Here is a 55,062-nt window from a genome sequence, read left to right on the forward strand (position 1 = left end):
ACACCGCGACGTTGACGCAGTTGCCGCCGGGATAGTCGAGGCCGCGATCGAGGAAGCGATCCACGATGTTGTCGCCGAAGCCGAGTACGCGCATGGGCGCCTCCTGAAGTCGATGGGGTCGTCGGTGGTCGGGTCGACGGATGGCCCGCACCGCCGGCGGCGGCCACGGGGCATCCGTCGGTTCGGCTCAGTAGTCGAGCACGCGGTAGTAGCGGCGCAGGTCGAGGGAGTGCTCGCGCACGCGCTCGAGGTGCTTCGACACGCGCCCCATGACCGTGTCGAGCACGAGCGGGGCGAGCAGGCCGCGGAACTCCGGGCTGATGCCCTCGAGGGAGTAGTCCTTCGTGTCGAACACGGTGACGTCCTTGGAGATCCGCTTCGCGAACCGCTCGACGCGGTCGGTCAGCGCGCGCGTCTCGTCCTCGCCCTGGAAGACGATGACGCTCGTGTCCTCCTCGAGCAGCTCGAGCGAGCCGTGGAAGAACTCGGCGCTGTGGACGCGCGTGGTGCGCAGCCACTGCATCTCCTCGAGGATGCACATCGAGTAGAGGTAGGTGAAGCCCCACAGGTTCCCGCCGCCGACGAGGAAGTGGTAGTCGTTGTCGCCGTGCGCCTCGGCGAAGGCGGATGCCGCGGGCTCGGCCTGCTCGGCGACCTTCACCAGGATGTCGGGCAGGCCCTGCAGCTCGTCGGCGAACCGCTCGTAGCCCTCGAACTCGCCGCGCTCCGAGAGCAGCCGCGTCATGAACAGCAGCATCTGCATGTCGAACGGCCACGTCTTCGGCTGCGACACCAGCGCGATGTCGACGGCCTCCGCGATCGGCGACTCGGGGTACCCGGTGAAGCCGACGGTCGTGACGCCCCGCTCCTTGCAGTACTCGATCGCGCGGAGGCTGTCGTCGGTGGTGCCCGACACGGACGTGAAGATCGCGACCGAGTCGCTGCCGAGCGTGGCGTCGCCCGACTCGAGCAGCTCCGCGGCGATGACCGCGCGCACGGGCAGCGTCGAGCTGCGGCGCGCGAGGTGCTCGTACGGCCACATCGCGGCGTAGGTGCCGCCCGCGCCGATGAGGAACAGGTTGGCGAAGCCCTCGGATCGGAGGCGGTCGACGACCTCCTCGATCTGCGGACGGAGCGCGACGGCGCTGGCCGTCTGGGCGCGGAAGGTCGTCTCGTCGAAGCCGAGCATCGTGGTCTCGAGCATTGGTGGTCCTTTCGAAGCGGAACCGGCAGGTCGGCGTGATCTGGTACCGGTATCAGGTCGGCATCATGCTGGCACACGGCATCGGCATCGTCAACATCCTGGCTTGGCCGCGGCAACGGTTTTCACGCGTAATATTGGCTTGATCTGGCTTTCTTGGCGTTCCATCCGGTGCAGGGGCGACCTCGACGGCCTTCCGGCCGCGATGTCGATCTCGATTCGATCGAGAAAGTTCTGGTACCGGTATCAGTTTCCGTGTAACGTCATGCCCCACCAAGCAGTACGCGTCACACCGATCCAACGGCGGGTCGCCGGAGCGTCCACCTCCGGTCCGGTCCGACCTTCACCCCCGAGTCAAAAGGAAGACCATGCACGCACCGAGAATCACCGCACTCGCCGCACTCGCCGCGGCATCCGCCCTCACGATGGCCGGTGCGCCGGCGGCAGCGCCGCCCCGGCCGCCGACATCACCGCAGAGCCCGAGTACTCCGGCACGCTGAGCATCCTCACGAAGTTCGGCGGCGACCCGCTCGGACCGTACTTCGAGGACCTCGCGGCGGCGTACGAGGAGCTCCACCCCGACGTGACGATCGAGCTCATCCAGGAGACCGACCAGAGCGTCAAGGACAAGACGAAGACCCTGACGGCCTCGGGCGCACTGCCCGACATCTACTTCACGTGGACCGGCAACTGGGCGCAGAACTTCATCGACGGCGGGCTGGCCGCCGACCTCAGCGAGGTCATCGCCCCCGGCACCGAATGGGGCGACACCTTCGGTGAGGCCTCCCTCAGCGCCTTCGAGGTCGACGGGAAGTACTACGGCATCCCGCTCTACAACAACGGCAAGTTCATGGGCTACAACACGGCGATCTTCGAGGAGGTCGGCGTCGAGGTGCCCACGACGTTCGAGGAGCTCATCGACAGCTGCGCCCCCATCCGCGCCGCCGGCTACGAGCCCATCGCGTTCGGCAACAAGGACGGCTGGCCGGCCCTGCACTACCTGCAGCAGCTGTTCGCGTACAACGTGCCGAGCGACGTCCTGCAGGACGACTTCTCTCCCGCCACCGCGACGCTCGACGACCCGGGCTACCTCGACTCGCTCGAGCAGTTCAAGACGCTCGTCGACGAGTGCACCGACACCGGCACCGGCACGAACGGCGTGCTCTACACGACCGCGCAGGAGGCACTCGCCGGCGGTCGCGCCGCCATGTACTACCAGGAGATCCTCGAGTTCGACACGGTCACCGCCGAGGGCAACGCCCTGACGCCCGAGGAGTTCGGCATCTTCGCGCTGCCCGTGCCGGAGGGCGCCGCGGGCGACCCCGAGGCGATCGAGGGATCGCCCGAGGGCTACCTCATCAACGCCAGGTCGCCCCGCGCGGCACTCGCCGTGGACTTCATGAAGTTCGCCACCACGCTCGAGAACGCGACCACCCTCTCGTCGCCGCCGTACGGCCAGCCGAGCACGGTCGTCGGCGCCGTCACGCCCGACACCTCGAGCGTCGCGGTCTACGACGGCATCACGAAGGTGAACGAGGCCTCCGACCTCGTCATCTGGCTCGACACCGTGACCGTGCCCGAGGTCGCCGACGCGTGGCTCGCCGGCGGCGAGGCCCTCATCAGCGGCGGCTCGACGCCCGAGCAGATCCTCGAGAGCGTGCGGAATGCTTCTGACGCAGCCCAGTGAGCGCGTCGGCGCGGTGCCGGTGGCCCAGGCCGCCGGCACCCCGCCGGGTCGCCGCGCCCGTCCGCCGCGCCACGGCATCCGTCGCCTCGCGGGCCTGGCCTGGATCCTGCCCGCGCTCGTCGTCCTCGCCGTCTTCGTCTACCTCCCGCTCGTGCAGAACCTCGGGTTCTCGACGATGGAGTGGGACATCTACAGCGGCAGCCAGGAGTTCATCGGCGCCGACAACTACGCGAAGCTCGCCGGCGACCCGATCTTCTGGTCGTCGCTCGGCAACAACATGCTCTACGCGGTGATCTCACTCGCCTTCCAGGTGTTCGGCGCGATCGTGCTCGCCGCGATCATCGAGGGCATCCGCAGCGATCGCTGGCGCCGGAGCCTGCGTGCGATCTACTTCGTGCCGTCGGCGATCTCGCTCACGGTCGCGGGCCTCCTCTTCTACTTCATCTACGAGCCGAACCTCGGGCTGCTCAACCACGTGCTCGAACAGGTCGGACTCGCCGCGTGGGCCCAGCCGTGGCTGGGGCAGGAGAGCACCGCCATGGTCGCCGTCATCGCGATGAGCCAGTGGCAGGGCTTCGGATACTCGACGCTGCTGTTCGCGGTCGCGATCCAGCGCATCCCGTCGGAGCTCTACGAGGCCGCGTCGATCGACGGCATCGGCCCCGTCCGCCGCTTCTTCACCATCACGCTCCCCCTCGTGCGGGAGATGACCGGCCTCATGATCATCGTCACGATCTCCGGTGCGTTCCAGGTCTTCAACGAGGTCATGGTCATGACCTCCGGCGGGCCCAACAACTCCACGCAGGTGCTCGGCACGTGGCTCTACCGCAACGGGTTCGTACGCAACGACTTCGGGTACGCCGCGGCCATCGCGACCGTCATCTTCGTCGTCACGCTCGGCATCGCGCTCGTGCAGCTCTGGATCAACCGTCGCAGAAGGGTGGAATGGTGACCCGTCTCTCGTTCGCCGGCATCATCGGCCGTGTCTTCGTCTGGACCTTCCTCCTCTGCCTCGTGGTGGTGGTCGTCTACCCGCTCACGTGGATGGTGCTCAACGGCTTCAAGTCCAACGCCGAGCTCTTCGGCGACCCGTTCGCGCTCCCGCTGCAGTGGGGCTGGGACAACTACGCCGCCGCGTGGAACCGGGGCGTCAGCAACTACCTCACGACGAGCATCCTCGTCACGATCACCTCGACGATCGCGACGGTGTTCATCAGCGCGTGGGCGGCGTACGGCCTGACCCGCGTCGACATCCCGTTCTCGCGAACGTGGGCCACCGTCATCCTGGGCGGGCTCATGCTCGCCCCGACCGTGGCGCTCGTGCCGCTCGTGAAGATGTTCCAGTCGATGGGCCTCTACAACACGTTCTGGGCACTGCTCATCCTCTACACCGCGTTCCGCATCCCGTTCACGACCTTCCTCATCCGCGCCTACATGATCGACCTGCCCCGCGAGGTCGACGAGGCGGCCGAGGTCGACGGCGCGAGCCGGTGGACCGCGTTCTGGCGCGTCATCCTGCCGATGTGCCGGCCGATCATCATCTCGGTCGTGATCCTGCACATCCTGTTCGCCTGGAACGAGTACCTGTTCGCGATGGTGTTCACGAGCGGAACCGACATGCAGACGCTCCCCGTGGGTCTCACGAGCCTCATGAGCAAGCACGGCACCGACTACCCCGTCGTGTTCGCCGGAATGGTCATCGCCGCGCTGCCCGTGGTCGTGCTGTTCTTCGCCTGCCAGCGCTACTTCATCAAGGGCCTCGCCGACGGGATCGGCAAGTGAGCGGCATCCGTCTCGACCAGATCACCGGGTCGAACTTCTCGTACCAGCACCTGCCGTTCGACCGGTTCCTCGACGACATGGTCGAGCTCGGCCGCGGGCGCGTCGAGCTGTGGGGCATCGCGCCGCAGCTGCACATCCCGCAGCTCACCGACGGCGAGGCCCGCGGCATCCGTCGCCGGATCGCCGAGCGCGGGCTCGCCGTGCACTGCCTCACGCCCGAGCAGGTGATCTATCCCGTCAATGTCGCCTCGCCCGTGCCGTGGCTGCGGGAGTCGAGCATCGCGACGTTCCGGCGGGCGGCCGAGCTGTGCGTCGAGCTCGAGGCGCCGCTGCTGTTCCTGACCCCGGGTCGCGGGTTCGAAGACGAGCCGACGGATGCCGCGTGGCGCCGTTCGGTCGATGCGATCGGCGAGATCGCCGAGCACGCCGCCCGGCTCGGCGTCGACTGCGTCCTCGAGCCGCTGCAGCGCGTCGAGTCCAACCTCGTGAACGACTCCGCCGCGCTCGCCCGGATGCTCGACGACATCGCCGCACCCAACCTCGGCGCGGCGCTCGACACCGTCGCCATGGCGACGGCGGGCGAGACCGTCGACGGGTACTTCGCCGCCCTCGGCGGACGCATCCGTCACGTGCACCTCATCGACGGCCGCCCGAACGGCCATCTCGCGTGGGGCGACGGAGAGCTCCCGCTCGGCGAGTACCTCGAGGCGCTCGGCCGACACGGCTACGACGGATGCCTCACCTTCGAGCTGTTCGGCGACGGCTGCTACGCCTTCGACCCGCGCGACGCGCTCGAGCGCTGCTTCGCCGCCGTCGAGCGCGAACTCGCGGCCTCCGCCGCCTGAGACCCGCGGGCGCGCCCTGCGCCCCGACGACCTGCACCACCATCGAACGAAAGGACCACCATGCTGAACTTCGACGAGGCGCGCTTCCTCGGCATCCAGGCCGGGGCCGTCGCGCTCGCCGGACCCATCGACACGTTCATCGGCGAGCGCCTCGCGGCGGGCGCGACGAACCTCTTCTTCCTCGGATCGGGCGGCGCGGGCATCCTCATGCAGCCCGCGGTCCGGCTGCTGCAGACCCGCTCGACGTTCCCGACCTTCCACGAGATGCCGGCCGAGCTCGTCGAGACCGGATCGGTGCACCTCGGGCCGGGCTCGATCGTCGTGATCCCGTCGCTCTCGGGAACGACCGCGGAGAGCATCCGCGTGCTCGAGTACGCGCAGGAGCGCGGCGCGACCGTGCTGACCCTCACCGGTCACGCCGGCACGCCGCTCGCCGAGCGCGCCGACCACAACCTCACGACGTTCGCCGCCGACGACACGTCGAGCGAGACCTTCACGGTGCAGTCGCTGCTCATCGCGCTGTCGATCATGCGCGCCCGCGGCGAGTTCGACGACTCCGACGCCGTGCTCGACCAGCTCGCCACCCTGCCCGACGCGCTCCTCGGCGTGAAGCGGTCGTTCGAGCCGCGCGCGGCGGAGCTCGCCCGCGTGATCGCCGGATCGGACTACCACGTGATCACGGGCGCGGGGGCGAGCTGGCCCGAGGCGTTCTACTACGGCATGTGCATCCTCGAGGAGATGCAGTGGATCCGGACGCGCCCCGTGCACGCCTCGGACTTCTTCCACGGCACGCTCGAACTGCTCGAGCCGGGCGTGAGCGTCATCGCGCTGAAGGGCGAGGACGCCGGCCGGGCACTCGTCGAGCGGGTCGAGGCGTTCGTACCGCGGATCACCGACACCCTCACCGTCATCGACACGGCCGACTTCGAGCTGCTCGGGTTCACCCCCGAGGTTCGGGCGCTCCTCGCGCCCGCACTGCTCGCGACCGCCCTCGAACGGGTCAGCGCCCACCTCGAGGTGCTGCGCGACCACCCGCTCACCACGCGCCGCTACTACCGCCAGCTGCAGTACTGAGGGGGCCGCTCGCATGACGCGTGTTCGCGGTGGCTCGGGCGGTCTCGTCGTGGCGACGGTCGGCGACAACACGATCGACCGGTACGTCGGCGACGAGTCCGCCCGGTACGCGGGAGGGAACGCCTACAACGTGGCCGCGCAGCTCGCGTCACGCGGCGGCACTGTCGCGTACTTCGGCGCGGTGGGCGCGGATGCGGATGCCCGCACGATCGCCCGGGGCCTGCACCGCGCCGGTGTGGACCCCGCCGGCCTCGTGACGCTGCCGGGGTCGACCGCGGTCACCACCATCCGCGTCGACTCCGGCGACCGCGTGTTCGAGCGCGAGGAGTTCGGCGTCACCGCCGACTACTTCCCGAGCGAGACGCAGATCGAGCGGCTCGCGGCCGCCCGCTGGGTGCACATCGGGATGCTGCCGCGCGCCGGCGAACTGCGCGCACAGCTGCGGTGGCGCCGGACCTCGCGTGGTCGGGGCCCCGTGGTGAGCCAGGACTGCGCGGTCGCCTCGGGCTTCACCGACCTGGATGTCGCCTTCGGCTCGGTCGGCGAGGAGGGCGACGCGCACGCGTGGGCGGACGCCGCGCTCGCGGCCGGGGCCGCCTCCGCCGTCGTCACGCGCGGGGCGCGCGGGGCCGTCGCCACGGACGGCGTCGACCGGCTCGAGCAGCCCGCGCTGCCCACCCGCGTCGTCGATACCACGGGAGCGGGCGATGCGTTCATCGCGGGCTACATCGGCGCCTGCATCGATGGCCTCGCCGCCGCGCCGGCACTCGAACGCGGTGCCCGGTGGGCGGCCGCGGCATGCCGGCATCTCGGGGGCTGGCCCGGCGCAGGGGCCGGCGCTCGATCGGCTGCCGCTCATCGCACGAGAGCCTGACCACGGGCGTGTCGCCCCGGCGATCGTCTCTCCGCCGGAACGCGACCTGGCGTCGGGAGCGCGTCCCGGCGCGGTGAGCGCGACGCGCGGTCAGGTGCCGAGCGCGCGGCGCGCCACGCGGTACTTCTCGACGAGGCGCAGCTGCGTGTCGTAGTCCAGGCGGCGCAGGCGCCAGCGCGCCGTGTTGTCGTCGATGTCGGCGAGCTTCACGCGACGGGCGACCGCGTGGGCCCGGATGCGGGCGTAGTACTCGCCGGCCGCGACATCCGGGGTGCGCGTCAGCAGCCGCACGACGTCGATGACCTCGGGGAGGACGCCGGCCTCGAAGAGCTCGTCGGCGGTGATCGCGGTGTCCTCGAGCACGTCGTGGAGCCACGCGGCCGCGGCCTCGACCGGCTCGGTCGCCGCATCGAACCGCTCGGCGATGCGGCCCGGGTGATCGATGTACGGCGCACCGGTCCGATCGAGCTGGCCGCGATGCGCGATGAACGCGATCCCTTTCGCGAGCGCGACCTGCTCGAGGCCGTCGCGCCCGGTCATGCGATCGGATGGCGCGGGCGGCGCAGCGTCCCCGCGCGCCGGCTCGGGCGCGGGCGCCTGCGCTTGAGCGGGGGCCTTCTCGGGAGCGGGTACCTGCTCGGCACGGCGCGCCGGCTCGGGAGCGGCCGCAGGTCCGGGATCAGGCGCCGGCTCGGCAGCGTGCGCCGGCTCGGCAGCCGGCACCGGGTCGGGGGCGGATGCCGCGACGTCCGCCTGCACGAAGGTCGACCTGCGCGCCTCCACGACGATCGCCTCGAACTCCTCGGTGATCGGGTCCACCTCGTCGGTCTCCGTCCGCGTCTCCGCGGACTCCCCTGCTCCGGCATCCGTCGCCATCTGCTCCACCCCGGGTTCCCTCTCGTCATCGGTCTCGGACTGCGATTCGGCGCCCTCGTCGGCACCCGTGTCGACGCCCGCCTTGCCGACCGCGTCGGCGCCCGCCTCCGCGACCGGGTCGCGGCCGCGAACCGGGCGGACGAATCGCAGCTCGGCCTCCAGCACGCCGAGTTCCCGTTCGTCGAGCTCGAGCAGCGATCGGCCTCCGCCCTCGCTCCGCCGGTCGAACGACTCCACGTCGATCTCGTCGAGCCTGGCCCCGTCGCGCGTCGTGAAGTACCGCCGCCTCGTGCCATCCGTCACCGCCACGATGACGGCGTCGAACTCGCCGCCCGGCTCGAGGCTGCTCAGGAAGTAGCGGCGACGATCGGCGAGCGGATGCCGCGGCGCCTCGATCGGCACGACCTTCACGGGCTGCGCGTGCGCCCCCGCCTGCGCAGACTCGCCCCGATCGACGTGCTCGCCCCGATCAACGTGCTCGCCCCGATCGACATGCCCACCCTGATCGGCCCGCTCGACGTGCCCGTCCGTCTCGCCCGGCTCGCCCGGCAGCCCGCCCGGCGCGTCACGGTCGTCGCGCTCGCCCGACCCGGCCGCGGGCGCGCCGTACCCGGACTCGGGCTCGTCGTCGATGGAGGTGCTCAACCGAACTCCAGGGGGCTGCCGGTCCGCCATGGCGGCGGGCCGGGGTGGACGGTCGTCTGATACGGATGGGGATGCGGCGGGAGGGGGCCCCTCGCACCCTCCGATGGTACGGCGCGCTCCGCCATCGACCACACCCCCATCGCGGCGCGCCGCGCCGACCCGGCCCGACGCACTCGGGGAGGCGGCCCGGCCCCCCGGCGGGTTCAGGCCAGCGTGCCCGGCCCCTGCCCCTCGACCATCCCGCCCGACGCCTCGAGGTCGTCGACGAGCTCCAGCCCTCGGCGCGCCCACGCGATCTCACCGCGAGCGCGCTCGACGAGACCCTCGTAGGCGAACCGCTTGAACGCGATCGTGCGGGCGTGCTCCCCCTGCGGCGTGGCCGCGAGGCGGCGGATGAGCATCGGATTCGTGACGGCGTCGATGCGCTGCAGCTCGCCCTCCCACTGCTCGAGCTCGCCCTCCCACTCGGCGATGTGCGCGCGGAGGAACTCGCGCGCCGCCTGCGTCGTCGTCGTCTCGAGGTATGCGGCCTTCAGGTGCGCCGGATCGCGCACGCGCGAGTAGTCGAGCGGGGTCGACATCCACTCGACGAAGGCCCGCTCCCCGGCATCCGTCACGTGGTACACCCGGCGGGTGCCGCGCGCGCCGCGCACCTGCTCCTCACCCTCGATGAGCCCCGCGGCCTCCATCTTGCGCAGCTCGGGGTAGATCTGCGAGTCGGGGGCGTGCCACACGTGCCCGACCGACACCGAGAACTGCTTCTGCAGGTCGTATCCCGACAGCGGCCCCACGCGCAGCAGCGCCAGCAGGGCGTAACGCAGGCTCATGCGGGACTCCTCGGCGTGCGGGGTGGACCGTGGACGGGAGGAGGCCGGGACTGAAGCCCCGGCCTCCGCTCGTTCAGGCTACCGATCTCAGGCGGGCTGGTCCTGGTAGTTGGTGCGCCAACCGCCGTGGTAGGTGGCGCGGGCGACGGTCGAGTACGGCACGGGGCTGACCACGGCGCGGACCTCGGTCTGCTCGTGCGGCTCCACGGCGGCCTTCTTGCTGCCGCCGTTCGGCTCGCCCCAGACCACCTTGAGCTCGGTGCCCTCGGGGACGTTCGCATCGACCGTCGCGAGCGACAGTCCGCGGCGCTCGTTGGAGCTGTACCCGGTGAACATCGAGTACCCGACGACGGTGCCGTCGGCGTCGACGACCGAGTCGTAGTTGGCCGAGCCGTAGTTGGCCAGCGGCAGGTCGAAGAACTTGTAGTTCGGCCCGTCGACGTCCAGGAGCGACGTCCACACCTTGCCGAGGTCCTCCGCGTTCCACGCGAGGGTGACCTTCTTGCGCTGCGTCGACTGGTCGACCTTCTCGAGCGCGTCGCGGCCGATGAAGTCGTGGTCGAACTTCACGAACGAGCCGTAGCCGAGCTCCCACGGGGTGAGGTAGTAGTCCTCGATGTTCTCCGACACGAACGAGCCGGCGAGCGTGCCGGTCGCCTCGTAGCCGTCGGCGGGAAGCCACTCGCGGTAGCCGCGCTCCTCCTCGCCCGTGTAGATCGCCGGGAGCGGCGACGGGATCCAGCCCGACTCGAGCGTGTTCGACGGGTAGGCGCGCGACCCGACGGGCAGGAGCCCGAACTCGGCGCCGGCCTCGACGATGGCGTCGCGGATGCGGTGGTGGTCGGCGTACGGGCCCCAGATCTCGAGCCCGGGTGCGCCGGCCATGCCGTGGCGCAGCGTGCGGACCTCGGTGCCGTCGATGGTCATGGTCGACATGTTGAAGAACTTGAGCTGCTCGAGCGGGCCGCCGTTGAGCTTCTCGATGACCTGCCACGCGTTCGGTCCCTGGATCTGGAACCGGTAGTACTGGCGCGTGACCGGGTCGCCGTAGGGACGCGACGGCGAGCGGCGGTCGACGGTGATGTCGAGGTTGGAGTACCCGCCGGTCTCACCGTGGTAGAGCAGCCAGTTCGCCGCGGGCGCGCGGCCGACGTAGACGTACTCGTCCTCCGCCTCGTGGAAGAGGATGCCGTCGCCGATCACGTGGCCCGACGCCGTCGTGGGCACGTACTGCTTGGCCTTGTTCACGGGGAACGTCGCGACCGAGTTGATCGCGGTGGCCTCGATGAGCTTGATCGCATCGGACCCCTTCAGGAAGAGGTTGTCCATGTGATGCGACTGGTCGTAGAGCACGGCGGTCTCGCGCCAGGCCTTCTGCTCCTTGATCCAGTTCGAGAAGTCGGCCGGCACGACCGGATAGATGTACGAGCCGATCTGCGAGTTGCGGAGCAGCTCGACGGCGCCTCCCGACGCGTCGAGGACGTCCTGCAGATTCTTGGGTGCCACGATGAACCTCTTGTTCTCTCGTGCCGCGAGCCGGGGCTCGCAGCGGTGTTCAGGTAGGGGTCAGAAGACGATGGTCTGGTTGCCGTGACGGATGACACGGTCGTTGGCGTGCCACTCCACGGCACGCGACAGCACGGCGCGCTCCACGAACTTGCCGCGCGCGGCGAGGTCGGCCGCGGTCTGCGCGTGCGTCACGCGGGCGACGTCCTGCTCGATGATCGGGCCCTCGTCGAGGTCCTGCGTCACGTAGTGGGCCGTCGCGCCGATCACCTTCACGCCGCGCTCCTTGGCCTTCTTGTACGGGGCCGCCCCGATGAAGGCCGGGAGGAACGAGTGGTGGATGTTGATGAGCGGGACGCCGACCTTCTGGAGGAAGTCGCCCGAGAGGATCTGCATGTACCGCGCGAGCACGACGAAGTCGACGTTGCCCTCGAGCAGCTTCAGGATCTCGGCCTCGGCCGCCGACTTGTCGGGACCCTGCGACGGCACGTGGAAGAACGGGATGCCGAACGAGCGGACGTCATCCGCGGTGTTGGTGTGGTTCGAGATCACCATCGGGATGGTCACGGACAGCTCGCCGCGACGATGCCGCCACAGGAGTTCGAGGAGGCAGTGGTCGGAGGTCGACACCAGGATCGCCATCCGCTTCGGCACCGACTGGTCGGTGAGCGTCCACTCCATGCCGAACGGCTTCAACGTCTTCTCGAGGTCGGCCTCGATGTCGGGCATCGCCACGTGGAAGTCGTCGCGGCGGAACACCACGCGCTGGAAGAAGTTGCCGCCGCTCGGGTCGTCGGAGTACTGGTCGAGGCTGATGATGTTGCCCTTGTTGCGGGTGATCAGCGAGGCGACCGCCGCGACGATGCCCGGCTGGTCGGGGCCGTTCACGATCAGGCAGGCCTGGTCGCGCAGCGGCTCGATGTGCATCGTCATCCCGGTTCGCCCCCTCACCGCTCCGAGACGAAGTCGCGCACCCACTCGGACGTCGCCCGGAGGCCGCCGAAGGCGTAGAAGTGCAGGCCGACGTCGCCCGCCGCCGGGTCGTCCACGAGCCGGCCGGCGAGGTCGTTCACGAATCGATCGGGACCGGCGGTGCCCATGAGGTTGGTCAGCGAGAAGCCGTACTTGCGCACGATCATCGCGTTCGAGCCGACGCCGAACCGACGGGCGAAGCCGAGCAGCCTCTTGACGCCCGCGGGTCCGGGCGTGCCGATGCGGATCGGGAAGTCGACGCCCCGGCCGCGGACCGCGTCGATCCAGGTCGTGACCGCGTCGGTGTCGAAGGCGAACTGGGTGAGGACGACGGCGTCGAGCCCCTGCTCGCGGAGCGCGGCGTACTTGCCCTCGAGCGCCCGCCAGAGCACGTCGTCGGAGATGTCGGGGTGGCCCTCGGGGTAGCCGGCGATGCTGATCTCTCGCGCGCCGTACTTCTGGAGCACGCCGCTGCGGATCAGGGCGAGCGAGTCCTCGTAGGGCCCCTCGGGCTCGGCCGGGTCGCCGCCGACGGCGAAGACGTGCTCGGTCGCGCCGACCTGCTGGAGTCGGTCGAGGAACTCCTCGAGCTGCGCCTGCGACTGCAGGCGGCGCGCGGAGATGTGCGGGACGGGCACGAAGCCGAGCTCACGCACCGCCTTGGCCGCGGCCACGCGCATCTCCAGGTCCTCGTTGTGGAGGTAGGTGACGTTGATCTTGGTTCCGGCGGGAATGAGGTCCTTCGCGTCGTGGAGGGCCTCGACGTCCTTGCCGGTCATCTCGATGGAGAAGCCCTTCACCAGCTTGAGCGCTGCCGCGCGATTGGGCTCTGCGGTGGTTCTGGTCACTGATCGTGGTCCTTTCGGGCTGCGCCGCGTTGCGCACGTCTAGTTTACCTACGTTGATAGGGAATGTCGATAGGGAATCGACATCGGCGCTCAGGCTGCGGGCGCGTGCTCGGCGAACCGCTCGCGCCCGACGAACACGCCGACGACCAGCTGCGCGACGAGCGTGAGCACGACGAGCAGCAGCGGCGCGAGCCATCCCCCCGTCAGGGTCAGCAGACCGCCGAACGCGATCGGGCCGGCCGCCGCGATCGCGTAGCCGCCCGACTGCGCCATGCCCGAGAGCCGCCCGGCGGCCGCGGGCGTGCGCGCCCGGAGCCCGAACAGGTTGAACGCCATCGAGAGCGATGCGCCACTGGCGAGTCCGCACACGACGACCCATCCGACGAAGAGGGAGGGCACCGTGATGAGGCCGACGACCCCGGCGACGGCGACCACGGGGATGAGGGCGGGCGTCCATCGGGCGAGGCGCCGCCCGCGCAGCAGCAGCGGCACGGCGAGCGTGCCGACGAGCGAGCACAGCTGCAGCAGCATGACGTCGATGCCGGCGACGACCTCCGAGCGCCCCAGCGTGACGGCGAGCGGCGCCAGCCAGGTGACCAGCATGTAGAAGTACATCGCCTGGAAGCCCATGTAGGCGAGCACCAGCCACGCGACCGCGTCGCCCCACATGCCCGCCCGGCGGGCGGGCGGCTCGGCGGGGCCGGCCGCGCGGGCGGCTCGCTCGCGACGTCGGTCCTCGGCTCCGCGCCGGGTGAGCAGGTGCGCGCCCCAGGCGGCGATCGCGATCGTGACGAGCGAACCCGAGCACACGAGCGCCCAGCGCCACCCGATCTCGCTGCCGTCCACGACGACGTGCGAGATGGGCACGACCACGCCGGATGCCACGGCGCCCGTGCCGGCGAGGAACGCCGTGAAGAGCGAGGTCATGCCCGCGAGGCGATCGCTGAAGTCGCGCTTGATGACCGCGGGGAGCAGTACGTTGCCGATCGCGAGGGACGCTCCGATCAGCACGGTCCCGAGCCACAGGTTCACGGTCGAGCCCGGAAGCGACCGCCACACCGTGCCGATCGCAAGGGCGACGAGCGACCAGAGCACGGTCTGCGACATCCCGAGCCGCGTGCTCACGATGTGCGCCAACGGCGACACCACGGCGAACGCGATCAGCGGGATCGACGCGAGCAGGCCGAGGGCCGCCTCGGTCGTGCCGAGGTCGTCGGCGATCTGCGGCAGGAGCGGCCCGACGCCCGCGATCGACGCGCGCAGGTTCGCCGCGATGAGGAGGACCGCGACCGTGAGGAGGAGGCGCGGATGCCGCACCGTCGAGGGTGCCGGCATCCGCGCCTCCGTGCCTCGGGCGCGAGTGTCGATGATGGTCCCTAGTGCGCCATGCTCGCCAGGGCCTCGGGGTCGATCGTGGCGATCGAGCGGGTGTCCTGGAAGGCGCGCACGCCCTCGATGCCCTGCTCGCGGCCGAAGCCCGACTGCCGCATCCCGCCGAACGGAGCCCGCAGGTCGAGGCGGGTCGCGCCGTGGTCGTTGACCCAGACGTACCCGCACACCAGCTGCGAGCCGACTCGGTTCGCGGCATCCGGATCCGCGGTCCACACCGATCCGCAGAGGCCGCTCCACGTGTCGTTCGCGAGGCGCACCGCCTCCTCCTCGGTGTCGAAGGGGATGATCGGGATGACCGGCCCGAACTGCTCCTGCGTCACGACGCGGAGCGAGGGGTCGGGGTCGACGACGATCGCCGGACGCAGGAAGTTGCCGCCCTGCAGCTCGGCGTCGCCCGGCAGTTCGCCGAACTCGCGGACCTCGGCGCCGGCGTCCTTGGCCTCCTGGATGATCTCCTCGACGAACGCCTTCTGCGCCGACTGGTGCAGCGGCCCCATCGTGGTGCCCTCGTCGAGTCCGTACCCGATCCGGGTCTGCTCGAGTCGCGAGGAGAGACCCTCGACGACCTCGCCGAGGCGGGACCGGTGCACGTACACGCGCTTGGCGTTCATGCAGATCTGGCCCGTCGTGTCGTAGATCGCCGCGAACAGCCGGTCGAGGTGCGCGTCGTCGACGATGGCGTCCTCGAGGAAGACCGCCGCGTCGTTGCCGCCGAGCTCGAGCGTCACGCGCGTCAGCGACTTCGACGCCATCTCCATGATCCGCTTGCCGCCGTTCACCGAGCCCGTGAAGCACACCTTCGCGACGTCGGGGCTGCTGATCAGCGCCGACATGTTGGCGTCCGGCCCGGTCACGACGTTCAGCACGCCGGGCGGCAGCTTCTCGGCGACCCGCTGGACGACGCGGGTCGTCGCGAGCGGCGCCGAGGGCGGCGGCTTCACGATCGCGGTGTTGCCCGCGAGCAGCGCGTGCGGCAACGACGCACCGAGGATCGCGATCGGCCAGTTGAACGGCACGATCACGGTCACCGGCCCGAGCGGCTGGTACGACACCTCCGTCGTGACCGGGATCGCCCCGGGCACCACCGGGAGCGTCTTGTCCTGGTCCACCTCGTCGGCGAGCATCAGCGCGAGGTTCCAGCGGAGCTCGAACACGAGCGCGTCGATCCAGGACTCCATCCGGATCTTGCCGTTCTCCCGCGACAGGACCGCCGCGTCCTCATCGCGGTCGTCCGCGATGCCGGCGATTGCCTCGGCCATCTTCGCCGCGCGTTCCTGCGGGCTCAGCGCCGCCCACGCCGGGAAGGCCTCCTTGGCCGCGGCGATCGCGTCCGCGACATCCGCTTCGGATGCCGACGCCGCCTCGCCCGCGACCTCGCCCGGCTTGCCCGGGTCCGCGATCGTCAGCACCTCGTCGGTGAAGCGCTCCTCACCGCCGATGTACAGGCCGGTCCTGACCGCGGCGGACGTCCCGCCCCGGGTCTCCGTCTTCGTGTCGGATGCACTGCCGGATGCGGCATCCGTGCTCACCACGGCGTTCTCCATGTCGGTCATGCGTCTCCCCACCTCTCTCTGTTGTCATTCCTTGACGACGGGCGTTCCGTGGGTGTGGAACGTCTCGATGGTCTTCATGCCCCAGGCCTGGCCCTTCTTGCGCTCCTCCTGCGTCCACTCCACGACGGGCGAGTCGGGGTCGAGCAGCAGGCGGGCGCCGGCGTTGGCGAACTCGATGCGGTTGCCGCCGGGCTCCCACACGTAGAGGAAGAAGGTCTGGTTGATGGCGTGCTTGTGCGGCCCCGACTCGATGTGGATCCCGTTCTCGAGGAAGATGTCGGCGGCCTTCAGGATGTCCTCGCGGGTGTCGGGCGCGAAGGCGACGTGGTGCAGGCGGTTGCCGTGCTTCAGCCAGTCGTCGGAGTAGACGATGTCGTACGACTTGTTGTTGAAGTGGAACCACCAGGCCGCGAACCCGCCCGCGTCGAGGGCGATCCGCTCGCTCTCGCGGCCGCGGAGCGCCTTGGCGACGAACTCGCCGTTGGCGACGACGTCCTTCGCGAGGTAGTTGATGTGGTCGAGCCGCCGCGCGTTCACGCCGCGGCCCGGGAACGCGGACGCCTGGTTCTTCAGCGCCGGCTTGTCGTCGGTGGCGACGTACCGCTCGGTCTCGTAGTAGATGCCCATCTCGTGTCCGTCGGGGTCGCGGAACATGTAGGTCGGGCCGGTGCCGACCTCGCCGTCGACCCAGCCCTCGCCGAGGCCCATCTCGTCGATGGCTGCGACGCGGCGCTCGAGCGCCTCCTGGCTCGTCGTGCGGAAGGTCGTGCGCCCGACGCCGGCGTCATCCGATGCCGTGAGCTTGATCGTGTAGAGCTGGTACTCGTCCCACGTCCGGAGGTAGACCGAGTCGCCCTCTTCGGCGACGACGCGCATGGCGAGCAGATCGCGGAAGAACCAGAGGCTCTTCTCGAAGGTGGGCGTGAGCAGCTCGACGTTGCCGAGGTGCGCGACGTCGAACGAGGTGTACTCGGTCATGCGCGGGTTCCTCTCTCCATTGTAGGTTCCGGATGGTGCTGACGCAGGGGGTTGCGGACGCCCGGCCGGCTAGCGCCGGGGCCTCGGGAAGACGGTGCCGTCGAAGATCTTGCGGGCCGTGCGGAGCGCGCTCGAGCGTGCGACATCCCACCCGTGGTCGGTCTCGGTCAGCGCGACGTCGACGTCGAAGTACCCGGTCGGGTGCTCGATGCGGAAGGGCGTGCCGGGCTCGGGGAGCACTGCGACGCCGTCGGCGACGGATCCGGGAGCGAGTGCGCCGGCGCCGACCGTGAGCGCGCCGAGCACGCCGATCGACGTGTGGGCGCGCACCGGGAGGAAGCTCCGGGTGCTCACGACGCCGCCGGACGTCGGCGGCGAGAGGAGGACGAGCTTCGGCACGGTGGCCCCCGAGACGTCCCCCATGCCCATCGCCTCGGCGGCGGCCAGGCGGATCTCCGCGAGCCGCGCGGCGAGTTCGGCGTCCGCCTCGAGCGCCGCCGGCGCCTCGTCGCCGACGACACCGAGGTCGGCGGCCCGTATGAGCACGCTCGGCATGCCGTTGTCGACGCAGGTGACCTCGACGCCGGCGATCCGGTCCCGCGTGTTCCCCGTCGGGAAGAGCGCGCCCGTCGACGAGCCGGCGGTGCCCTCGAAGTCGAGCGGGATGGCTCCGGCGGTGCCCGGCACCCCGTCGATCGGGAGGTCGCCGTCGTAGTCCACGATCCCGCCGGGCGTCGCGAAGCTCGCGGTGGCGATGCTGTCGGAGTTGACCATCCGGATGCGCACGTCGGTGCGTTCGTCACCGGCCCGGACGAGGCCGCGCTCCACCGCGAACGGCCCGACCCCGGCGAGGATGTTGCCGCAGTTCTGGCGGTCGGTCACGAACGCCTCGTCGACGCCGAGCTGGAGGAAGAGGTAGTCGACGTCGGCGGCGTCGTCGGCCGACGGCGAGACGACGGCGACCTTGCTGGTCAGGGGGTGGGCGCCGCCGAGGCCGTCGATCTGCCGCGGGTCGGGCGTGCCCATGATCCGCAGCAGCAGGTCGTCGCGCTCGCCGGGGTCGGCGGGCAGGTCGGACGCGAGGAAGTACGCGCCCTTCGACGTGCCCCCGCGCATGAGCAGGCAGCGGATGCCGCTACTCCCGGCCATGCTCCGCCTCGTATTCGGCAGCGGTCAGGTACCGCACGCCCAGCTCGTCGAGCACGCCGCGGAGCCGGTTGCGGTCGAGGCTCAGCTCGCCGGCGAGGTACGCCGTGCGCGACTCGGCCTCCCTCGCGACGCGCGCGTCGGACGCGGCGAGCGCGGCCCCCGCGTCGGCGCGCGGGATGCAGAGCACGCCGTCGTCGTCGGCGACGATCACGTCGCCGGGGCGCACGACCGTCCCGCCGACGGTGATCGGCACGTTGACCGAGCCGGCGGTCGCCTTGACCGTGCCCTGGGCGTTGACGGCGCCCGACCAGACCGGGAACCCCATCGCGCGGAGGTCGGCGACATCCCGCACCCCGCCCGTGGTCACGAGCCCGCGCACCCCTCGGTGCTGCAGGGCGGTCGCGAAGAGCTCGCCGAAGGAGCCGTCGAGCGACGGCGACACGGTGGTCACGACGAGCACGTCGCCCTCGCGGCACTGCTCGACGGCCGCGTGGATCATGAGGTTGTCGCCCGGCCAGCAGAGCACGGTCACCGCGGAGCCGGCGATCCGCACGCCCTCCTGGATGGGGCGGACGGACGCGCCGACGAGGCCGCTTCGGCCCATCGCCTCGTGCACCGTGGCGACGCCGTGCGCGCCCAGGGCCTCGATGGCGGCGGCATCCGCTCGTTCGATGTCGGTGACGACGACGGGCTTCATGCGAGGACGTCCGTCACCTGCGGGTAGTACCGCATGTAGGCCTCGCCCTTCGTGTCGACGGGCAGGCCGAGGTTGGGGCCGGCGTTGCGCTTGACCTGCACGCCGCGGCGGGTGGCGAGGTCGCTGTAGTAGTCCCACATGTGCTTCTGGGCGGGCAGGCACCGCATGGCCTCCTGCTTGGCCGGGAAGGCCGACGTGATGTCGAGCAGGACGTCGGGCTTGAAGTCGCACTGCTCCGGCTGGTGCGGCTCGAAGAAGAACACCGGCGGCGCGCCGAGCACCTCGCCCGGGGCTTCGTAGCCGATGGCCTGCGCGAGGATCCGGGCCTCGAGCGCGAGGCGGGCCGCCGCGGGATGGTCGGCGTTGTACGGGTCGACGAGCGGATGCGTGAGCACGACGGCCGGCTGCACGCGCCGGTAGACGTGCACGAGCTGGTCGAGCAGCTCGCGGGTCGCCACGAGCGGGTAGTCGCCGGCGTCGAGGAACTCGATCTCGGCGCCGAGGGCGGATGCCGCGGCCTCGGCCTCGCCGCGGCGGATGGCCTTGATCTCGTCGAGCGACTTGCCGGCCAGCCACTGGCTCGCCGATTCGCCGCGTTCGCCGTACGAGAGGCAGACGACGACCGCGCGCTCTCCGCGCGCGGTGGCGGCGGCGATCGCCCCGCCGGCCCGCCAGACGAAGTCGCCCGCGTGTGCGCTCACGACGAGCATGGTGCCGTTCCCACTGGCCATGTGATGTCCTCCCGGGTCCGTTTCCGCATCCTCGACGATCCGCCCCCGCGGACGGTGCCAGACAAGCATGGTCTGGCATTCTGGTCAAGGTCTCGGATACATTATTGTCACCAATCTCGGTGGACGACCACCACACCGCCCATCGCGTCTCACTGTCGAGAACGAAGGAGCTCATCGTGCCGGAATCCCTCCAAGAGGCCATCGACCGCACGGGATCCCCCGTCACGCTGCTGCGGAACTCGCCCGCGCGTCCGCACGTGTTCCCCGTGACGGCGGAGTTCAGCAACTGGCGATCGGAGCAGCACTCCTGGCGCACGTCGTGCGCCCTGCTCGACCAGTCGCACCACATGACCGACCTGTTCCTCCGCGGCCCCGACGCGGAACGCCTGCTCAGCGAGCTCGCCGTGAACTCGTTCGCGAACTTCCCCGTCGACCGCGCGAAGCAGTTCGTCGCCGTCGACCACCGGGGCCGCCTCATCGGCGACGCGATCCTCGCCCACCTCGACACCGACCACTACGACCTCGTCGGGCACCCCATGGTCATCGACTGGGCGCAGTTCCACGCCGAGACGGGCGGCTTCGACGTCGAGTTCGAGCGCGACGACAACTCGATCGTGCGACGGGGCGACCCCGCCCTGTTCCGGTACGAGCTCCAGGGCCCGACCGCGGTCGCGATCGTCGAGAAGCTCATCGGCGGGCCGGTGCCGAAGATCGGGTTCTTCCACATGGGCCGATTCCCGATCGCCGGACTCGAGGTCCGCGCCATCCGTCACGGCATGGCCGGCCAGCCCGGCTACGAGCTGTTCGGCCCCTGGGCCGATGGCGAACGGGTGAGGGACGCCCTGCTGGAGGCCGGCGCCGAGTTCGGTCTCACGCCGGTCGGGGCGAAGGGCTACTCCACGGCGAACCTCGAGTCGGGATGGGTGCCCTCGCCCGTGCCCGCGATCTTCACCGGCGACGAGATGCGCGCCTACCGGGAGTGGCTGCCCGCCGCCCGCGCGGGCTCGCTCGGCGGCAGCTTCGACTCGGGCGCCATCGAGGACTACTACCTCACGCCCTACGAACTCGACTACGGCCGCTCGGTCGCGTTCGACCACGACTTCGTCGGACGCGGCGCGCTCGAGGCCATGTCGGAGGCGTCCCACCGCCGCAAGGTGACGCTCGTCTGGAACCCGGACGACGTCGAGGCCGCGATGGGCTCGCTCATGCGCCCCGGCGTCCCCGCCAAGTACCTCGACCTGCCGAAGGCGCGGTACGCGCTGTACCAGGTGGACCGCGTGCTGCAGGGCGACGCGACGGTCGGCCAGTCGTTCGACTGCGGCTACATCGCCAACGAGCAGTCGTTCGTCTCGCTCGCCGCCCTCGACCCGGCCGTCGCCGAGGTCGGACAGGAGGTGACGGTCCTCTGGGGCGAAGAGCCCAACTCGGCGAAGCTCCAGGTCGAGCCGCATCGGCAGGTCCCGATCCGGGCCACCGTCGCCCCCGCCCCGTTCGTCCAGTTCGCCCGCGAGAGCTACCGCGCCGCCTGACCGGGGCATCCACCGAGACATCCGAACCACCCGAAGGAGAGAGAACCATGACCGCGAATTCCCTGCAGGACGTCCTCGACGCATCCGGCAACACCGTCGAGCACCTGCGCAACTCCAAGCTCGGCACGTACATCTACCCGGTCGTCCCTGCCGAGTTCAGCAACTGGCGGCGCGAGCAGAAGGCGTGGCGCGAGACCGCGGTGCTCTACGACCAGTCGCACCACATGGTGAACTTCTTCGTGAAGGGGCCCGACGCACTCAAGCTGCTCCGCGACACCGGGATCAACAGCTTCGCGAACTTCCCCGTGAACACGGCGAAGCAGTTCGTGCCGACGGCCTCCAACGGCGGCGTGATCGGCGACGGCATCCTCTTCCACGAGGCCCAGGACGACTTCGTCTACGTGGGTCGGGCGCCTGCGGCGAACTGGCTGCAGTACCACGCCGAGACGGGCGGGTACGACGTCGAGTTCACCTACGACGACCGCTCGCCGTCGCGACCCTACGGCGCCGCGGTGAACCGCGAGTACTACCGCTTCCAGATCCAGGGCCCCAACGCCTGGCAGATCATCGAGAAGCTCAACGGCGGACCGCTCGAGAAGGTCAAGTTCTTCCACATGGGCGAACTGTCGGTCGGCGGCCAGCAGGTCCGGACGCTGCGCCACGGCATGGCCGGCGCCCCGGGCCTGGAGATCTGGGGACCCTATGCCGACCACGGCCGGGTCCGTGACGCCGTGCTCGAGGCCGGTGCCGAGTTCGGCATCGAACCGTGCGGATCGCGCGCCTACTCCTCGAACACGCTCGAGTCGGGCTGGATCCCGTCGCCGCTCCCCGCGATCTACAGCAGCGAGGCCGAGCGCGCCTACCGCGAGTGGCTCCCGGCGAACAGCTACGAGGCGATCAACGCCCTCGCCGGCTCGTTCGTGTCGCAGGACATCGAGGACTACTACCTCAGCCCGTGGGAGCTCGGCTACGGCTCCTTCATGAAGTTCGACCACGACTTCATCGGCCGCGACGCGCTCGAGCAGGTCGACCCCGCGTCGCAGCGCAAGAAGGTCACCCTGGCCTGGAACGACGAGGACCTCGCGAAGATCTGGGCGTCGTTCCTCGACCGCGACCGCCCCGGCGCGCAGTTCTTCGACATCCCGAACGCCAACTACGGGTCGTCGAACTACGACTCGGTCGTCGACGCCGACGGCACGGTCGTCGGCCTGTCGCTCTTCACGGGCGTGACCGCGAACGAGCGCCGCGGCCTGTCGCTCGCGACCGTCGACCACAACGTCGAGGTCGGCACCGAACTGCGCGTGATCTGGGGCGAGCCCGACGGCGGGTCGGGCAAGACCACGGTCGAGCCGCACGAGCAGGTCGAGGTCCGCGTCGTGGTGAGCCCCGTGCCCTACTCGGTCACCGCACGCACCGAATACCACGGCGGATGGCGCACCGCGGGCACCGCCTGAACCCGGCGGGCGTGCCCGGAGCGGGGTCGACCGCACCGGGCACGTCGGCGCGGGCCGCGACCGCCTCGGGCGATCGCGTCCCGGTCGGACGCGGCCTAGGCGATCTCGCGCAGCGCGTCGACGACGCTGAGCAGGTGGTCGCGCACGGCCCGCTCGGCGGCGTCGGGATCCCGGGCGACGATGGCGTCGATGATGGCGGCGTGCTGCAGCACCGACACCTTCGCGCGCTGGGGCCGAGACGAGAGCTTGAACTGGTGCCGGACGCTCTGCGCGTGCAGCCTGCCGAGGACGTCGGACGCGGTGGCGTGCCGGCTGAGCTCGCGGATCCGCACATCGAGGAGGCGGTTCAGGCGCGAGTACTCGACGAGGTCGCCGTCGGCGACGGACGCGAACATGCCCTCCCGCAGGCCCTCGAGCTCCGCGGCATCCGCGTCGGTGAGGTACCCGGCGGTCTTCGCGGCGCAGAGTCCCTCGACGCCGATCCGCACCTCGATGATCTCGATGGCCTCCTCGAGCGAGATCGCCCGGACCCGCGACCCGCGATTCGGCAGGCGCTCGACGAGGCCCTCGCTCGCGAGCTCGAGCAGCGCCGTGCGGACCGTCGCGCGACTCGCGGAGAACGTCGCGCTGAGGTCGGCCTCGATCAGGCGCTGGTTCGGTGCGTACTCGCCCTGAACGATGGCGTCGCGGATGCGGTCGGCGACTCGGGCACCGCCCGATCCGTTGAGCTCCGGAACGGCCTCGGTCGACCCGGCCTCGACCGCATCCGCGGGCTGGGAATCCACCGCTATCGACATGCGCACACACTGCCTCCCGAGATCGCGGACTCGGGAACCGAGCCTAGGCGCGAACCACTATTGTCTACAATATTACGAGCAACGGCGGGGTGATGGAGTGACGACCGTACGAGTCGCCGTGCTGGGCCTGGGAGAAGCGGGACGCATCTACGCCGCCGACCTCGCCGAGCGCGGAGCAGAGGTCACTGCGGCCGACCCTGCAGTGGTCTCCGCGCCGGCCGGCGTCGTGCTCGCCCCGAGCGTCCCGGAGGCCGTCCGCGGCGCCGACATCGTGCTGAGCCTCGTCGGCGGGTCCGCGGCGGCATCCGTCCTCGACGCGGCCGCGCGGGCGATGGACGCGGCCGCCGTGTTCGCCGACATGAACACCGTGGCGCCCGCGACGAAGCGGGAGCTCGCCTCACGCGCCGCCGGACACGGCATCCCCTTCGCCGACGTCGCGATCCTCGCCCCGGTGCCGCGCGCGCGGATCGACACGCCCCTCGGCGTGAGCGGAACGGGTGCGAGCATGCTGCAGTCCGCCCTCCAGGCGCTGCGGATCCCGTCGACCGACCTCGGGCCCGAAGCGGGCAGCGCCGCCGGCCTGAAGCTGCTGCGCAGCGTGTTCATGAAGGGCCTGGCCGCGCTGATCTTCGAGAGCGTGACCGCAGCCCGGGCCGTCGGCGCCGAGGAATGGGTCATCGACCAGATCGCCTCGGAACTCGGCCCGTCCGGCCACGAACTCGTGACACGACTGCTCGAGGGCACCCCGGTGCACGCCGTCCGCCGCGAGGCCGAGATGCGCGACGCGCTCGCGTTCCTGCAGTCGCTCGGCGCCGCCCACCCCATGACGGACGGCACCATCGAGTGGCTGCACGCCCTCGCCGAGGCGCCCGAGGCGCGCGGCGCGACATCCGGCGAATGACCCCGGTGCCGCCAGTGGCTACGCGTCGCTCCACACCTCGCCGGCCAGCGCGACGACCGCGTCGATCTTCGCCCACTGCTCGGCCTCGGTGAGCACGTTGCCCTCCTCGGTCGACGCGAATCCGCACTGCGGGCTGAGCGCCAGCTGCGCCAGCGGCGCGATCGAGGCGGCCTCGTCGATGCGGCGACGGAGCTCGTCGTGGTCCTCGAGCGTGCCGGTCTTGGTGGTCACGAGCCCGAGCTCGACGACCTTGTCGCCCTCCGGCAGGAAGCGGAGGGGCTCGAAGCCGCCCGCGCGCTCGCTGTCGTACTCGAGGAAGTAGCCGTCGAAGTCGCACTCGCCGAGCAACTGCTCGGCCACCGGCTCGTACCCGCCGGACGAGATCCACGTCGAGCGGAAGTTGCCGCGGCAGACGTGCGTGGTGATGACCATGTCGTCGGGCCGGTCGCGCAGCGAGGCGTTGATGAGCGAGGCGTAGCGCTCGGCGAGGTGGTCGGTGCGGATGCCGCGCTCGGCGGCCTTCGCGAGCTCCTCCTCCGAGCAGAGGTACGCCCATGCGGTGTCGTCGAACTGCAGGTACCGGCACCCGGCGTCGTAGAACGCCTGCACCGCGTCGCGGTAGGTCCGGGCCAGGTCGTCGACGATGTCCTCGTGCCCGGAGTACTGCGATCCCTCGAGGGCGTCGCGCTCGAGGCGGAAGTCGAGCACGGTCGGCGCGGGGATGCTGAACTTCGGCACGACCCCGGCCCGCTCGGCCACGGGCTTCAGGAAGCGGAAGTGCTCGAGCATCGGGTGGTCGGCCGGGAAACCGACCGGTCCGTCGATGTGCAGCCCGCGCGGGCGGGTCTGCACGCCCTGGAACTGGATGCCGTGGTCGAGCTCCACGACGTTCACGCCGTCGAGCATGCCGAAGAAGTCGAAGTGCCACCACGACCGGCGGAACTCCCCGTCGGTCGCGAGCCGCAGCCCTGCCGCCGCCTGTCGGTCGACGAGCCGCTCGATCGCCGCGTCCTCGACGGCGCGGAGGCCGCCATCGTCGAGTTCGCCGGCGGCGTGGCGCGCCCTGGCGGCCTTGACGTCATCCGGACGGAGGAAGCTCCCGACGATGTCGGCGCGGAACGGAGGATTGACGGACATACCCCGACCCTATTCCAGCCACCGCACCCGTGCGCGGTGGTTTCGCACCGTTACGGCGCCGGCGCCGGCCCGGCGCCGGATGGGAGCGACTCGAGGTACTCGAGCGATCGGCGCGATCCGGTCACGAGCGAGCGGATCCCGTGGATGTGCTCGTCGACGTCCGGACGGTAGGCGGCCGCGAGATCCCGCGCGACGCCCGCGGCGGCGCGGCGCAGCAGCTCGACGTACGGGAGCGGGGAGCTCCCGTCGTTGGGGAGCACGACGCCCATGGCGGCGTAGACCGCCCCACCCGGGCCGACGACCGGGACGGCGATGCCGCGGGACTCCGGGTGGATGTACCCCTCGCCGACGGCGTACCCGTCGGCCCGCACGCCCTCGAGGACAGCGCGCAGCTGCGCGGCGTTGCGGATCGTGCGCTCGGTGTACGCCTCGAACTCCCCGGCCTCGACCTCGGCGACCAGCGCGGGATCCGCGTGCGCGAGCAGCACCAGCCCGCTCGAGGACGCGTGCAGCGGGATGCGCCCGCCGATGAGGGTCGCGTTCACGACGGCGTCGGGCGTCGACATCCGTTCGATGAACAGCACGTCGTGCCCGCGCAGCACTCCCAGTTGCGTGTGCTGGCGGACCCGGAGGTGCACCGCCTCGAGCCACGGCCTGGCGATCTCGCGCAGGCCGACCGCTCCGGGCGTGCGGCTCGCGAACTCCCACAGGCGCACGCCGAGACGGTACGTGCGATCGGGCAGCCGCTCCAGCAGGCCCTCCCGCTCGAGCTCGCCGATCAACCGGTGCGTGCTCGAGCGTGGCAGGCTCGCGGCATCCGCGACCTCGCTGAGCGTGAGGAACGGATGCCATGCGTCGAAGGCCTCGAGGATGCGCAGGTGCCGGTGCAGCACCGATTCACCTGCAGATCCTCGGGCCACGGCACCTCCTCGACGGTGCCGCCATCCTACTCGTTTCCGTTCAGCGGAACCTCACGGTCACTGGTCGGAGCGATACACCGTGCGTGCGTAGTCGTGGTACGGCGCCGGAGCGACCGTGGCTCGGATGTTCACCTGCCGGTGGACGGCGTCGACCGAGTCCTTGCGGCTGATCGGGTCCTCGCCCCACACCACCTCGACCTCGTCGCCGTCCTGCACGTCGACGTCGAGCGTGGCCAGCGACATGTAGAGCTGATCGTGCGCCACGTAGCCCGCATCCGTCGAGATGCCGACGAGCTTCCCGTCCTTGCGCACCTCGTCCATCTGGTACAGGCCATACCGCGCCTTCGGGAAGTCGAGGAACTTCGCGGGCGTTCCGGGCTCGACCTGCGACTTGACGACGGCGGCGACGTCGTCGGCGTTCCACAGCAGCGTCACCTTGCGGCGGCGCGGCGACTCGGCGTGCTTCTCCAGAGCCGCACGGCCGTGGAACTCGTGGTCGAACTTCACCGACCGGCCGAGTCCGAGGTCGTACGGGGTCATGTAGAAGTCGTGGATGTCGTCGGAGTGCAGCGATCCGGCGACCGAGCCGGCGCGCGCGGCGGGAAGCCACTCGCGGTACTCCGCGAAGTCCTCGTCGAAGATCGCGGGGAAGGGCGTGGGCACCCAGCCCGACTCGAGCGGCGACGACGAGTACGCCTTCGCGCCGACCCGACGGATGCCGAACTCCTCGCCCGCCGACATCAGCGCGTCCATGATGATCTCGTTGTCCTCCCACGGACCGTAGAACTCGAAGCCGGGCTGGCCCGCCATCCCGTGGCGAAGGCCCTTGACCGGCCGGCCCGCGATCTCGAAGTCGCCGATGTGGAAGAACTTCAGTTCGGGAGCCGGGCCGCCGAAGAGCTTCTCCATGACCTCGTCGGCCTTCGGCCCCTGGAGCTGGTACCGGTAGAACGTGGGAGGCCCCTGCCGCATGTGCGAGTTCGCCTCGAGCCGCGAGCGGACGTCCTTGCCCTCGGCCTGCGCCTTCTCGACGTTGTACCGCACCCAGTCGATGAGGATGTGGTGGCCGATCAGCACGAGGCCCTCCGGGCCCTCGGAGTTGTAGAACAGGATGCCGTCGCCGATGACATACCCGTCCTTGTTCACGGAGATCAGCTGCTTCGCCACGCCGGGCCGGAAGGTGGCGAACGTATTCGGCGAGATCGAACCGAGCAGCGGGATGAGGTCGGCGCCGTCGAGGAAGAGCTGCGTCATGTGGTGCGACTGGTCCATGACCGCCACGGTCGTACTCCACGCCCGCTGCTCATCCCGCCAGTTCGTGAACTCGGGCGCGACGGGGAACGTGAACGCCGGCCAGTTCTGGTTCCGCAGCAGCTCGACGGGGTTGCCCGCACGATCGAGTGCCTGCGCAAGTGATTCGGTCATCTTCGACCCTCCTTGATCCTTCGCGGCCAGCGTAGGCACGATGGAGACATCCGGTCGCCTCCTGTTCCGTTCATGTGAATTCCATGCCCGTCGCACACCGGCGAGTGCGTGAGGATCGGTTCACGGAGACAAGCGGAACGGGCTCGCGCGGGCACCCCGATGCGACGCCTCGGTCGTCCCGCATCTCGATTCGGCAACCCTCATCGAATCTGAGAGCAAAATCGTTGACAATCTGGATCGCGATCCGTACGGTCGGTTCCAAGCGAGCGTGACGATCGCTGACCACCGGGCAATGACGCGACAGGAGGTGCAGGATGGCGGCACGCCTGACCCTGCGCGACGTGAGCCTGCACTTCGGCGGCGTCAAGGTACTCCAGGACGTGAGCTTCGACGTGGAGCCGGGCACGATCTTCGGGCTCGTCGGCCCGAACGGCGCCGGCAAGACCTCGCTGTTCAACTGCATCAGCGGCCACTACAAGCCGAGCTCGGGCTCCATCCGCATCGACGACACCGAAGTCGTCGGACTCGCCCCCTCTCGGCTCGCACGGCTCGGACTGGCGCGCACCTTCCAGCATCCCGCGCTCGAACTCGAGGCCTCAGTGCTGCAGAACGTGCTGCTCGGCGCGCACACGCGCCTGCCCGGCGACCCGGTCTCCTGGTCGCTGCGCCTGCCCTTCACCTCGCGATCCGAGCGCGACGTCCGGGCGGAGGCGCTCGATCTGCTCGAGAGCGTGGGCCTCGGCTGGGCGGCCGACCGCACGCCGGACGACCTGTCCCACGGCCTGCACAAGGGCATCGAGTTGTGCAGGGCCCTGCTGTCGCGGCCGTCGCTGCTGCTGCTCGACGAGCCCGCCGCGGGCCTCTCGCACGGCGAAGTGGAGCAACTCATCGAGACCGTACGGCGGATCCGCACCGAGCAGGACATCACGGTCATCATCGTCGAGCACCACATGGGGCTCATCTCCGCGCTCACCGAGCGGGTGGTCGTGCTCGACCACGGCGCCAAGCTGATGGAGGGCACCGCAGCCGAGGCCCAGTCGGACCCGCGCGTCCTCGAGGCCTACATCGGCAAGGAGGACACCGATGACGCTGCTTGAGCTCGTCGACGTGACGGCCTCCTACGGCCACGTCCAGGTGCTGGACGGCGTCTCGCTCACCGTGCCCGACGGCGGCGCCGTCGGCATCCTCGGGGCCAACGGCGCCGGCAAGACCACCACCCTGCGCGCGATCAGCGGCACGGTTCGCACCGGCGGGAAGATCACCTTCGAGGGACGCGACATCCGCGGCTTCCGCCCCGACCAGGTCGCCGCGCTCGGCATCGCCCACGTGCCCGAGGGCCGCGGAACCCTCCCCCAGATGAGCGTCATGGAGAACCTCCGCGTCGGCGCCTACCGGCGGAAGGACCGCAAGGGCATCGCCACCGACATCGACTACTGCCTCGAGCTCTTTCCGCAGCTGAAGGACCGCATCGGGTCGAGAGGCGCCGCGCTCTCCGGCGGCGAGCAGCAGATGCTCGCCGTCGCGCGCGGCTTCATGGCCAAGCCGAAGCTCCTGCTGCTCGACGAGGCGTCGCTCGGACTGGCGCCGAGCACGGCGAAGGCCGTCTACGAGGCCATCCGCCGGCTGAGGGCCGAGTCCGGCATCGCGATGCTCATCGTCGAGCAGAACGCCACCCTCGCCTTCTCGCTCGTCGACACGGCGACCGTGCTCGAGACGGGACGCAACGCCCTCACAGGCACCTCCGCCGAGCTCAAGGGCATGGACGAGATCCGCCGCGCCTACCTGGGGGGCTGAACCGCACGCTCATGGACACCTTCATCCAACTCGTGGTCGACGGCCTGTCGGTGGGGTCGATCTACGCCGCGCTCGCGCTGGCGATCGTCCTCGTCCACCAGTCCACCGGGTTGATCAACTTCTCGCAGGGCGCCATGGCGGTGCTGTCGGCCTACATCGCCTACGTGTTCATCCAGCTGGGCCTGCCGGTGCTCGTGGCGATCCTCATCTCCGTCGCGATCTCCTTCCTCATGGGAGCCGTGATCGAGCGCCTGCTCATCCGGCGGTTCGAGGGCGGCGACCCCGACACCGCGGTGGTCGTGACGATCGGCCTGCTCACGCTCATCACGGGCATCGCCGCCTGGTTCTGGGGGTACAACAACCGCCAGTTCCCATCGCTGTTCCCGGGCGGGAGCATCGAGATCCTCGGCGCGTTCGTCAGCATCCGCTCGATCGGGACGACGATCACGATCCTGGCGATCATGGTGCTGCTGCAACTGCTGTTCCTGAACACCAAGCTCGGCCTGGCCCTGCGCGCGGTCGCCGACAACCCGGGCTCGGCCGCGTTCTCCGGACTGCCCGTCGGCCGGCTGCTCATGATCGGCTGGGGACTCGCCGCCGGGCTGGGGGCGATCGCCGGTGCGCTCGTCGCCCCCCGCCTCACCCTGACGCCCGGGATGATGGACTTCGCGCTCGTCTACGCGCTCGCCGCGGTCATCCTCGGCGGGCTCAACAGCCCGATCGGTGCCGTCGCCGCGGCCTGGCTGATCGGCGTGCTGGAGAACCTCGCCGCCGTGTACGTGCCGATCATCGGCTACGACCTCAGGATCGCGGTGCCGTTCATCCTCATCTTCGTCGTCCTCATCATCCGGCCCCAGGGCCTCTTCGGACGGAAGGTCGTGGTGAGGGTCTGATGGAACGGATCTCGTCGTTGCTCGCCAACAAGTGGGTACAGCTCGCCATCGTGCTCGCTGTGGCGGCCCTGCTCCTCATCGCCCCGCTGGTCCTCCCGGTCCGCATGAACCAGACCCTCATCAGCATCGGGGTCTATGCGGTGGCCGTGCTGGGACTGAACATCATCATGGGCTACACCGGGCAGGTCAACCTCGGGCAGATCTTCTTCCTGGGCCTCGGCGCGTACGTCGCCGCCTACGGGGTCAACCAGGACTGGAACATCGTCGTGGTGTTCATCGCGGCCTGCGTCGTCCCCGGCATCGTCGGGCTGCTCATCTCGCTGGCGGCCGCGCGGCTCGGCGGGCTCGCGATCGCCATGGTCACGATCGCCCTGCCGATCATCGGCGTGCCGCTCGCCAAGCGCCTGTCGGACTTCACGGGCGGCTCGCAGGGGACGTCCGCCCGGTTCTCCTCCGCGCCCGACTGGACCGGGCTCGACAACGACCAGTGGCAGTACTACATCGTGCTCGTGATCGCCGCGGCGGCCTTCCTCCTCGGCCGGAACCTCGTGCGTGGCAAGTACGGTCGCGCGTTCGGCGTGGTGCGCGAGAACGAGGCCGTGGCGGCGTCGATGGGCGTCTCGCCGTACCGGTACAAGGTGCTCGCGTTCACCATCGCCTCCATCTTCGGCGGCGCGAGCGGCTTCCTCTACCTCGTGGCCGTCCAGTACACGTCGCCCGAGACGCTCACCTTCGTCCACTCGATCGGCCTCGTCATCGCGATGGTCGTCGGCGGCGCCGGCAGCATCATCGGCTCCCTCATCGGCGGCGCGTACTACGTGCTCGTCCCCCAGATCACCAACGCCATCGACCCGAGCCTCACGGCGATCATCCAGGGCGTCATCCTCCTCGTCGTGCTCTTCCTGTTGCCCGGAGGCCTGGTCAGCCTCCCGCGGGTGATCGGCCGCCTCACGCGTCGGCGGAGCGGCGATCGACCACCGGGCACCTCAACACCGACCCTCCCTGGACGACAGCCGGCATCGGATGCCGCGCAGGGGGAACCCGAAAACACAGAGAGGCAGAGTCCATCATGAACATTCGAAAGAGGGCAGGTGGCATCGTCGGCATGGTCGCCATGGCGTCGGTCGTCGCCATCGCCGTCTCGGGTTGCGCCCGAGACGGCGGCGGGGGCGGAGGCGGCGACGGCGAAGGTGCCGAGACGAGTCCCGGCATCACCGACGACTCGATCACGCTCGGCGTGACCACCCCGCTCAGCGGGCCGACCGCCGGCCCCGGGACCTGCACCGTGGCGGGCCTGGAGGCCTACATGGGCGCCAGGAACGCCGAGGGCGGCATCGAGTTCGGCGACGGCCAGACGCGCGAGGTCGAGATCAATACCTACGACGACACCTACGACCCGCAGAAGGCCCTCGCGAACTTCCAGCAGATGGTCGCCGACGACGTGTTCGCCGCGACGTCCGGCCTGGGTACGCCCACGAACCGCGCGTGGCGCGAGGCGGCCATCGACGAGGAGTTCCCGCAGGTGCTGATCATGACGGGCGACCCGCTGTTCAGCAACCAGGAGGAGAGCCCCTGGTCGCTCGGGTTCGTCCCGATCTACCAGAACGAGGGCGCCGCCTTCGGCGAGCTCCTCGCCGAGTCCGGCGAGGACCTCACGGTGGCGATCCTGTCGCAGAACGACGACTACGGCGAGGGCTACGTCGAGGGCTTCAAGGAGGCCATCGAGGGCGCCGACAACGTCGAGGTGGTCGGCGAGCTGACCTACGAGGCCACGGACACCTCCGTGGACGCGCAGCTCACCGAACTCGCGTCGACGGACGCCGACGTCTTCTTCAACGCGATGTCGATCACCCCGCTGGTGATCTCGTCGCTGCAGAAGACCCAGCAGCTGGGATGGCTCCCGAGCTGGTTCCTCCCGTCGAACACCTCGAGCCCCACGGCGATCCTCGAGCCCGGTGGCGCGACGGCGTTCCCCGGCGTCTACTCCGTCTCGTTCGCGAAGGCCCCGCAGAGCCCCGCGTTCGCCGAGGACGAGGACGTCGTGACGTTCCTGTCCGACCTGAAGGAGTACGGCGACTACCCCGACCCGCCCGCGTTCCCGCACTGCATGTGGAGCTACATGATCGGCGCCACGCTCGAGCAGGCGTTCCAGAACATGGAGGAGCCCAACCGCGACAGCTTCATGGAGGCCCTGCGCAACATCTCGGACTTCCAGGCGCCGCTGATGCTCGAGGGCACCGCGGTGAACACGACCGAGGACGGCCAGCCCGCGGTCTCGACGGTCGTGGTGCAGAAGTACAACGGCACGGGCTACGCCCCGGCGGAGACCTTCGGGTGATCGCCGAGCGCACGCTCGATGCATGAGCACCGCCCCCGGGTCGACGGCCCGGGGGCGGTGTCGTGTCCGACGCCGGCGCGACGTTCGGGGGCGACGGATGCGGCGGGGCAGGGGAACTCGGCGCGGGTCACCCCGCGACCACGGCGTGCGGCGCGGTCGCCACTCCCTCGAGCACGGCGGCCGCCGGGTCGGCGCCGAGCTCGACGATGCGGTTCGCCCCGTCGACGTGCACGATGCGCGGCGCGAACGCCGCGGCATCCGTCGACTCGACCGAGGCCCACGAGATCACGATGACCACGTCGCCGACCGCGGCGAGGCGCGCCGCCGCGCCGTTGATGCCGATGACGCCGGAGCCGCGCTCGCCGGCGATCGCGTACGTCTCGAACCGGTCGCCCGTGTTGATGTTCACGACCGCGACGAGTTCGCCGGGCAGGAGGTCGGCCGCCTCGAGCAGGTCGGCATCGACCGTGATCGAGCCGACGTAGTGCAGGTCGGCATGCGTGACGGTCGCGCGGTGGATCTTCGACTTCAGCATCGTGCGGTGGAAGCGGGTCATCCTCCGATGATGCCGGGAACGCGAGCAGACGGGCGCCGGCCGCGTCACGATCCGACGAACGCCCGGGCCGTCCGCTCCTCCTCGAGGCGCACCGGATCGCGCCCTCACGTCGTCACGTCGACCTTCTGGTTCTCGCCCGCTCGCCGGTCACTCCTCGTCGGCGCGCCCCGCCGGCACGTCGGAGGACCCCGCGCCGTGCCAGTGCCCGGTCCGCTCGTCGGACCACCGCTTGGAGCGATCCACCCTGTCCTGCGCCTCGTCGTCGGGCGCCACGTCGGGCGCCTTCTCGGGCACCTCGTCGGGCTCGGCGGCGCCGCCCTCGTCGTCCCACGCCTCCACGGGCCCAGTCTCGCCCGGTTCCCGTTCGTCGGTCATGACGACCTCCCCTGCACCTGCCGTCAGGCTACGCCCGCGCACCGCGCCGCGCACGGGCGAAAGGCCCGCGGAATCCGCTCAGCGCGTGAGGCACGCCCGCTGCTCGACCAGCGGGCACACGAACGGGTCGCGTTCACCGAGCCCGACGCGGTTGATGTAGCGCAGCACGATCCCGTAGCTCTGCCACAGCCCCGTGACGGTGTACGGCACGCCACGCTCGCGGCAATATGCCGCGATGAGCGGGGCGGCACGCCGCAGGTGCGGGCGGGGCATCGACGGGAAGAGGTGGTGCTCGATCTGGTAGTTGAGGCCGCCCATCGCGAAGTCCAGCACCCGGTTGCCGCGGATGTTGCGGCTCATGAGCACCTGGCGGCGGAGGAAGTCGAGCCGCGCGCCCTTCGGCACGAGCGGCATCCCCTTGTGGTTCGGCGCGAACGCCATGCCCATGTAGACGCCGAAGAGCCCCAGCTGCACCCCGAGGAATGCGGCGGCGACGCCCGGCGAGAGCACGAGGAACACGAGCACGAGGTACCCGACGATGCGCACGGCCAGGAACGCGATCTCGACCGGGCGCCGCTGCACGGGTTCCCGCTGGAACACGCGGCGCACGCTCGAGGCGTGCAGCGAGAGCCCCTCGAACAGCAGGATCGGGAAGAAGAACGCGCCCTGGTGCGACATGATCCACCGCACCAGCGGCGTGCGCGCCTTCGCAGCGCGGTCGGGCGTGACGGCGATGACGGGCAGTTCGATGTCGGGGTCGGCGCCGAGCTGGTTCGGGTTCGCGTGGTGCCGCGTGTGCTTGTGCTGCCACCAGCCGTAGCTCATGCCGACGAAGAAGTCGCCGATGACGAGGCTGATCCAGTCGTTCCACCGCCCGGAGCGGAAGATCTGGCGGTGCGCGGCGTCGTGCCCGAGCATCGCGGTCTGCGTGAACAGCACGGCGAAGCCGACCGCGGTGAACATCTGCCACCACGTGTCGCCGATCCAGATGAACGCGACGATGGCGGCGGCGAAGGCCAGCGGCACGGCGCTGAGCTTGGTCCAGTAGTACCCGTAGCGCCGCCGCATGAGCCCGGACGACTTGACCAGGCGGGCCAGGTCCGTGAAGTCGCTGTTCGGTGCGACACGCTCGGCGACGATGTTCGATGCTCCGGTCATGATCGACCTGCTTCCCCGCACGTCCTCGTGCGTGGGCGAGACCCCTGAATCACGTCGGCCGGCGTGGATGATCCGCCAACTTCAGGCTACGCTCGCGGCGGTCGCCGACGACGGAAACCCGAGAAACTCTCAGTATCCGGCGGGCCGAGGACGCGCCCGTTCAGTACCGCCAGCGCACCACGTCGGCCACCGCCGCCGCGTCGAGTGCCCCGTAGGCCTCCCACTCGTGGCGACGCGTCGCGACGTACGCGTCGACCAGCACGTCGCCGAGCACGCCGCGGGAGAAGGCGCTCGCGTCGAGCGCCTGCAGTGCCGCCCCGAGATCGGCGGGCAGCGAACGGATGCCGGCGGCCCGCCGTTCCGCGACCGTCAGCGTGCTCGGGTCGACGGTGACCGGCTCGGGCGGCGCCGCATCGCGCACGACCCCGTCGACGGCGGCCGCGAGGATCGCGGCGACCGCGAGGTACGGGTTGGCTGCGCCGTCCGTCGGCTTGACCTCGATGTTGGCCTGCTCGGCACCGTGGCCGGCCTGCCCGCGCAGGTATCGGATCGCGGCCTCCCGGTTCGCCGGGCCCCAGCACACGTGGGCGCCGGCCCAGGTGTGCGGGCGCAGTCGGGTGAACGAGAGCACGCTCCCGCCGAGCAGCGCGACGGTCTCGTCGAGGCGGTCGAGGATTCCGGCGATCATGCGTCCGCCGTCGGCGCCGACGCCGTGCGGGCCGGGCGCGTCGGGCGCGAACACGTTGCGTCCGTCGCGCGTGGCCGACAGGTGCACGTGGCATCCGTTCGTCGCGCCGCCCGCGATCGGCACGGGCGCGAACGAGACCCGCAGGCCGTGCGCGTTCGCGACCCTGGTGAGCACGATGCGCGCGAGCGCGAGCTGGTCGACCGCGGTGATGGGGTCACGCGGCGCGAACGCGAACTCGAGTTGGCCGGGCCCGAACTCGGGGTGCATCTGGTCGACGGGCACGCCCGCGACCTCGAGCGCGGCGAGCGCGGCGAACGCGAACGCCTCGGCCTCGAGCACGGCCCGCGTCGAGTATCCGGGGCCCGAGGTCGCCGGCTCGGGGTGGGCCTCGGTCCGCCGGGGGTCGACGACGGATGCCGCGGCATCCGTCGCCCCGCGGAACACGGTGCACTCGAGCTCGAACCCGACCCGGAACTCGAACCGCGCATCGGCCGCGTCGTCGACGACCCGCCGCAGCGCGGTGCGCGGGCACGCGGGGTGCGCGGTGCCGTCGAGCGAGTACAGGTCGGCCGGCGCCCACGCGAGGCCCGCCTCCGCGTCGAGCACGGCCAGGGCGGAGAGGTCGGCGATGCCGCGGAGGTCGCCGACGACCGGGTCGAGCGCGTCGGTGGCGTTGAGGTGGTCGTCGACCGAGAACAGGAGGCCCGCGCTGTGCGAGATCGTCGCGCCGTGCGTGCTCGCCGACAGCAGCCGACGGTGCGGCAGCACCTTGACGCGCGAGATCCCGGCGTTGTCGATGTGCGAGACGAGCAGGGCACGGATGTCGTCGAAGCGGACGGAACCGTTCATTCCGACTCTCCTTCCGCCGCCGCCCGCGCCCGCGGAGGGTGTCGCCGGGCGTCCGGTTCAGTATGCACCGGCTGCGCTCCGGACGGCTCGCGAAGACTGTGAGACCCCACATGTCCGAGGCGTACGCTCCGGTCATGAGAACACACGACCAGCCGGGACCGCGAGTCGCCGGCCGGAGCGTCGCCGACGACGACCAGCTCCGCTTCGAACACTTCTGGGACGCGTACACCGCGTCCGCGGGGCGCCCGTCGCGCTGGATGACCAGCGTGGCCTCCGCTTGGGGCCGCCCCGCCTCGGGCGCGCGCACATCGGCACCCCGATGACCGCCCCCGCCGCGCCGGCCCCCGAGTCGTTCGAGCCCTTCGCGGTGGATCACATCCTCGTCAACGACCTCCCGTCGACGCTCGGCACGCTCGAGGCGCCCGAACGGTACACGGTCACCGCCGTGTTCACGCGACGTCCGCTCCAGCAGGAACTCGACCTCCTCGCGGCATCCGACGTCGACGACCGCCTCACCGAGGCGGGCTACCAGGCCGTGACGCTGCGCACGGCCGATCGGCGCCTCCTGATCGACAACACCAACCTGGCCGAGCTGCGCGACGGACTCGCGCACCTCATCGGGTCGCTGCTCGACGACATCGGCAGCCGCGTCGCGACGACGCGATCGACGCAGGCGAAGGATGCCGCGGAGCTCGCCTCCCGCGCCGCCGAACGGGCGCACCAGGTGCTCGAAGAGGTCAGCAAGGTCGACTTCTCGCCCAAGAAGCGGACCTCGCACTACCACTGACGCTGACGCTCAGGCGCTCGCGGGTGCGCCCTTCAGCTCGGAGTAGCGCTGCGCGTGCACCTGCGCCAGGTCGATGGACCCGGTGAGCAGGGCCTCGGCGCACTCGCGTGCGGCTTCGTCGAGCTCGACCTCGCGGTGCCGGCCTTCAGTGGTCGCCTGGAGCGCGCGCTTCAGGCGATCCCGGTCTTCGTAGATCATGGTCTCCTCTTCTCGGTCTCTCGGAGCGATCATGACGCCGTCGTCAACCGGTGCAGAGGAAGATACCGCTCCCACCGGCCCGCTGCCAACCCATCAGCTCGATGCGGCGATCGCGGAACCGACCGGCAGCAGCCAGGACGCCGCGAACACGCTGAGCGCGATCGACAGGACCGCGATGCCCACGACGGTCATGCCCAGCCCGATCGCGCACCCGACCGCACCGTCGCCGATCGGCGGATCCCACTACAGCCGCCGGTCGCTGCTGCCCCGCAGCATCAGGGCCGGAGAGCGCGAACGGACCGGCCATCGCCAGCCCGAGCCAGTACGCCCACGCCGCGCTCGTCGCGTCCTCGTCCTCGTCCTCGTCCGGCCGTACTGTCACGTGCCGACGGTATCGAAGCGCGGGAGCTGCCCGTCACGTCCGAGTTTCGACCGGAGCACGCTGCCGTCGTCGGAGGCGGGACGCGGCTTCCGTTCGCTCATCGGACGACGTCGAAGACCTGCTTGACGACCCCGTTCGAGTACGCCTCGTGCTCGACGAGCTTGAGCGAACCCTGCTCGCGACCGTTGAAGAGCCGCTTGCCCTCGCCGAGCGCGACCGGGAACACGAGCAGGTGGTACCGGTCGACGAGGCCCGCCTCGGCGAGGCCCTGCGCGAGCGTGGGGCTCGCGTGCACGAGGATGTTCGCGCCATCCGCCTGCTTGAGCGCGGCGACCTCGTCGAGCGAGCGCAGCACGGTCGTGTTGTTCCACTCGGGGTCGGTCAACGTCGTCGAGACGACGTACTTCGGCATCGCGTTGTACTCGGCGAACTCGTCCATCGTCGGCCACACCGGGGCGAACTCGTCGTAGCTCACGCGGCCGAGGAGCAGTGCGTCGGCCTCGTCCTGCTCGCGGCCCTTGATCTCGTACATCTCCTCGACGTGCGGGACCTCCGTGAAGGTCCAGCCCGCGCGCGGGTGGTCGCCGCCGCCGGGCGAGTCGACGATGCCGTCGAGGGTGATGAACTCGGTGACGATGAGGGTGCGCATGGTGGTCTCCTGTCCGGGTCGATCGGGGCGGCACATCCGCCCTCACTCTGGACGTCGAACGGGATCGGCGCAGATCGACACGCGCCCGAGATCCGTTTCCGGCGGGCGAGTCGTTCAGCGACCGCAGTAGCCTGACCGCATGCCAGGGACCGCCCGCGAGCTCCTCGCCGAACTCCGCGCCGCAGCCCGGCCCGACCCGCACCCGCAGAAGCACTACCACGGCGACGGCGGCGTGCTCGGCGTGCGGATGGGCGAGCTGTTCGACATCACGAAGCAGCATGCGGCGATGCCCGTCGACGAGGTCGACCGGCTGCTCGACGAGCGCGAGTACGAGCCGCGCCTGGCGGCGTTCTGCGTCATGGACTTCGCCGTGCGCGGCAGGCCGCCCGGCGACGACGTCCGACGCGAGCGCTACGAGCTCTACCTGCGTCGGCACGACCGCATCGACACGTGGGACATGGTCGACCGCGCCGCCCCGCGCGTGATCGGCGAGTACCTCCTCACCCGGCCGCGCGACCCGCTGTTCGAGCTCGCCGCGGCATCCGACCCGCTGCGCCGCCGCACCGCGATGACCGCGCCGCTCGCGTTCGTGCGCGCCCGCGACGCCGGCGCGCTCGCCGACCTCTACCGGCTCGCCGCGCTCCTGCTCGACGATCCGGACCCGGTCGTCGCGAAGCCCGTCGGCATCGCGCTCCGGCACGTCGGGGCGGTCGACCCCGACGGGCTCGTCGCGTTCCTCGACGTCAACGCCGAGCGGATGCCGCGTGCCATGCTGCGCGCGGCCGTCGAGAAGCTCCCGCCCGGCACGCGGCATCCGCTCGGCACGGCATAGCCCGTGAGACGCGAATCGCGCCGGCGGGGGCTCCACTCCCCCACCGGCGCGACATCCGTTCTCGCGATCAGGCGATGCGTCAGGCCTTCGCGAGCAGTCCCAGCGTGTCGATCACGCGGTTCGAGAAGCCCCACTCGTTGTCGTACCAGGCGACGACCTTGACGTGCTTGCCGTCGACGCGGGTGAGGTCGGCGTCGAAGATCGACGAGTGCGGGTTGCCGACGATGTCGCTCGAGACGAGCGGCTCCTCGGAGTACTCGAGCACGCCCGCGAGCGGACCCTCGGCGGCGGCGCGGTAGGCGGCGAGCACCTCGTCACGCGTGACCTCCTTCGACACGGTCGCATTGAGCTCGACGATCGAGCCGACCGGCACGGGCACGCGCATCGAGTCGCCGTTGAGCTTGCCGTCGAGGCCCGGCAGCACCAGGCCGATCGCCTTCGCGGCGCCCGTCGACGACGGCACGATGTTCTCGGCGGCGGCGCGGGCGCGGCGGGCGTCCGAGTGGGGCGCGTCCTGCAGGTTCTGGTCCTGCGTGTACGCGTGGATCGTGGTCATGAAGCCGTGCTCGATGCCGGCGAGGTCGTCGAGCACCTTCGCGAGCGGCGCGAGCGCGTTGGTCGTGCACGACGCGTTCGAGACGATCGTGTGCGACGCGGGGTCGTACGCGTCGGTGTTGACGCCGTAGGCGAGCGTCACGTCCGCGCCCTTCGACGGGGCGCTCACGAGCACCTTCTTCGCGCCGGCGGCGAGGTGTGCGCGTGCGGCCTCGGCGTCGGTGAAGCGGCCGGTCGACTCGAGCACGAGGTCGACGTCGAGCTCGCCCCAGGGGAGCTTCGCGGGGTCGCGCTCGGCGAGCACCTTCACGCGGTGGCCGTCGATGACGAGCACGTCGCCGTCGACCTCGACCGGTCGGCCGAAGCGGCCGCCGACGGTGTCGTACTTCAGCAGGCGCGCGAGCGCGGCGGGCTCGGTGAGGTCGTTCACCGCGACCAGTTCGAAGTCGGCGTCGCGCTCGATGAGCGCGCGGACGACGTTGCGGCCGATGCGGCCGAATCCGTTGACGGCGATGCGGGTCATGCGGATGGTTCCTTTCTCGGCTCGCGGCAGGCGGCACCGCGAGGTTTCCGCCACCCACTCTCGTGCGCGGCATCCGCTCGCACGAGTGGCTCGCAAGACAGCGTGCGAAAGGATCTCGCCAATAACGCGAGACTGCATGGGCTGCGCAAAGGCGGTTCGGAGGCAGGGTTCAGGCTGGGTCGCCACGATGGATCGCATGCGCCCGTCCCGAGCCGCCGCCGTCCTGCTGTTCCTCTACGCGGGCCTCGTGCTCTGGGCGACCCTCGGCTCCGTGCCGCGCGCGGGCCTCGGCAACCAGTCGCCGAGGGGTGTGCTCGACTGGCGGCTCTGGTTCGAGCCGTCGACGTGGACGGCCGGCCTCCAGACCGAGTTGATGCTCAACATCGTCATGTTCGTCCCCCTCGGTGCGCTCCTCGCGTTCTCCCTGCGCGGTGTGTCGTTCGTGGTGCCGGTGATGATGGCCGCAGGGTTCAGCCTCGCCATCGAGCTCGCACAGATCCCGATGTCCGACCGCATCTCCGATCCGCGGGACCTCGTCGCGAACGCGGCCGGCGCCCTCATCGGCGTGATCGCAGCGCGCACCGTCGATGCGGTGCTCCGCCTGACGAGCCGGGTGCTGCGTCCGCAGCCGGCCGCGCCGTCCCGACCGGTCCCGTCGAGCGCCCGCGACGCCCGTCGGACGGGTGAGCTCACCGCGAGCCGCGCGGGGCACTGACCCCATCACGCTCGGGCCTGCCCGCGCCGGCCCCGGCCCTGGCCCCCGCCTACGCGGCGAAGGTGTGCCGGTACTCGCTCGGCGACGTGCCGAGGATCCGCTGGAAGTGCAGCCGCAGGTTCGCGCCCGTGCCGAGCCCGACCTCCGCGGCGACCTGCTCGACCCCGAGGTCGGTGCGCTCGAGCAGCTCGCGCGCGAGGTCGATGCGCGCCCGCAGGATCCACTGCATGGGCGTGTAGCCGGTGTCTTCCACGAACCGCCGCGAGAACGTGCGCGGCGACACGGTCGCGTTGCGCGCGAGATCGTCGAGCGTGAGCGGCTCCTGCAGGTGCTCGAGCGCCCACTGCCGCGTCGCGGCGAACACGTCGCCGAGCGGTTCGGGCAGCGCGCGCGGCACGTACTGCGCCTGCCCGCCGCTTCGGTAGGGGGCTGCGACGAGCCTCCGGGCCGCGTGGTTCGACACCGCGACGCCGTGGTCGCGCCGCACGAGGTGCAGGCAGAGGTCGATGCCGGATGCCGCGCCCGCCGACGTCAGCACCTGCCCCTCGTCGACGAACAGCACGTTCTCGTCGACGTCCACGAGCGGATGCCGCTCCCTGAGCGCGCGCGTGTAGTGCCAGTGCGTCGTGGCCCGTCGCCCGTCGAGCAGGCCCGTCGCCGCGAGCGCGAATGCGCCCGTGGAGATCGCCGCGAGCCGGGCGCCCCGCTCGTGCGCGGTGCGCAGCGCGTCGACCACGGCGGCCGGCGGATCGTCGCGGTCGGGGTGCCGGTAGCCGGGGATGAAGATCGTCTCGGCCCACGCGAACGCCTCGAGCCCGTCGGCCACGTGGTACGACAGGCCGTCGCCGCCGGTCACGGGTCCCGGGTGGGCGCCGCACACGCGCACCTCGTACGGCATGCTCGCCCGCGTCGTGAAGATCTGCGCCGGGATGCCGACGTCGAGCGGCTTCGCACCCTCGAGCACGAGCACCGCGATCCGGTGGTTCCTCCGCGTCATGTGGCAAGGATGCCACCGACCGCAAGGATCGCGCACCGCCTGTGCCGGTCGAGGAGCGAGCGCAGCGAGCGTCTCGAGACCCCACCGACGTCACCCCGCGCGCGGCCACCACCCGGGCGTGAGCGTGGCGATGCGGGCAGTGGATGCCGCGGCATCCGTTCCGCTCATGTCGTCACCCTCACCGCGGCCGGTCGCCGCCTCCGGTCGGCGGGGTAGAGTCCGATCCGGAGGTGCGCATGGACGACGAACTGGTCCTGGTCACGGGCGGAACGGGGTTCGTCGCGGTGCACTGCATCGTGCGGCTGTTCGCCGACGGTGCGCGGGTGCGCGCGACCGTGCGGCGCCCCGAACGGGCGGACGACCTGCGCGACTTGGTGCGGCAGGGCGGCGCCGACCCCGCCGGTCTCGAGATCGCGACCGCCGACCTGCTCGACGACGCCGGATGGCCCGCGGCGGTGGACGGCGCGACGCACGTGCTGCACGTGGCGTCGCCGTTCCCGGTCCGCCAGCCGAAGGACGAGGACGAGCTCATCGCGCCCGCCCGCGAGGGTGCCCTGCGGGTGCTGCGCGCTGCGCGCGACGCGGGCGTTCGCAGGGTGGTGCAGACGTCGTCGTTCGCGGCGATCGGGTACGGCCGCCCGCATCCCGGCCGGCGCTACACCGAGGCGGACTGGACCGACCCCGAGGCCCCCGACATCACGCCGTACGTGCGGTCGAAGACCCTCGCCGAGCGCGCCGCGTGGGACTTCGTCGGCCGCGAGGGCGGTGACCTCGAGCTCACGACGGTGAATCCCGTCGGCGTCTTCGGCCCAGCGATCGGCACCGACCTGTCGGCGTCCCTCGAACTGCTCCTCGCCCTCCTGAACGGTCGCTACCCGGCCGTGCCGCGCGGCTCCGTCAACGCTGTAGACGTGCGGGACGTCGCCGACCTGCACGTGCGCGCGATGCGGCATCCGGATGCCACGGGCGAGCGATACCTCGCCGTCTCTGGCGACGCGTTCGAGTACGCCGAGCTGTCGGCGCTGCTGCGCGCCGAGTTCGGCGACCGGGCGCGGCGCGCGACCACGAGGGTGCTCCCCGACTGGGTCGTGCGCACCGGCGCCCTGTTCAGCAGTGAGTTCCGCACCATGGCCGGCGAGCTCGGCCGCCGCGTCGACGCGTCGCACGAGAAGGCGACCCGCATGCTCGGCTGGACCCCCCGGCCCCGCGAGGAGGCCGTGCTCGCCTCGGCGCGGAGCCTGATCGACCTCGGCCTCGTGCGCTGATGGGTGCGACCTTGCCATTGACGCGTGCCATGTTGACGCTCCCCGTCTCGCCGCGGGGCGATCGGCCCGCGGCATGCGTTGCCTTCTGGGCCCGGGGTCGGATGGCTCTGTCGATTGCCGGCTGGCCGGCTGCGCACTGGGTGACGTCCCGGGGGGGACCTCCGCCGCGCCGACGAGTCCCGCTCCGATCCGACCGTCGGCGACGGGCATGCGGTGTGTCAACCGCTGGCCGCGGAGCGCGGATGCTGCAACCGTGGAGTGTTCACGGAGAGGAGCGGACCATGAGCGACATCCCACCTCGCGAGGAATCCGCCGAGGACGACGGCCGCGGCTCGGAGGGCACCATCCCCGACACGCCCGACGGCGTGGGCGTCGGCGTCTCGGGCGAGAAGAACACGTTCGAGCCCGAGGAGGACCCGGAGGCCTCGAGCGCGCCCGAGTAGTCGAGCGCCCGAGCAGGCACGCGCGAACAGGCACGCCGCGGCCCGCCCGGCAGGGCGGATCCGCGGCGCACTGTGCGGTCTCAGGCCGACACGGGCGCCCAGGCCCCGATGCCCACGGCGTCGGGCATCGTGGCGTCGCCGAACCGGTCGAGGCCGAACGACGCCAGCACCGGCGAGGTCGCCCCGGTGAGGATCTCCTCGGCGAGCAGCTCGCCGAGCACCAGCCCGAGCGTCGCACCCGAGTGGGTGAACAACGTGTACAGGCCGGCGATCGAGGGAACGGCTCCCACGACCGGCTCGCCGTCGCCGGGGATCGGCTTCAATCCGGCGCCGACCCGCTGCGCGGTCAACCGCGGGTTCCCGGCGAGCACCTGCGACGCCGCGTCGAGCAGGCCCTGCACGGTCTCCTCGGGGACCGTGATCGACCCGTCATCGCCGACGGCGATCGACTTCTCCGCCCAGTCGGCGTCGAGCACGAGCCTGCCGTCGGGGGTCGGCCGCACGGCCACGCGGGGAGTGTTGAGCACGGTCCTCACGTCGACGTCGACCGGATCGGTGAACAGCACGAAGGCCGCGGGCGTGGCATCGGGGACGGTCACGCCCAGCGCGGCGAGCTGCCCCGGGACCGCTCCGCCCGTCGCGAGCACCACCCGCTCGGCCGGCACGCGCGTCCCGTCGCCCAGGATCACCCCGGTCGCCACACCGTCCTGCACCTCGACGCGCGCCTCGCCGGAGTCCTCGATCACGCGCGCGCCGTCGGCCACGGCCTCCTCGACCAGCACCGCGATGAGGTCGGGCAGGTTCACCCAGCCCTCCCCGGCGTTGAAGATCGCGCCCTCGTCCGCCACGGCCTCGGCGTCCACGTCAGGCGCGACGCGCGCCACGTCGGCGCGGTCGACCCAGACGGCGTCGTACCCGCCGGCTCGCTCGAACGCGAACGTCTCGCGGAAGCTCTCGCCCGGCCCCGCCCACTTCATCGCACCGTCGAAGCGCAGGTATGCGCGGCTCTCCGGACGGCGTGCGCTCCACGTGCGGTAGCGGTCGAGCGCGATCAGTCGCAGGTAGTGGTAGGCCGGCGAGCGGTCGCCGGACGAGTTCAGCCAGGCGATCGAGCGCCCGGATGCGCCGTCGGCGAGCGATCCGGCGGTGACCAGCGTCACCCGGGCGCCGCCGCGCGCGAGGTGCGCGGCGGTCGACGCGCCGAGGATGCCGCCGCCGATGACGACGACGTTCGTGGATCCGGTTCCAGACATGGTTCTGCTTTCCTTACTCGTGTTCTCGATGTATGCGCCGTCAGGCGGTGACGGATGCCGCGGCGTGCGCCTGCTCGATGAGCTCGAGCACGTCGACCGCGTCGGCCGGATCGACCGGCACCGGTGCCCCCTCGCGGATCGCAGCGGCGAGGATGCGGTAGAACTCCCCGTAGTGGCCGCGCTCGGTCGGCACGCGGCGGGAGGCGCCGTCGACGCCGACCACGCCCCAGCGGGCCTCCGGCGTCTCGCCGAATCCGGGGTCGGTCGGCAGGGCGCCGGCGATGAGCGCGGGCTCCTGGCCGTCGAGGCCCCAGCTCGTGTACCCGGCGCGCGAGCCGAGCACGTGGAAGCGCGGGCCGAAGACGGGAGCGACCGCGTTCATCCAGAGGTGCGAGCGCACGCCGGACTCGTGCCGCAGCGCGACGAACACGTCGTCGTCGGCTGCTGCGCCGGGGCGCCGCCGCTCGATCTCGGCGGTCCGGTCGGCGACGGGACCGAAGAGCCGGACCGCCTGGTCGATGAGGTGGGTGCCGAGGTCGTACAGGATCCCGCCGCCCTCCGCCGGGGTGGCCTCGGTCTTCCACGAGGCGGGCGGCTTCGGCTTCCACCACTCGAACCGCGACTCGAACCGGTGCACCTCGCCGAGCTCGCCGGCTTCGACGAGCCGTCGCACGGTGAGGAAGTCCCCGTCCCAGCGCCGGTTCTGGAACACGGTGAGGACGCGGCCCAGGCGATCGGCCTGCTCGATGAGCCCTCGTCCCTCGTCCGCCGTCACGGCGAACGGCTTGTCCACGACCACGTCGAGTCCGGCGTCGAGCGCCGCGCGGGCGAGGCCGGCGTGCGTGCCGCTCGGCGAGCCCACGACGACGAGGTCGATCCGGTCGGCGGCCGCCCACAGGTCGTCGATCGTCGCGACGGTCGCTGCCGACGGATGCCGCGCCTCGGCGGCCGCGCGACGCGACGGGTCGCCCGTGACGATCACGTCGAGCGAGTAGGCGGGGTCGGCATCGAGGAACGGGGCGTGGAAGACCCGACCGCTGGTTCCGAAGCCGATGACGGCGGTGCGGATCGGCCGGCGTGCGGCATCCGTCATCAGAGCACCTCGCTGAGGAAGCGGCGCAGGCGGGGGCTCTGGGGGCGGTCGAAGAGGTCGTCGGGGTGGCCGTGCTCGACGACCTGGCCTTCGTCCATGAAGACGACCTGGTCGGCGACCTTGCGGGCGAAGCCCATCTCGTGGGTGACGACGAGCATGGTCATGCCGCGTTGCGCGAGGCCGGCCATGAGGTTCAGCACGCCCTTGACGAGCTCGGGGTCGAGGGCGCTGGTGGCCTCGTCGAAGAGCATGACCTCGGGCTCCATGGCGAGGGCGCGGGCGATCGCGACGCGTTGCTGCTGCCCGCCGGACAGGTCCCGCGGCCGATGGTCGGCGCGGTCGGCCAGGCCGACCTCGGCGAGGCGTTCGTGCGCGACGCGGTTCGCCTCGGCCCTGGAGAGGCGCTTGACGTTGCGAAGCGCGAGCGCGACGTTCTCGAGTGCGGTGTGGTCGGGGAAGAGGTTGAAGTGCTGGAACACCAGGCCGATCCGGCGGCGGACCACGTCGGGCTTCTGCGAGAGCACGCTCTCGCCCGCGAGGAGCACGTCGCCGCGGCTGGGCTCGTGGAGCCGGTTCACGCCGCGCAGCAGGGTCGACTTGCCGGAGCCGGACGGGCCGATGATGCAGGTGGTGGTGCCCGGGGCGACTTCGAGGGACACGTCGCGGAGCACCTCGATGTCGCCGTAGGCCATGGTCAGGCCGCGCAGTTCGAGGCTGGAGCCGGTGTAGAGGTGGCCGTCGGTGACGGGCACGGGCGAGGTGTAGGTCATGAGTTCTCTCCGTAGGTGAGCGAGACCGGCGTGGCCCGCTGCTCCTCGACCTCGTCGAGGCCGCTCTTGGGCGGGGTGGGCTTGCGGCGTCCGGTGCGGAACCGGTCGTCGAAGTAGTTCACGAGGTGGGTCAGCGGCACCGTGATGACCAGGTAGAACAGGCCGGCCATGACCAGCGGCGACAGGTTCCCGGTGAGGACCGCGGCGTCCTGTCCGACCCGGAACAGCTCACGCTCGGACACGAGCAGGCCGAGGAAGTAGACCAGGCTGGAGTCCTTCACGATCGCGATGAACTGGTTCACCAGCGCCGGGAGAACGCGGCGCACGCCCTGCGGCACGACGACCAGGCGCATGGCGTTTCCGTAGCTCATGCCGAGCGCGCGGCACGCCTCGAGCTGGCCGCGGTCGACGCTCTGGATGCCGGCGCGGAAGATCTCGCCGATGTACGCGGACGCGATCAGGCTCAGGGCGAGGATGCCCAGCGGGTACGGCGACGGGCCGAAGACCTGCTGGCTCATGCGGGCGAAGCCCTGGCCGATCAGCAGGATGGTCAGGATCGCGGGCAGGCCGCGGAAGACGTCGGTGTAGATCCGGGCGGGCACGCGCAGCCAGCGCGAGCGGGAGATGCCCATGATCGCGATGATCATGCCGAGCACGACGCCGATGACGGTCGCCGCGATCGAGATCACCAGGGTGTTCACGAGCCCGACGCCCAGCAGCTGCGGGAACACCTGCCACATCGCGTCGAAGTCGAGGAAGGTGGCGACGAGGTTGTCGAGCCAGTCCATGATGTGCTCCGTTGTTCAGAGGTGAAAGGTCCGGTGCGGGCCGCGCGAGTGCTGTGGGGCGACCCGCACCGGGACGCGAGCTGCGGGCTACTCGCCCTGCTCGCTCGAGGGGAGGTACTGGTCGGGCATCGGCGAGCCCGGGAACCACTTCTCGTAGAGCTCCTTCCAGGTGCCGTCCTCCATGGCCGCGTGCAGGGCCTCGTTGAGCGCCTCCTGGAACTCCGGCTTGCCCTTCGCGATGGCGAAGCCCGCCGGGGCGTCGAACGACGGGATGTCGATCGCGTTGACCAGCCCGTACTGCTCGGCGTATTCCTTGGCCGCCTCGTAGTCGAGGAAGTGCGCGTCGATGGACCCCGAGTTGACCGCGGAGATGGCCGCGTTGTTGTCGGGGAAGCGGACGAGCTCGGTCTCGGTGAAGTTCTTCACCGCGTACGCCTCCTGCAGGGTGCCCTGCACGACGCCGAGGCGGGTGCCGGCCAGGTCGTCCTCGTCGGCGATGCCCGCCTCGGGGTCCGCCATGACCGTGAGGTACCCCGCGAGGTAGCCGTCGGAGAAGTCGACGGTCTGCTCGCGCTCCTCGGTGATGCCGATCGCGGCGACGCCGACGTCGAACTGGCCGTTGGCGACGGCTGCGAGGAGGCCCGAGAAGTCCTGGCCGGTGAAGACGACGTCGTCGATGCCGATACGGCCGGCGACGTCCGTGAAGAGCTCGATGTCGAACCCGGTGAACTCCCCGGCCTCGTCGGTGAAGGCGTAGGGCTTGGCGTCGCCGAGGCTCGCCACGCGGATCTGGCCGGGCGTGATCAGGCCGTACGGGTTGTCGTCGGCCTCGTCGCCGGTCGAGTTGCCGGAGGCGCCGCTGGCGCAGGCGGAGAGGACGAGGGCGGTCGCCGCGGCCACGGCCGCGACGGCCGTGCGCCGGAGGAGTGTGCGCTGGTTCACGATGGTTCCTTCGTGTCGGAATGTGCGGTGATGGTGGTGCTTCGGTGGTTCGTCGTGCGAACGCCGATCCGGACTTCTGTCGTCCGGCTCTTGTTGAGACCGGTCTCAGTCACGTAGATTGAGACCGGTCTCAATGCGTTTCAGGCACACTAGCCGCCGTTCGAGACATCCGTCAACAATTTTTTCCGAGGAGATCTCGAAATGCCGGTGGACCCACTCAACGGTCGAAGGGAGGTCACGGTGAGCGACGTCGCCGCCGCGGCCAAGGTGTCGAAGGCGACCGCCGCGCGCGTCCTCGGGGGATACGGCGCGGCCAGCGAAGCCGTCCGCGACCGCGTGCATGCGGCGGCCGAAGAGCTCGGGTACCACCCGAACGCGCTCGCCAAGACCATGACCACCGGGCGGTCGAACTCGATCGGCATCATCGTCGGCGACATCGAGAACCCCTTCTTCGCCCAGGCGACGAGGGGTGCTGCGGATGTCGCGAAGGCCGCCGGCTACGACCTCATCCTGCTGAACTCCGACGAGCACGCCCTCGCCGAGGAGAACGCGATCTCGGTGCTCCTGGCGAAGCGGGTCGACGGGATCCTCGTCGCCCCCGCCTCCACAGCCGACCCGTCGAGCCTCCGCGAAGCGGTCGACCGTGGCCGGCCCCTCGTGCTCTTCGACCGCGTCGCCGACGGCATCGACGTCGACACCGTCGTCGCCGACAACCTCGAGGGCTCACGGCGGCTCACCCGACTGCTGCTGGATGCCGGGCACCGGCGCATCGCGTTCGTGTCGACCATCGGACACGCAGCCGGGTACCGCGTCGGCGATCGGCTCGGATCGAGCTCGGTCGACGATCGCGTCAGCGGATTCGTCGGAGCCCTCGCCGAGGCCGGCGTCGAGGATCCCGCTCGGTTCGTCTGCCTCAACGCACGTCGCGACGGGGTCGACGCGATCGTGCGCCGGCTCGTCGACGAGGGCATCACCGCGATCGTCGCGTCCGACAGCCTGATCGCGCAGGCCGCGTTCCGCGAACTGCGGGGCCTCGGCGTGTCGATCCCCGCCGACGTCTCGCTCGTCGCGTTCGACGACGCCGACTGGACGAGCCTCTCCGCCCCCGCGCTCACCGTGATGGCCCAGCCCATCCACGAGATCGGCGCGGAGGCCGCGAGGCTCCTCCTCCGCCGCATCGCCGGCGACGGCGCGCCGACCGAGCACCTCGTGCTGCCGCAGCGACTCGTGGCGCGGGAGTCGATCGCGCCGCCGCGAGACTGATCCGGAGGACGCGAACCCTACGCGTCGCGCCATCCGTGCCGCGGCTCGAACCCGAGTTCGACGTGCGCGCGCTCGGTCGAGAACAGCGACTCGTGCTCACCCAGTTCGCGCCGCACCTCGACGCCCGGGAAGAACTCCTCGATGAGCGCGGCGGTCGACCGCGACATCACGGTGTCGCGGTTCGCGATGACGTAGCTGCGGGCGCCCGTGACCTCGGCTTCGAGCCCCAGCCGAACGGATGACGCGGCATCCCGCACGTCGATGTAGCCGAAGGCGTTGAACAGCCGTGACTCCGGCGCCTCCTCGAAGGCGGGGAACTCGCCGTACCGCGCCGGGTCGATGACGTTCGAGAAGCGCAGCGCGACGAACGGGATGCCCGACCACGCCGAGACGTGCTCGGCCATCGACTCGCCGAGCACCTTCGACAGCGAGTACGTCGAGGTCGGTCGCGGATAGTGGTCCTCGTCGAGCGGGAGGTACCAGGGCAGGTTGCCGGGACCGAAGTCGAGCCCGAGCGTCGTCTCGCTCGACGCCCAGACCACCCGCTCGACGCCCGCCTGGGCCGCGGCGAGGAAGACGTTCGAGTTGACGGCGTTGTTGACGTTCAGCGTGCGCGCGGGCGTGAAGATCGACGGCGCGGGGATCGCGGCGAGGTGCGCGACCGCGTCGACGCCGGCGATCACCTCGAACGCGTCGCCGTAGTCGGTCAGGTCGGCCTGCGTGTATGTCAGGTCCGGACGCGACCACCTCGCGGGCAGCTGGGGCGACGGCGGCACCACGTCGGTCGCGAGCACCTCGTAGCCGTGCTCGAGCAGGTCGGCGACGACCGCCCGTCCGGCGAGGCCCGATGCTCCCGTGACGCAGATCCGCTTCGGCATGCCGCTCCCCTCGTCCGCCGTCGGCGCCGGCGGGTCCCGCCCCATTCTCCGGCGGCCGCCGGGGCACCGTCCACCCCGTGACGCCACCGCGAGCGCCCCACGCACGTACGATCGACGCATGAGCGACCCGGCCGACCGCGAGCCCTCCGACCGCGACCCGCGCGATGAGGGCGGGGCGCCGGGCGCGGAGGAGGCGCGGGGCGGGGAACCCGGCAGTGGGATCCCGACCGCGTGGTTCCAGGACCAGACGGATGTCGGCGGCCTCGGCATGGCCCGCCTGTTCGCGTGGGCGGCGCTGCTGATGGGCGTCGGCGCCCTCGGCATCGCGATCTTCGCGCCGCTCGCGGGCGACGCCCTGCGCACCGTGTGGATCGCGGGTTTCGGCGCCGCGGCGATCTGGGTGGCGGGTATGGCGGCGCCGCGGTACCGACGCGAGGGCGTGACGACGTCGTGGGCGGTCCCGGCGGCGATGGTGCTCGGCGGACTCGCGATCCTCGTGGCGATCTACGCGTTCATCGTGATCGTCGCGGCCTCGGGCGGGGTCGCGCTTCCCGCACCCGAGCACTGGCTGCCCGTGACTGCGCCGATCCCGCCGGGCGTCCCCACCTGAGCGGGCGAGCGGGTCACTCCTGCGCGGGCGGGCGGTTGTAGTCGGCGATCGACTCGTCGGCGTACTCGCGCGCGATGGACCCGAACAGCTCCCAGTCGGGTTCGCCGATGGTGCCGCCGACGATGCACTCGCTGCCGGCCACCTCAGCGAGGTCCCCTGCGCTCGGGTCGTCCACCTCCATGTAGACGTACCAGTCGCCGTCGTCGCGGAGCAGCACGGTCGCCTCGCCGAACGGAGCGAACTCGAGGCGGCCGGGGTCGCCGTAGAAGCGCGTCGTCTGCGCGCGGCACAGTGCGTAGGCGTCGACCGCCTCGAGCGGGCTGCCGGGACCGCGGGCCTCGGGAGTCGCGGGCGGAGCGGTCTCGGTCGGCGGGGGCGTGGTCTCGACGGGCTCGCTCGTCGTGGGCGGCGCGCTGGGCGTGGTCGTCGGGTCGGGGTCCTCGGCGGCGCACCCGGTGAGGACGGCCGCGAGCAGGAGTGCGCCCGCGCCGAGCGTGACGGCGGGCGCAGGGCCGGTGCGAGTGGTCCGGTTCATGTCCGCAGGCTAGCCGCGGGGCCGAGCGGTCCCCTCAGGACGCGCCCGTGTGCGCCGGACCCACCACGACGTCAGGCGCGATCCAGTGCTGCGAGGACGCGCGTCACGGCACCGCCGAGGTTCCACTCGTCGACCAGGGCGAGCACGGCGTCGCGCCGGCCGTCGACGACCGGGGCGATCCGGGCGCCGAGCTCGTCGGCCGACGGCAGGTCGAGGTCGCGCACCACGTTCACGACGCGCGGCGCGACCGCGAGGTAGTCGTGGGCGCCCGCGAGCTTCGCGCGCATGGTCGCCGACATCCGCGGGGCGGCGTCCGCGACATCCGGGTCACCCGACGCGACCACGAGCATCGCGTCGAGCGAGCCGAAGTCGCCGAGCAGGCCCGCCGCGGTCTTCTCTCCGATGCCCGCGACGCCGGGCAGTCCGTCGGAGGCATCGCCGCGCAGCACCGAGAAGTCGGCGTACTGCGATGCCTCGATGCCGTACTTCGCGACCACCCACTCGTCGGTGACGAGCTCGAGGCGGCTCATGCCGCGCGCCGTGTAGATCACGCGGACGCCCGACTCGTCGTCGACGAGCTGGAACAGGTCGCGATCGCCCGTGACCACGTCGACCGGCATCGCCGCCTGCGTCGCGAGCGAACCGATCACGTCGTCGGCCTCGTGCTCGGCGACGCCCACGACCGGGATGCCGAGCAGGCCCAGCACCTCGCGGATCATCGGCACCTGCGCCTCGAGCGGGTCGGGCACCTCCTCGACGTCGGGCCCGCCGGGCACGACCTGCTCGACGCGGTGCGCCTTGTAGCTCGGGATCAGGTCGACCCGCCATTGCGGCCGCCAGTCGTCGTCCCAGCACGCGACCAGGTGCGTCGGCTCGAAGTCGGTGACGAGCCTGGCGATCATGTCGAGCAGCCCTCGCACCGCGTTCACGGGCGTGCCGTCGGCGCGCCGGATCGAGTCGGGCACGCCGTAGAACGCGCGGAAGTACAGCGAGGCGGTGTCGAGCAGCATCAGACGATCGGCCATGGGGTGATCCTGTCACCTCCGGGTGACGCGCGGGGTCTCGAGACGCGCTGCGCGCACCTCGTCACGCTCACAGGAGACCCACAGGCACGAGGGGGATTCTGCGGAACAGGTCGGCTCGGTCGCCTGTTGTCCCGGATGACGCCACGACACCGGGCCATCCGGTGTCGCATGCGGGCGCCGCAGCCGGCGGCGACCATGGCGTCAAGGAGGAGGAACCGTGTCCCACGACTACCGCAGCACTCCCGAGGCCGTCGATCGCCTCACGCCCTTGCAGCGCAAGGTCACGCAGGACGACGCGACCGAGCCGGCGTTCCGCAACGAGTACTGGAACAACCACGAGCCGGGACTCTACGTCGACGTCGTGTCGGGGCAGCCGCTGTTCGCGAGCGTGCACAAGTACGACAGCCGTTCCGGCTGGCCGAGTTTCACCCGCCCCATCGACGACGCCGCGGTCACCGAGCACGTCGACCGCTCGCTCTTCATGAAGCGCGTCGAGGTCCGCTCGTCGGGCGCCGACAGCCACCTCGGGCACGTCTTCGACGACGGGCCGACGGATGCCGGAGGCCTGCGCTATTGCATCAACTCCGCCGCACTGCGCTTCGTGCACCTCGACGACCTCGAGGCCGAGGGCTACGGCGAGTACCGCCACCTGTTCCAGAAGGAGACCGCATGACCACCCCCGGCACCATCACGACCCTGCCCGGAGCCGAGACCGCCGTCCTCGCGGGCGGCTGCTTCTGGGGCATGGAGGAGCTGATCCGCAGGATGCCGGGCGTGCTCGGCACCCGCGTCGGCTACACGGGCGGCGACGTCCCGAACGCGACCTACCGCAACCACGGCACCCACGCCGAGGCCATCGAGGTCGTGTTCGACCCGGCGAAGCTGAGCTACCGCGAGCTGCTGGAGTTCTTCTTCCAGATCCACGACCCCACCACGAAGAACCGGCAGGGCAACGACGTCGGCACGAGCTATCGCTCGGCGATCTACCCGACGAGCGCCGACCAGCACGACACGGCGATCGACACCATCGCGGATGTCGACGCGTCGGGCATCTGGCCCGGGCCGGTCGTCACCGAGGTGGCGCCCGCAGGGGCGTTCTGGGAGGCCGAGCCGGAGCACCAGGACTACCTGCAGCGCATCCCGTGGGGCTATACGTGCCACTTCGTGCGGCCCGACTGGAAGCTGCCGAAGCGCGACACGGCACAGGCGGGCTGAGCCCGGCCGACGCTACCGTGGGGCGCATGCGGTTCTCCATGCGCCTCCCGGAGCGTTTCCGGGTCTCGGCGCGGTTCCGCGCCACGAAGCGGGCGCCGCTGCTGCAGGTGCTGAAGTCGGCGGTCGCGACGGTCGCCGCGTGGCTGGTCGCGGGATGGCTCATCCCCGGCCCGCTGCCGGTCTTCGCCGCGATCGCCGCGCTGCTCGTCGTGCAGCCGAGCGTGAACCAGTCGTTCGGCAAGGCCGTCGAGCGCAGCGTCGGCGTGATCGCCGGCGTCGTCATCGCGTCGGCGCTCGGCATGGTGTTCGGCCCGGCCGGCTGGGTGGTGCTCGCCGCGATCGTCGCCGCGATCCTCATCGCGTGGGCGCTGCGGATGACCACGGGCACGTCGAACCAGGTCGCGATCAGTGCGATGCTCGTGCTCGCGCTCGGCGGCACGTCACCCGAGTACGCGCTCGACCGCGTCATCGAGACCCTCATCGGCGCGGCGATCGGCATCGTCGTGAACGTGCTGATCGTCCCGCCCGTGCTCGTGGCACCGTCGCGCGACCACCTCGCGCGGCTCGGCGGCGAGCTCGCGGCATCCGTCGACCGTCTCGCCGCGGCCCTCGAGTCGCCGCAGAGCTCAGCCGACCTCACGGGCCTCATGATCGAGGCCCGGCTCATGCGACCGATGCGCGACCAAGCGGATGCCGCCATCGCCGAGGCCGAGGAGTCCCTGACCCTCAATCCACGCCGCTCGGCCCACCGCGGCGACCTGGCCGAGCAGCGCAGGCTGCTGAACCGGCTGAGCCCCATCGTGACGCAGGTCGTCGGCATGACGCGCGCGTACGTGGACCACTACGACGACGGCCTCTGCGACGAACCCACGGTGCGCGCCATCGGCGAGCAG

57 protein-coding genes (2 of these 57 running past the window's edge) are annotated in these 55,062 nt (G+C 71.0%); 24 read left to right on the plus strand and 33 right to left on the minus strand.

Annotated features, from left to right (window positions below):
- Positions 1-94: the start of a PfkB family carbohydrate kinase gene (locus ACULK4_RS15100; protein ID WP_445966403.1), read on the minus strand. It extends 797 nt beyond the left edge of the window; the window shows 94 of its 891 coding nt (coding positions 1-94); it begins with the start codon at positions 92-94; its stop codon lies off the left edge, out of view.
- A gap of 93 nt (positions 95-187) precedes the next feature.
- On the minus strand, positions 188-1,204 hold the full coding sequence (locus tag ACULK4_RS15105) for an SIS domain-containing protein (protein ID WP_445966404.1): 1,017 nt from the start codon (positions 1,202-1,204) through the stop codon (positions 188-190).
- A 262-nt stretch (positions 1,205-1,466) separates the two neighbouring features.
- On the opposite strand from ACULK4_RS15105, the gene ACULK4_RS15110 reads away from it, so the two are divergent.
- The 6 genes from ACULK4_RS15110 to ACULK4_RS15135 are packed head-to-tail and all read left to right on the plus strand — an operon-like array spanning position 1,467 to position 7,463.
- Positions 1,467-2,888 carry an ABC transporter substrate-binding protein gene (locus ACULK4_RS15110; protein WP_445966405.1) on the plus strand — a complete coding sequence of 474 codons (1,422 nt, stop codon included), beginning with the start codon at positions 1,467-1,469 and terminating at the stop codon, positions 2,886-2,888.
- Entirely contained in the window at positions 2,866-3,840 is a 975-nt protein-coding gene (locus ACULK4_RS15115) for a carbohydrate ABC transporter permease (RefSeq protein ID WP_445966406.1), read from the plus strand. Before ACULK4_RS15110 ends, ACULK4_RS15115 begins: the two co-directional genes overlap by 23 nt.
- A complete protein-coding gene (locus ACULK4_RS15120) occupies positions 3,834-4,670 on the plus strand; it encodes a carbohydrate ABC transporter permease (protein ID WP_445966407.1) in 837 nt (278 codons plus the stop codon). The genes ACULK4_RS15115 and ACULK4_RS15120 overlap by 7 nt, the downstream gene beginning before the upstream one ends.
- Positions 4,667-5,515, plus strand: coding sequence for a sugar phosphate isomerase/epimerase family protein (locus tag ACULK4_RS15125; RefSeq protein ID WP_445966408.1), 849 nt, complete (start codon positions 4,667-4,669; stop codon positions 5,513-5,515). The genes ACULK4_RS15120 and ACULK4_RS15125 overlap by 4 nt, the downstream gene beginning before the upstream one ends.
- A gap of 60 nt (positions 5,516-5,575) precedes the next feature.
- On the plus strand, positions 5,576-6,589 hold the full coding sequence (locus ACULK4_RS15130; protein ID WP_445966409.1) for an SIS domain-containing protein: 1,014 nt from the start codon (positions 5,576-5,578) through the stop codon (positions 6,587-6,589).
- 13 nt (positions 6,590-6,602) lie between these two features.
- Positions 6,603-7,463, plus strand: a complete 861-nt coding sequence (locus tag ACULK4_RS15135; RefSeq protein ID WP_445966410.1) for a PfkB family carbohydrate kinase — start codon at positions 6,603-6,605, stop codon at positions 7,461-7,463.
- A gap of 90 nt (positions 7,464-7,553) precedes the next feature.
- Here the strand turns inward: ACULK4_RS15135 and ACULK4_RS15140 are convergent, their stop codons facing one another.
- The 11 genes from ACULK4_RS15140 to ACULK4_RS15190 form a co-directional block, all read right to left on the minus strand.
- Positions 7,554-8,984 carry a hypothetical protein gene (locus ACULK4_RS15140; RefSeq protein WP_445966411.1) on the minus strand — a complete coding sequence of 477 codons (1,431 nt, stop codon included), beginning with the start codon at positions 8,982-8,984 and terminating at the stop codon, positions 7,554-7,556.
- Between the two features lie 203 nt (positions 8,985-9,187).
- Entirely contained in the window at positions 9,188-9,811 is a 624-nt protein-coding gene (locus ACULK4_RS15145) for a PadR family transcriptional regulator (RefSeq protein ID WP_445966412.1), read from the minus strand.
- 87 nt (positions 9,812-9,898) lie between these two features.
- Positions 9,899-11,317: a vanillate/3-O-methylgallate O-demethylase gene (gene ligM / locus ACULK4_RS15150; RefSeq protein ID WP_445966413.1), complete on the minus strand. Its 1,419-nt coding sequence runs from the start codon at positions 11,315-11,317 to the stop codon at positions 9,899-9,901.
- A gap of 60 nt (positions 11,318-11,377) precedes the next feature.
- Positions 11,378-12,250, minus strand: coding sequence for a formyltetrahydrofolate deformylase (gene purU, locus ACULK4_RS15155; RefSeq protein ID WP_445966414.1), 873 nt, complete (start codon positions 12,248-12,250; stop codon positions 11,378-11,380).
- Between the two features lie 14 nt (positions 12,251-12,264).
- Complete coding sequence (locus ACULK4_RS15160; protein ID WP_445966548.1) at positions 12,265-13,068, minus strand: methylenetetrahydrofolate reductase; 804 nt, start codon at positions 13,066-13,068, stop codon at positions 12,265-12,267.
- 159 nt (positions 13,069-13,227) lie between these two features.
- On the minus strand, positions 13,228-14,472 hold the full coding sequence (locus tag ACULK4_RS15165) for an MFS transporter (RefSeq protein WP_445966415.1): 1,245 nt from the start codon (positions 14,470-14,472) through the stop codon (positions 13,228-13,230).
- A 41-nt stretch (positions 14,473-14,513) separates the two neighbouring features.
- Positions 14,514-16,082, minus strand: a complete 1,569-nt coding sequence (locus ACULK4_RS15170) for an aldehyde dehydrogenase family protein (protein ID WP_445966416.1) — start codon at positions 16,080-16,082, stop codon at positions 14,514-14,516.
- Positions 16,083-16,106: 24 nt separating this feature from the next.
- Entirely contained in the window at positions 16,107-17,060 is a 954-nt protein-coding gene (locus ACULK4_RS15175) for a VOC family protein (protein ID WP_445966417.1), read from the minus strand.
- 69 nt (positions 17,061-17,129) lie between these two features.
- On the minus strand, positions 17,130-18,209 hold the full coding sequence (locus ACULK4_RS15180; protein ID WP_445966418.1) for a 4-oxalomesaconate tautomerase: 1,080 nt from the start codon (positions 18,207-18,209) through the stop codon (positions 17,130-17,132).
- Positions 18,196-18,906, minus strand: a complete 711-nt coding sequence (locus tag ACULK4_RS15185; protein WP_445966419.1) for a 4-carboxy-4-hydroxy-2-oxoadipate aldolase/oxaloacetate decarboxylase — start codon at positions 18,904-18,906, stop codon at positions 18,196-18,198. Before ACULK4_RS15185 ends, ACULK4_RS15180 begins: the two co-directional genes overlap by 14 nt.
- Complete coding sequence (locus tag ACULK4_RS15190; protein ID WP_445966420.1) at positions 18,903-19,637, minus strand: PIG-L deacetylase family protein; 735 nt, start codon at positions 19,635-19,637, stop codon at positions 18,903-18,905. Before ACULK4_RS15190 ends, ACULK4_RS15185 begins: the two co-directional genes overlap by 4 nt.
- A gap of 176 nt (positions 19,638-19,813) precedes the next feature.
- Between ACULK4_RS15190 and ACULK4_RS15195 the strand changes: the two genes are divergently transcribed.
- The gene (locus ACULK4_RS15195) at positions 19,814-21,166 is read left to right on the plus strand and encodes an aminomethyl transferase family protein (protein WP_445966421.1); all 1,353 of its coding nucleotides are present in this window, start codon (positions 19,814-19,816) and stop codon (positions 21,164-21,166) included.
- A gap of 47 nt (positions 21,167-21,213) precedes the next feature.
- Positions 21,214-22,620, plus strand: a complete 1,407-nt coding sequence (gene ligM / locus ACULK4_RS15200; protein ID WP_445966422.1) for a vanillate/3-O-methylgallate O-demethylase — start codon at positions 21,214-21,216, stop codon at positions 22,618-22,620.
- A gap of 95 nt (positions 22,621-22,715) precedes the next feature.
- Here ligM (ACULK4_RS15200) and ACULK4_RS15205 read toward each other — a convergent pair whose 3' ends face one another.
- The gene (locus ACULK4_RS15205; RefSeq protein WP_445966423.1) at positions 22,716-23,405 is read right to left on the minus strand and encodes a GntR family transcriptional regulator; all 690 of its coding nucleotides are present in this window, start codon (positions 23,403-23,405) and stop codon (positions 22,716-22,718) included.
- A 109-nt stretch (positions 23,406-23,514) separates the two neighbouring features.
- On the opposite strand from ACULK4_RS15205, the gene ACULK4_RS15210 reads away from it, so the two are divergent.
- Positions 23,515-24,318 carry an NAD(P)-dependent oxidoreductase gene (locus ACULK4_RS15210; protein ID WP_445966424.1) on the plus strand — a complete coding sequence of 268 codons (804 nt, stop codon included), beginning with the start codon at positions 23,515-23,517 and terminating at the stop codon, positions 24,316-24,318.
- 18 nt (positions 24,319-24,336) lie between these two features.
- Here ACULK4_RS15210 and ACULK4_RS15215 read toward each other — a convergent pair whose 3' ends face one another.
- Genes ACULK4_RS15215 through ACULK4_RS15225 form a run of 3 tightly spaced genes read right to left on the minus strand, consistent with a single transcriptional unit; the run spans position 24,337 to position 27,800 of the window.
- The gene (locus ACULK4_RS15215; RefSeq protein WP_445966425.1) at positions 24,337-25,455 is read right to left on the minus strand and encodes a 5-methyltetrahydropteroyltriglutamate--homocysteine S-methyltransferase; all 1,119 of its coding nucleotides are present in this window, start codon (positions 25,453-25,455) and stop codon (positions 24,337-24,339) included.
- Positions 25,456-25,505: 50 nt separating this feature from the next.
- Positions 25,506-26,375, minus strand: a complete 870-nt coding sequence (locus tag ACULK4_RS15220; RefSeq protein WP_445966426.1) for an IclR family transcriptional regulator — start codon at positions 26,373-26,375, stop codon at positions 25,506-25,508.
- A gap of 57 nt (positions 26,376-26,432) precedes the next feature.
- Positions 26,433-27,800: an aminomethyl transferase family protein gene (locus ACULK4_RS15225; RefSeq protein WP_445966427.1), complete on the minus strand. Its 1,368-nt coding sequence runs from the start codon at positions 27,798-27,800 to the stop codon at positions 26,433-26,435.
- A gap of 314 nt (positions 27,801-28,114) precedes the next feature.
- On the opposite strand from ACULK4_RS15225, the gene ACULK4_RS15230 reads away from it, so the two are divergent.
- Genes ACULK4_RS15230 through ACULK4_RS15250 form a run of 5 tightly spaced genes read left to right on the plus strand, consistent with a single transcriptional unit; the run spans position 28,115 to position 32,825 of the window.
- Complete coding sequence (locus ACULK4_RS15230) at positions 28,115-28,897, plus strand: ABC transporter ATP-binding protein (protein WP_445966428.1); 783 nt, start codon at positions 28,115-28,117, stop codon at positions 28,895-28,897.
- Positions 28,884-29,594, plus strand: coding sequence for an ABC transporter ATP-binding protein (locus tag ACULK4_RS15235; protein ID WP_445966429.1), 711 nt, complete (start codon positions 28,884-28,886; stop codon positions 29,592-29,594). The genes ACULK4_RS15230 and ACULK4_RS15235 overlap by 14 nt, the downstream gene beginning before the upstream one ends.
- 11 nt (positions 29,595-29,605) lie before the next feature.
- Positions 29,606-30,487 (plus strand): branched-chain amino acid ABC transporter permease, encoded by an 882-nt coding sequence (locus ACULK4_RS15240; RefSeq protein WP_445966430.1) that lies wholly within the window; start codon positions 29,606-29,608, stop codon positions 30,485-30,487.
- Positions 30,487-31,560 (plus strand): branched-chain amino acid ABC transporter permease, encoded by a 1,074-nt coding sequence (locus tag ACULK4_RS15245; protein WP_445966431.1) that lies wholly within the window; start codon positions 30,487-30,489, stop codon positions 31,558-31,560. Before ACULK4_RS15240 ends, ACULK4_RS15245 begins: the two co-directional genes overlap by 1 nt.
- Positions 31,557-32,825, plus strand: a complete 1,269-nt coding sequence (locus ACULK4_RS15250; RefSeq protein WP_445966432.1) for an ABC transporter substrate-binding protein — start codon at positions 31,557-31,559, stop codon at positions 32,823-32,825. Before ACULK4_RS15245 ends, ACULK4_RS15250 begins: the two co-directional genes overlap by 4 nt.
- Before the next feature lie 127 nt (positions 32,826-32,952).
- Here the strand turns inward: ACULK4_RS15250 and panD are convergent, their stop codons facing one another.
- The 4 genes from panD to ACULK4_RS15270 form a co-directional block, all read right to left on the minus strand.
- The gene (gene panD / locus ACULK4_RS15255) at positions 32,953-33,381 is read right to left on the minus strand and encodes an aspartate 1-decarboxylase (protein WP_445966433.1); all 429 of its coding nucleotides are present in this window, start codon (positions 33,379-33,381) and stop codon (positions 32,953-32,955) included.
- A gap of 147 nt (positions 33,382-33,528) precedes the next feature.
- Positions 33,529-33,756 (minus strand): hypothetical protein, encoded by a 228-nt coding sequence (locus ACULK4_RS15260; RefSeq protein ID WP_445966434.1) that lies wholly within the window; start codon positions 33,754-33,756, stop codon positions 33,529-33,531.
- 78 nt (positions 33,757-33,834) lie between these two features.
- Positions 33,835-34,914, minus strand: a complete 1,080-nt coding sequence (locus ACULK4_RS15265; RefSeq protein ID WP_445966435.1) for a fatty acid desaturase family protein — start codon at positions 34,912-34,914, stop codon at positions 33,835-33,837.
- Positions 34,915-35,074: 160 nt separating this feature from the next.
- Positions 35,075-36,451, minus strand: a complete 1,377-nt coding sequence (locus ACULK4_RS15270; protein WP_445966436.1) for a type I glutamate--ammonia ligase — start codon at positions 36,449-36,451, stop codon at positions 35,075-35,077.
- A gap of 319 nt (positions 36,452-36,770) precedes the next feature.
- On the opposite strand from ACULK4_RS15270, the gene ACULK4_RS15275 reads away from it, so the two are divergent.
- Positions 36,771-37,238 (plus strand): hypothetical protein, encoded by a 468-nt coding sequence (locus tag ACULK4_RS15275; protein ID WP_445966437.1) that lies wholly within the window; start codon positions 36,771-36,773, stop codon positions 37,236-37,238.
- Between the two features lie 9 nt (positions 37,239-37,247).
- Here the strand turns inward: ACULK4_RS15275 and ACULK4_RS15280 are convergent, their stop codons facing one another.
- Positions 37,248-37,436: a hypothetical protein gene (locus ACULK4_RS15280; RefSeq protein ID WP_445966438.1), complete on the minus strand. Its 189-nt coding sequence runs from the start codon at positions 37,434-37,436 to the stop codon at positions 37,248-37,250.
- 479 nt (positions 37,437-37,915) lie between these two features.
- A complete protein-coding gene (locus tag ACULK4_RS15285) occupies positions 37,916-38,467 on the minus strand; it encodes a dihydrofolate reductase family protein (RefSeq protein WP_445966439.1) in 552 nt (183 codons plus the stop codon).
- A 139-nt stretch (positions 38,468-38,606) separates the two neighbouring features.
- On the opposite strand from ACULK4_RS15285, the gene ACULK4_RS15290 reads away from it, so the two are divergent.
- Entirely contained in the window at positions 38,607-39,299 is a 693-nt protein-coding gene (locus ACULK4_RS15290; RefSeq protein WP_445966440.1) for a DNA alkylation repair protein, read from the plus strand.
- Between the two features lie 79 nt (positions 39,300-39,378).
- Here the strand turns inward: ACULK4_RS15290 and gap are convergent, their stop codons facing one another.
- Positions 39,379-40,377, minus strand: coding sequence for a type I glyceraldehyde-3-phosphate dehydrogenase (gene gap / locus ACULK4_RS15295; RefSeq protein ID WP_445966441.1), 999 nt, complete (start codon positions 40,375-40,377; stop codon positions 39,379-39,381).
- Between the two features lie 196 nt (positions 40,378-40,573).
- Here gap and ACULK4_RS15300 point away from each other — a divergent pair, with 196 nt between their 5' ends.
- Positions 40,574-41,092, plus strand: coding sequence for a VanZ family protein (locus ACULK4_RS15300; RefSeq protein WP_445966442.1), 519 nt, complete (start codon positions 40,574-40,576; stop codon positions 41,090-41,092).
- A 49-nt stretch (positions 41,093-41,141) separates the two neighbouring features.
- Here the strand turns inward: ACULK4_RS15300 and ACULK4_RS15305 are convergent, their stop codons facing one another.
- Positions 41,142-42,089, minus strand: coding sequence for a GlxA family transcriptional regulator (locus ACULK4_RS15305; RefSeq protein WP_445966443.1), 948 nt, complete (start codon positions 42,087-42,089; stop codon positions 41,142-41,144).
- Between the two features lie 236 nt (positions 42,090-42,325).
- Between ACULK4_RS15305 and ACULK4_RS15310 the strand changes: the two genes are divergently transcribed.
- Both ACULK4_RS15310 and ACULK4_RS15315 read left to right on the plus strand, forming a co-directional pair.
- Positions 42,326-43,354, plus strand: coding sequence for an NAD-dependent epimerase/dehydratase family protein (locus ACULK4_RS15310; RefSeq protein ID WP_445966444.1), 1,029 nt, complete (start codon positions 42,326-42,328; stop codon positions 43,352-43,354).
- Positions 43,355-43,635: 281 nt separating this feature from the next.
- Positions 43,636-43,797 carry a hypothetical protein gene (locus ACULK4_RS15315; RefSeq protein WP_445966445.1) on the plus strand — a complete coding sequence of 54 codons (162 nt, stop codon included), beginning with the start codon at positions 43,636-43,638 and terminating at the stop codon, positions 43,795-43,797.
- Positions 43,798-43,877: 80 nt separating this feature from the next.
- Here the strand turns inward: ACULK4_RS15315 and ACULK4_RS15320 are convergent, their stop codons facing one another.
- The 5 genes from ACULK4_RS15320 to ACULK4_RS15340 form a co-directional block, all read right to left on the minus strand.
- A complete protein-coding gene (locus ACULK4_RS15320) occupies positions 43,878-45,050 on the minus strand; it encodes an NAD(P)/FAD-dependent oxidoreductase (RefSeq protein ID WP_445966446.1) in 1,173 nt (390 codons plus the stop codon).
- 40 nt (positions 45,051-45,090) lie between these two features.
- Positions 45,091-46,143: a Gfo/Idh/MocA family protein gene (locus ACULK4_RS15325; protein WP_445966447.1), complete on the minus strand. Its 1,053-nt coding sequence runs from the start codon at positions 46,141-46,143 to the stop codon at positions 45,091-45,093.
- Entirely contained in the window at positions 46,143-46,913 is a 771-nt protein-coding gene (locus ACULK4_RS15330; RefSeq protein WP_445966448.1) for an amino acid ABC transporter ATP-binding protein, read from the minus strand. Before ACULK4_RS15330 ends, ACULK4_RS15325 begins: the two co-directional genes overlap by 1 nt.
- Complete coding sequence (locus ACULK4_RS15335; protein WP_445966449.1) at positions 46,910-47,701, minus strand: amino acid ABC transporter permease; 792 nt, start codon at positions 47,699-47,701, stop codon at positions 46,910-46,912. The genes ACULK4_RS15330 and ACULK4_RS15335 overlap by 4 nt, the downstream gene beginning before the upstream one ends.
- A gap of 87 nt (positions 47,702-47,788) precedes the next feature.
- Positions 47,789-48,643, minus strand: a complete 855-nt coding sequence (locus ACULK4_RS15340) for an ABC transporter substrate-binding protein (RefSeq protein WP_445966450.1) — start codon at positions 48,641-48,643, stop codon at positions 47,789-47,791.
- A 240-nt stretch (positions 48,644-48,883) separates the two neighbouring features.
- Here ACULK4_RS15340 and ACULK4_RS15345 point away from each other — a divergent pair, with 240 nt between their 5' ends.
- Positions 48,884-49,906 (plus strand): LacI family DNA-binding transcriptional regulator, encoded by a 1,023-nt coding sequence (locus ACULK4_RS15345; RefSeq protein WP_445966451.1) that lies wholly within the window; start codon positions 48,884-48,886, stop codon positions 49,904-49,906.
- A gap of 17 nt (positions 49,907-49,923) precedes the next feature.
- On the opposite strand, the gene ACULK4_RS15350 is transcribed toward ACULK4_RS15345, so the two are convergent.
- Positions 49,924-50,784: an NAD-dependent epimerase/dehydratase family protein gene (locus ACULK4_RS15350; protein ID WP_445966452.1), complete on the minus strand. Its 861-nt coding sequence runs from the start codon at positions 50,782-50,784 to the stop codon at positions 49,924-49,926.
- Positions 50,785-50,902: 118 nt separating this feature from the next.
- Here ACULK4_RS15350 and ACULK4_RS15355 point away from each other — a divergent pair, with 118 nt between their 5' ends.
- Complete coding sequence (locus tag ACULK4_RS15355) at positions 50,903-51,394, plus strand: Asp23/Gls24 family envelope stress response protein (RefSeq protein ID WP_445966453.1); 492 nt, start codon at positions 50,903-50,905, stop codon at positions 51,392-51,394.
- A gap of 13 nt (positions 51,395-51,407) precedes the next feature.
- Here the strand turns inward: ACULK4_RS15355 and ACULK4_RS15360 are convergent, their stop codons facing one another.
- Positions 51,408-51,929 (minus strand): hypothetical protein, encoded by a 522-nt coding sequence (locus ACULK4_RS15360; protein WP_445966454.1) that lies wholly within the window; start codon positions 51,927-51,929, stop codon positions 51,408-51,410.
- A 71-nt stretch (positions 51,930-52,000) separates the two neighbouring features.
- On the minus strand, positions 52,001-52,954 hold the full coding sequence (locus tag ACULK4_RS15365) for a 5'-3' exonuclease (RefSeq protein WP_445966455.1): 954 nt from the start codon (positions 52,952-52,954) through the stop codon (positions 52,001-52,003).
- Between the two features lie 217 nt (positions 52,955-53,171).
- Here ACULK4_RS15365 and msrB point away from each other — a divergent pair, with 217 nt between their 5' ends.
- The 3 genes in view from msrB to ACULK4_RS15380 are tightly spaced (at most 26 nt apart) and all read left to right on the plus strand, a layout consistent with a single transcriptional unit that may run on beyond the window.
- Positions 53,172-53,627 (plus strand): peptide-methionine (R)-S-oxide reductase MsrB, encoded by a 456-nt coding sequence (gene msrB, locus ACULK4_RS15370; RefSeq protein ID WP_445966456.1) that lies wholly within the window; start codon positions 53,172-53,174, stop codon positions 53,625-53,627.
- On the plus strand, positions 53,624-54,169 hold the full coding sequence (gene msrA / locus ACULK4_RS15375) for a peptide-methionine (S)-S-oxide reductase MsrA (RefSeq protein WP_445966457.1): 546 nt from the start codon (positions 53,624-53,626) through the stop codon (positions 54,167-54,169). The genes msrB and msrA overlap by 4 nt, the downstream gene beginning before the upstream one ends.
- 26 nt (positions 54,170-54,195) lie before the next feature.
- Positions 54,196-55,062, plus strand: partial view of an FUSC family protein gene (locus tag ACULK4_RS15380; RefSeq protein ID WP_445966458.1) — the 5' portion only. It continues 219 nt past the right edge of the window; the window shows 867 of its 1,086 coding nt (coding positions 1-867); it begins with the start codon at positions 54,196-54,198; its stop codon lies beyond the right edge, outside the window.

The organism is Agromyces selenitireducens (assembly GCF_052748465.2).

Excerpts from the sequence above, each read along its gene's own strand:
- ACULK4_RS15225 (WP_445966427.1), bottom strand. The coding sequence starts at position 27,800 with ATGACCGAATCACTTGCGCAGGCACTCGATCGTGCGGGCAACCCCGTC.
- ACULK4_RS15280 (WP_445966438.1), bottom strand. The coding sequence starts at position 37,436 with ATGATCTACGAAGACCGGGATCGCCTGAAGCGCGCGCTCCAGGCGACC.
- ACULK4_RS15135 (WP_445966410.1), top strand. The coding sequence starts at position 6,603 with ATGACGCGTGTTCGCGGTGGCTCGGGCGGTCTCGTCGTGGCGACGGTC.
- ACULK4_RS15230 (WP_445966428.1), top strand. The coding sequence starts at position 28,115 with ATGGCGGCACGCCTGACCCTGCGCGACGTGAGCCTGCACTTCGGCGGC.
- ACULK4_RS15105 (WP_445966404.1), bottom strand. The coding sequence starts at position 1,204 with ATGCTCGAGACCACGATGCTCGGCTTCGACGAGACGACCTTCCGCGCC.
- ACULK4_RS15250 (WP_445966432.1), top strand. The coding sequence starts at position 31,557 with ATGAACATTCGAAAGAGGGCAGGTGGCATCGTCGGCATGGTCGCCATG.
- ACULK4_RS15190 (WP_445966420.1), bottom strand. The coding sequence starts at position 19,637 with ATGGCCAGTGGGAACGGCACCATGCTCGTCGTGAGCGCACACGCGGGC.
- ACULK4_RS15310 (WP_445966444.1), top strand. The coding sequence starts at position 42,326 with ATGGACGACGAACTGGTCCTGGTCACGGGCGGAACGGGGTTCGTCGCG.
- ACULK4_RS15180 (WP_445966418.1), bottom strand. The coding sequence starts at position 18,209 with ATGGCCGGGAGTAGCGGCATCCGCTGCCTGCTCATGCGCGGGGGCACG.
- ACULK4_RS15365 (WP_445966455.1), bottom strand. The coding sequence starts at position 52,954 with ATGGCCGATCGTCTGATGCTGCTCGACACCGCCTCGCTGTACTTCCGC.
- ACULK4_RS15170 (WP_445966416.1), bottom strand. The coding sequence starts at position 16,082 with ATGACCGACATGGAGAACGCCGTGGTGAGCACGGATGCCGCATCCGGC.
- ACULK4_RS15235 (WP_445966429.1), top strand. The coding sequence starts at position 28,884 with ATGACGCTGCTTGAGCTCGTCGACGTGACGGCCTCCTACGGCCACGTC.
- ACULK4_RS15315 (WP_445966445.1), top strand. The coding sequence starts at position 43,636 with ATGAGCGACATCCCACCTCGCGAGGAATCCGCCGAGGACGACGGCCGC.
- ACULK4_RS15335 (WP_445966449.1), bottom strand. The coding sequence starts at position 47,701 with ATGGACTGGCTCGACAACCTCGTCGCCACCTTCCTCGACTTCGACGCG.
- ACULK4_RS15325 (WP_445966447.1), bottom strand. The coding sequence starts at position 46,143 with ATGACGGATGCCGCACGCCGGCCGATCCGCACCGCCGTCATCGGCTTC.
- ACULK4_RS15215 (WP_445966425.1), bottom strand. The coding sequence starts at position 25,455 with ATGTCCGTCAATCCTCCGTTCCGCGCCGACATCGTCGGGAGCTTCCTC.
- ACULK4_RS15185 (WP_445966419.1), bottom strand. The coding sequence starts at position 18,906 with ATGAAGCCCGTCGTCGTCACCGACATCGAACGAGCGGATGCCGCCGCC.
- ACULK4_RS15115 (WP_445966406.1), top strand. The coding sequence starts at position 2,866 with ATGCTTCTGACGCAGCCCAGTGAGCGCGTCGGCGCGGTGCCGGTGGCC.
- ACULK4_RS15305 (WP_445966443.1), bottom strand. The coding sequence starts at position 42,089 with ATGACGCGGAGGAACCACCGGATCGCGGTGCTCGTGCTCGAGGGTGCG.
- ACULK4_RS15270 (WP_445966436.1), bottom strand. The coding sequence starts at position 36,451 with ATGAACGGTTCCGTCCGCTTCGACGACATCCGTGCCCTGCTCGTCTCG.
- ACULK4_RS15240 (WP_445966430.1), top strand. The coding sequence starts at position 29,606 with ATGGACACCTTCATCCAACTCGTGGTCGACGGCCTGTCGGTGGGGTCG.
- ACULK4_RS15120 (WP_445966407.1), top strand. The coding sequence starts at position 3,834 with ATGGTGACCCGTCTCTCGTTCGCCGGCATCATCGGCCGTGTCTTCGTC.
- ACULK4_RS15290 (WP_445966440.1), top strand. The coding sequence starts at position 38,607 with ATGCCAGGGACCGCCCGCGAGCTCCTCGCCGAACTCCGCGCCGCAGCC.
- ACULK4_RS15265 (WP_445966435.1), bottom strand. The coding sequence starts at position 34,914 with ATGACCGGAGCATCGAACATCGTCGCCGAGCGTGTCGCACCGAACAGC.
- ACULK4_RS15260 (WP_445966434.1), bottom strand. The coding sequence starts at position 33,756 with ATGACCGACGAACGGGAACCGGGCGAGACTGGGCCCGTGGAGGCGTGG.
- ACULK4_RS15165 (WP_445966415.1), bottom strand. The coding sequence starts at position 14,472 with ATGCCGGCACCCTCGACGGTGCGGCATCCGCGCCTCCTCCTCACGGTC.
- gap (WP_445966441.1), bottom strand. The coding sequence starts at position 40,377 with ATGACCCGCATCGCCGTCAACGGATTCGGCCGCATCGGCCGCAACGTC.
- ACULK4_RS15360 (WP_445966454.1), bottom strand. The coding sequence starts at position 51,929 with ATGAACCGGACCACTCGCACCGGCCCTGCGCCCGCCGTCACGCTCGGC.
- msrA (WP_445966457.1), top strand. The coding sequence starts at position 53,624 with ATGACCACCCCCGGCACCATCACGACCCTGCCCGGAGCCGAGACCGCC.
- ACULK4_RS15300 (WP_445966442.1), top strand. The coding sequence starts at position 40,574 with ATGCGCCCGTCCCGAGCCGCCGCCGTCCTGCTGTTCCTCTACGCGGGC.
- ACULK4_RS15330 (WP_445966448.1), bottom strand. The coding sequence starts at position 46,913 with ATGACCTACACCTCGCCCGTGCCCGTCACCGACGGCCACCTCTACACC.
- ACULK4_RS15245 (WP_445966431.1), top strand. The coding sequence starts at position 30,487 with ATGGAACGGATCTCGTCGTTGCTCGCCAACAAGTGGGTACAGCTCGCC.
- ACULK4_RS15110 (WP_445966405.1), top strand. The coding sequence starts at position 1,467 with ATGCCCCACCAAGCAGTACGCGTCACACCGATCCAACGGCGGGTCGCC.
- ACULK4_RS15175 (WP_445966417.1), bottom strand. The coding sequence starts at position 17,060 with ATGACCGAGTACACCTCGTTCGACGTCGCGCACCTCGGCAACGTCGAG.
- ACULK4_RS15275 (WP_445966437.1), top strand. The coding sequence starts at position 36,771 with ATGACCGCCCCCGCCGCGCCGGCCCCCGAGTCGTTCGAGCCCTTCGCG.
- ligM (WP_445966422.1), top strand. The coding sequence starts at position 21,214 with ATGACCGCGAATTCCCTGCAGGACGTCCTCGACGCATCCGGCAACACC.
- ACULK4_RS15130 (WP_445966409.1), top strand. The coding sequence starts at position 5,576 with ATGCTGAACTTCGACGAGGCGCGCTTCCTCGGCATCCAGGCCGGGGCC.
- ACULK4_RS15355 (WP_445966453.1), top strand. The coding sequence starts at position 50,903 with ATGAGCGACCCGGCCGACCGCGAGCCCTCCGACCGCGACCCGCGCGAT.
- ACULK4_RS15285 (WP_445966439.1), bottom strand. The coding sequence starts at position 38,467 with ATGCGCACCCTCATCGTCACCGAGTTCATCACCCTCGACGGCATCGTC.
- panD (WP_445966433.1), bottom strand. The coding sequence starts at position 33,381 with ATGACCCGCTTCCACCGCACGATGCTGAAGTCGAAGATCCACCGCGCG.
- ACULK4_RS15160 (WP_445966548.1), bottom strand. The coding sequence starts at position 13,068 with ATGACCGGCAAGGACGTCGAGGCCCTCCACGACGCGAAGGACCTCATT.
- ACULK4_RS15145 (WP_445966412.1), bottom strand. The coding sequence starts at position 9,811 with ATGAGCCTGCGTTACGCCCTGCTGGCGCTGCTGCGCGTGGGGCCGCTG.
- purU (WP_445966414.1), bottom strand. The coding sequence starts at position 12,250 with ATGACGATGCACATCGAGCCGCTGCGCGACCAGGCCTGCCTGATCGTG.
- ACULK4_RS15350 (WP_445966452.1), bottom strand. The coding sequence starts at position 50,784 with ATGCCGAAGCGGATCTGCGTCACGGGAGCATCGGGCCTCGCCGGACGG.
- ACULK4_RS15320 (WP_445966446.1), bottom strand. The coding sequence starts at position 45,050 with ATGTCTGGAACCGGATCCACGAACGTCGTCGTCATCGGCGGCGGCATC.